55 protein-coding genes and 1 pseudogene (2 of these 56 only partly in view) are annotated in these 56604 nt (G+C 63.5%); 34 read left to right on the top strand and 22 right to left on the bottom strand.

Going from position 1 to position 56604, the window contains the following annotated elements; genetic code table 11:
• The 3 genes in view from AACH87_RS09755 to AACH87_RS09745 are tightly spaced (at most 38 nt apart) and all read left to right on the top strand, a layout consistent with a single transcriptional unit that may run on beyond the window.
• Nucleotides 1-511: the 3' portion of a peptidylprolyl isomerase gene (locus AACH87_RS09755; protein ID WP_338798624.1), read on the top strand. It extends 17 nt beyond the left edge of the window; only the last 511 of its 528 coding nucleotides appear in the window; the start codon falls outside the window, past its left edge; it ends in the stop codon at nt 509-511.
• Nucleotides 512-546: 35 nt separating this feature from the next.
• Nucleotides 547-1335, top strand: coding sequence for a UDP-2,3-diacylglucosamine diphosphatase (locus tag AACH87_RS09750; RefSeq protein WP_338798623.1), 789 nt, complete (start codon nt 547-549; stop codon nt 1333-1335).
• A 38-nt stretch (nt 1336-1373) separates the two neighbouring features.
• Nucleotides 1374-2210: a M90 family metallopeptidase gene (locus tag AACH87_RS09745; RefSeq protein WP_338798622.1), complete on the top strand. Its 837-nt coding sequence runs from the start codon at nt 1374-1376 to the stop codon at nt 2208-2210.
• A gap of 36 nt (nt 2211-2246) precedes the next feature.
• Here AACH87_RS09745 and AACH87_RS09740 read toward each other — a convergent pair whose 3' ends face one another.
• Nucleotides 2247-2669, bottom strand: coding sequence for a DUF2267 domain-containing protein (locus AACH87_RS09740; protein WP_338798621.1), 423 nt, complete (start codon nt 2667-2669; stop codon nt 2247-2249).
• 4 nt (nt 2670-2673) lie between these two features.
• Entirely contained in the window at nt 2674-3213 is a 540-nt protein-coding gene (locus tag AACH87_RS09735) for a hypothetical protein (RefSeq protein ID WP_338798620.1), read from the bottom strand.
• A gap of 96 nt (nt 3214-3309) precedes the next feature.
• Between AACH87_RS09735 and AACH87_RS09730 the strand changes: the two genes are divergently transcribed.
• Entirely contained in the window at nt 3310-3948 is a 639-nt protein-coding gene (locus AACH87_RS09730) for a TetR/AcrR family transcriptional regulator (protein ID WP_338798619.1), read from the top strand.
• Nucleotides 3949-3986: 38 nt separating this feature from the next.
• On the opposite strand, the gene mdeB is transcribed toward AACH87_RS09730, so the two are convergent.
• Nucleotides 3987-6677 carry an alpha-ketoglutarate dehydrogenase gene (gene mdeB / locus AACH87_RS09725; RefSeq protein ID WP_338798618.1) on the bottom strand — a complete coding sequence of 897 codons (2691 nt, stop codon included), beginning with the start codon at nt 6675-6677 and terminating at the stop codon, nt 3987-3989.
• Between the two features lie 102 nt (nt 6678-6779).
• Between mdeB and AACH87_RS09720 the strand changes: the two genes are divergently transcribed.
• Nucleotides 6780-7247, top strand: a complete 468-nt coding sequence (locus AACH87_RS09720; RefSeq protein WP_338798617.1) for an Lrp/AsnC family transcriptional regulator — start codon at nt 6780-6782, stop codon at nt 7245-7247.
• A gap of 21 nt (nt 7248-7268) precedes the next feature.
• On the opposite strand, the gene AACH87_RS09715 is transcribed toward AACH87_RS09720, so the two are convergent.
• The 5 genes from AACH87_RS09715 to AACH87_RS09695 all read right to left on the bottom strand — a co-directional run bounded on the left by AACH87_RS09715 (nt 7269) and on the right by AACH87_RS09695 (nt 10963).
• Entirely contained in the window at nt 7269-8177 is a 909-nt protein-coding gene (locus tag AACH87_RS09715) for a DUF3014 domain-containing protein (RefSeq protein ID WP_338798616.1), read from the bottom strand.
• A 122-nt stretch (nt 8178-8299) separates the two neighbouring features.
• Nucleotides 8300-8956 carry an alpha/beta fold hydrolase gene (locus tag AACH87_RS09710; protein WP_338798615.1) on the bottom strand — a complete coding sequence of 219 codons (657 nt, stop codon included), beginning with the start codon at nt 8954-8956 and terminating at the stop codon, nt 8300-8302.
• 34 nt (nt 8957-8990) lie between these two features.
• Nucleotides 8991-9848: a class III extradiol ring-cleavage dioxygenase gene (locus tag AACH87_RS09705; RefSeq protein WP_338798614.1), complete on the bottom strand. Its 858-nt coding sequence runs from the start codon at nt 9846-9848 to the stop codon at nt 8991-8993.
• Nucleotides 9849-9976: 128 nt separating this feature from the next.
• A complete protein-coding gene (gene arfB, locus AACH87_RS09700) occupies nt 9977-10390 on the bottom strand; it encodes an alternative ribosome rescue aminoacyl-tRNA hydrolase ArfB (protein WP_338798612.1) in 414 nt (137 codons plus the stop codon).
• A 231-nt stretch (nt 10391-10621) separates the two neighbouring features.
• Entirely contained in the window at nt 10622-10963 is a 342-nt protein-coding gene (locus AACH87_RS09695) for a hypothetical protein (protein WP_338798611.1), read from the bottom strand.
• Between the two features lie 305 nt (nt 10964-11268).
• On the opposite strand from AACH87_RS09695, the gene AACH87_RS09690 reads away from it, so the two are divergent.
• The 9 genes and pseudogenes from AACH87_RS09690 to AACH87_RS09650 all read left to right on the top strand — a co-directional run bounded on the left by AACH87_RS09690 (nt 11269) and on the right by AACH87_RS09650 (nt 20410).
• A complete protein-coding gene (locus tag AACH87_RS09690) occupies nt 11269-13104 on the top strand; it encodes a glutamine--tRNA ligase/YqeY domain fusion protein (RefSeq protein ID WP_338798610.1) in 1836 nt (611 codons plus the stop codon).
• 2 nt (nt 13105-13106) lie between these two features.
• Nucleotides 13107-13715, top strand: coding sequence for a zeta toxin family protein (locus AACH87_RS09685; protein WP_338798609.1), 609 nt, complete (start codon nt 13107-13109; stop codon nt 13713-13715).
• Nucleotides 13716-14097: 382 nt separating this feature from the next.
• Nucleotides 14098-14949 (top strand): hypothetical protein, encoded by an 852-nt coding sequence (locus AACH87_RS09680; protein ID WP_338798608.1) that lies wholly within the window; start codon nt 14098-14100, stop codon nt 14947-14949.
• A complete protein-coding gene (locus AACH87_RS09675) occupies nt 14949-15575 on the top strand; it encodes an alpha-ketoglutarate-dependent dioxygenase AlkB (protein WP_338798607.1) in 627 nt (208 codons plus the stop codon). Before AACH87_RS09680 ends, AACH87_RS09675 begins: the two co-directional genes overlap by 1 nt.
• A 130-nt stretch (nt 15576-15705) precedes the next feature.
• Nucleotides 15706-16176, top strand: a pseudogene (locus AACH87_RS09670) (DUF924 family protein); the annotation flags it as partial.
• Nucleotides 16177-16291: 115 nt separating this feature from the next.
• Complete coding sequence (locus tag AACH87_RS09665; RefSeq protein ID WP_338798606.1) at nt 16292-16585, top strand: hypothetical protein; 294 nt, start codon at nt 16292-16294, stop codon at nt 16583-16585.
• Between the two features lie 163 nt (nt 16586-16748).
• Nucleotides 16749-17075 (top strand): hypothetical protein, encoded by a 327-nt coding sequence (locus AACH87_RS09660; protein ID WP_338798605.1) that lies wholly within the window; start codon nt 16749-16751, stop codon nt 17073-17075.
• A gap of 280 nt (nt 17076-17355) precedes the next feature.
• Nucleotides 17356-18426: a restriction endonuclease gene (locus AACH87_RS09655; protein ID WP_338798604.1), complete on the top strand. Its 1071-nt coding sequence runs from the start codon at nt 17356-17358 to the stop codon at nt 18424-18426.
• 262 nt (nt 18427-18688) lie between these two features.
• Nucleotides 18689-20410 (top strand): diguanylate cyclase, encoded by a 1722-nt coding sequence (locus AACH87_RS09650; protein ID WP_338798603.1) that lies wholly within the window; start codon nt 18689-18691, stop codon nt 20408-20410.
• 51 nt (nt 20411-20461) lie between these two features.
• On the opposite strand, the gene AACH87_RS09645 is transcribed toward AACH87_RS09650, so the two are convergent.
• A complete protein-coding gene (locus tag AACH87_RS09645) occupies nt 20462-21403 on the bottom strand; it encodes a 2OG-Fe(II) oxygenase family protein (RefSeq protein ID WP_338798907.1) in 942 nt (313 codons plus the stop codon).
• Nucleotides 21404-22244: 841 nt separating this feature from the next.
• Between AACH87_RS09645 and AACH87_RS09640 the strand changes: the two genes are divergently transcribed.
• Nucleotides 22245-23264 carry an ABC transporter substrate-binding protein gene (locus AACH87_RS09640; protein WP_338798602.1) on the top strand — a complete coding sequence of 340 codons (1020 nt, stop codon included), beginning with the start codon at nt 22245-22247 and terminating at the stop codon, nt 23262-23264.
• Complete coding sequence (locus AACH87_RS09635; protein WP_338798600.1) at nt 23261-23782, top strand: nucleoside deaminase; 522 nt, start codon at nt 23261-23263, stop codon at nt 23780-23782. The genes AACH87_RS09640 and AACH87_RS09635 overlap by 4 nt, the downstream gene beginning before the upstream one ends.
• A gap of 82 nt (nt 23783-23864) precedes the next feature.
• On the opposite strand, the gene AACH87_RS09630 is transcribed toward AACH87_RS09635, so the two are convergent.
• From AACH87_RS09630 to AACH87_RS09620, 3 genes are all read right to left on the bottom strand, one after another.
• Nucleotides 23865-24263, bottom strand: coding sequence for a DUF6678 family protein (locus AACH87_RS09630; protein WP_338798598.1), 399 nt, complete (start codon nt 24261-24263; stop codon nt 23865-23867).
• 7 nt (nt 24264-24270) lie between these two features.
• Nucleotides 24271-25245, bottom strand: a complete 975-nt coding sequence (locus AACH87_RS09625; RefSeq protein ID WP_338798597.1) for a M14 family metallocarboxypeptidase — start codon at nt 25243-25245, stop codon at nt 24271-24273.
• Nucleotides 25246-25367: 122 nt separating this feature from the next.
• Nucleotides 25368-26150, bottom strand: coding sequence for a transporter substrate-binding domain-containing protein (locus tag AACH87_RS09620; protein WP_338798596.1), 783 nt, complete (start codon nt 26148-26150; stop codon nt 25368-25370).
• A 244-nt stretch (nt 26151-26394) separates the two neighbouring features.
• Here AACH87_RS09620 and katG point away from each other — a divergent pair, with 244 nt between their 5' ends.
• The 7 genes from katG to AACH87_RS09585 all read left to right on the top strand — a co-directional run bounded on the left by katG (nt 26395) and on the right by AACH87_RS09585 (nt 32505).
• Nucleotides 26395-28620 (top strand): catalase/peroxidase HPI, encoded by a 2226-nt coding sequence (gene katG / locus AACH87_RS09615; RefSeq protein ID WP_338798595.1) that lies wholly within the window; start codon nt 26395-26397, stop codon nt 28618-28620.
• 150 nt (nt 28621-28770) lie between these two features.
• The gene (locus tag AACH87_RS09610) at nt 28771-29091 is read left to right on the top strand and encodes a DUF2322 family protein (RefSeq protein ID WP_338798593.1); all 321 of its coding nucleotides are present in this window, start codon (nt 28771-28773) and stop codon (nt 29089-29091) included.
• A gap of 117 nt (nt 29092-29208) precedes the next feature.
• The gene (locus AACH87_RS09605; RefSeq protein ID WP_338798592.1) at nt 29209-29670 is read left to right on the top strand and encodes an SRPBCC family protein; all 462 of its coding nucleotides are present in this window, start codon (nt 29209-29211) and stop codon (nt 29668-29670) included.
• Nucleotides 29671-29922: 252 nt separating this feature from the next.
• The gene (locus AACH87_RS09600) at nt 29923-30171 is read left to right on the top strand and encodes a hypothetical protein (RefSeq protein WP_338798590.1); all 249 of its coding nucleotides are present in this window, start codon (nt 29923-29925) and stop codon (nt 30169-30171) included.
• Between the two features lie 189 nt (nt 30172-30360).
• Nucleotides 30361-31296, top strand: coding sequence for a peptidoglycan DD-metalloendopeptidase family protein (locus AACH87_RS09595; protein ID WP_338798589.1), 936 nt, complete (start codon nt 30361-30363; stop codon nt 31294-31296).
• Nucleotides 31297-31478: 182 nt separating this feature from the next.
• A complete protein-coding gene (locus AACH87_RS09590) occupies nt 31479-31733 on the top strand; it encodes a hypothetical protein (RefSeq protein ID WP_338798588.1) in 255 nt (84 codons plus the stop codon).
• A gap of 148 nt (nt 31734-31881) precedes the next feature.
• On the top strand, nt 31882-32505 hold the full coding sequence (locus tag AACH87_RS09585; protein WP_338798906.1) for a pseudouridine synthase: 624 nt from the start codon (nt 31882-31884) through the stop codon (nt 32503-32505).
• Here AACH87_RS09585 and AACH87_RS09580 read toward each other — a convergent pair.
• The 4 genes from AACH87_RS09580 to AACH87_RS09565 all read right to left on the bottom strand — a co-directional run bounded on the left by AACH87_RS09580 (nt 32489) and on the right by AACH87_RS09565 (nt 36466).
• On the bottom strand, nt 32489-32845 hold the full coding sequence (locus tag AACH87_RS09580; protein WP_338798587.1) for a hypothetical protein: 357 nt from the start codon (nt 32843-32845) through the stop codon (nt 32489-32491). The two genes, AACH87_RS09585 and AACH87_RS09580, sit on opposite strands and share 17 nt — an antisense overlap.
• A 44-nt stretch (nt 32846-32889) precedes the next feature.
• Complete coding sequence (locus tag AACH87_RS09575) at nt 32890-33309, bottom strand: hypothetical protein (protein ID WP_338798586.1); 420 nt, start codon at nt 33307-33309, stop codon at nt 32890-32892.
• Nucleotides 33310-33531: 222 nt separating this feature from the next.
• Nucleotides 33532-34092, bottom strand: a complete 561-nt coding sequence (locus tag AACH87_RS09570) for a DUF2242 domain-containing protein (protein ID WP_338798905.1) — start codon at nt 34090-34092, stop codon at nt 33532-33534.
• Nucleotides 34093-34450: 358 nt separating this feature from the next.
• Nucleotides 34451-36466 (bottom strand): DUF3857 and transglutaminase domain-containing protein, encoded by a 2016-nt coding sequence (locus AACH87_RS09565; RefSeq protein ID WP_338798585.1) that lies wholly within the window; start codon nt 36464-36466, stop codon nt 34451-34453.
• A 287-nt stretch (nt 36467-36753) separates the two neighbouring features.
• Between AACH87_RS09565 and AACH87_RS09560 the strand changes: the two genes are divergently transcribed.
• Nucleotides 36754-37191 (top strand): thermonuclease family protein, encoded by a 438-nt coding sequence (locus tag AACH87_RS09560; protein WP_338798584.1) that lies wholly within the window; start codon nt 36754-36756, stop codon nt 37189-37191.
• A 75-nt stretch (nt 37192-37266) separates the two neighbouring features.
• On the opposite strand, the gene AACH87_RS09555 is transcribed toward AACH87_RS09560, so the two are convergent.
• Nucleotides 37267-38967, bottom strand: coding sequence for a flagellinolysin (locus tag AACH87_RS09555; RefSeq protein ID WP_338798583.1), 1701 nt, complete (start codon nt 38965-38967; stop codon nt 37267-37269).
• Nucleotides 38968-39277: 310 nt separating this feature from the next.
• Here AACH87_RS09555 and AACH87_RS09550 point away from each other — a divergent pair, with 310 nt between their 5' ends.
• On the top strand, nt 39278-40540 hold the full coding sequence (locus tag AACH87_RS09550; protein WP_338798582.1) for an MFS transporter: 1263 nt from the start codon (nt 39278-39280) through the stop codon (nt 40538-40540).
• Nucleotides 40541-40588: 48 nt separating this feature from the next.
• On the opposite strand, the gene AACH87_RS09545 is transcribed toward AACH87_RS09550, so the two are convergent.
• On the bottom strand, nt 40589-41503 hold the full coding sequence (locus AACH87_RS09545) for a DHHA1 domain-containing protein (protein ID WP_338798581.1): 915 nt from the start codon (nt 41501-41503) through the stop codon (nt 40589-40591).
• Nucleotides 41504-41677: 174 nt separating this feature from the next.
• On the opposite strand from AACH87_RS09545, the gene AACH87_RS09540 reads away from it, so the two are divergent.
• Together AACH87_RS09540 and AACH87_RS09535 are read left to right on the top strand one after the other, a co-directional pair.
• Nucleotides 41678-42472, top strand: a complete 795-nt coding sequence (locus AACH87_RS09540) for a pseudouridine synthase (RefSeq protein WP_338798580.1) — start codon at nt 41678-41680, stop codon at nt 42470-42472.
• A gap of 75 nt (nt 42473-42547) precedes the next feature.
• On the top strand, nt 42548-45811 hold the full coding sequence (locus AACH87_RS09535) for a WD40 repeat domain-containing protein (RefSeq protein ID WP_338798579.1): 3264 nt from the start codon (nt 42548-42550) through the stop codon (nt 45809-45811).
• Nucleotides 45812-45885: 74 nt separating this feature from the next.
• Here the strand turns inward: AACH87_RS09535 and AACH87_RS09530 are convergent, their stop codons facing one another.
• Together AACH87_RS09530 and ylqF are read right to left on the bottom strand one after the other, a co-directional pair.
• Nucleotides 45886-48156, bottom strand: coding sequence for an EAL domain-containing protein (locus tag AACH87_RS09530; protein WP_338798578.1), 2271 nt, complete (start codon nt 48154-48156; stop codon nt 45886-45888).
• 224 nt (nt 48157-48380) lie between these two features.
• Nucleotides 48381-49355: a ribosome biogenesis GTPase YlqF gene (gene ylqF, locus AACH87_RS09525; RefSeq protein WP_338798577.1), complete on the bottom strand. Its 975-nt coding sequence runs from the start codon at nt 49353-49355 to the stop codon at nt 48381-48383.
• Nucleotides 49356-49493: 138 nt separating this feature from the next.
• Here ylqF and AACH87_RS09520 point away from each other — a divergent pair, with 138 nt between their 5' ends.
• Together AACH87_RS09520 and AACH87_RS09515 are read left to right on the top strand one after the other, a co-directional pair.
• On the top strand, nt 49494-49748 hold the full coding sequence (locus AACH87_RS09520; protein ID WP_338798576.1) for a hypothetical protein: 255 nt from the start codon (nt 49494-49496) through the stop codon (nt 49746-49748).
• Entirely contained in the window at nt 49745-50035 is a 291-nt protein-coding gene (locus tag AACH87_RS09515; RefSeq protein ID WP_338798575.1) for an oxidoreductase-like domain-containing protein, read from the top strand. The genes AACH87_RS09520 and AACH87_RS09515 overlap by 4 nt, the downstream gene beginning before the upstream one ends.
• Before the next feature lie 118 nt (nt 50036-50153).
• Here the strand turns inward: AACH87_RS09515 and gshA are convergent, their stop codons facing one another.
• Both gshA and AACH87_RS09505 read right to left on the bottom strand, forming a co-directional pair.
• Nucleotides 50154-51677, bottom strand: coding sequence for a glutamate--cysteine ligase (gene gshA, locus AACH87_RS09510; RefSeq protein WP_338798574.1), 1524 nt, complete (start codon nt 51675-51677; stop codon nt 50154-50156).
• Nucleotides 51678-51851: 174 nt separating this feature from the next.
• Nucleotides 51852-52757, bottom strand: coding sequence for an SDR family NAD(P)-dependent oxidoreductase (locus AACH87_RS09505; RefSeq protein ID WP_338798904.1), 906 nt, complete (start codon nt 52755-52757; stop codon nt 51852-51854).
• A gap of 637 nt (nt 52758-53394) precedes the next feature.
• Here AACH87_RS09505 and AACH87_RS09500 point away from each other — a divergent pair.
• The 5 genes from AACH87_RS09500 to nusB form a co-directional block, all read left to right on the top strand.
• Nucleotides 53395-54021: a DUF938 domain-containing protein gene (locus tag AACH87_RS09500; protein WP_338798573.1), complete on the top strand. Its 627-nt coding sequence runs from the start codon at nt 53395-53397 to the stop codon at nt 54019-54021.
• A 47-nt stretch (nt 54022-54068) separates the two neighbouring features.
• Nucleotides 54069-54359 carry a 2Fe-2S iron-sulfur cluster-binding protein gene (locus AACH87_RS09495; protein ID WP_338798572.1) on the top strand — a complete coding sequence of 97 codons (291 nt, stop codon included), beginning with the start codon at nt 54069-54071 and terminating at the stop codon, nt 54357-54359.
• 323 nt (nt 54360-54682) lie between these two features.
• Nucleotides 54683-55804 (top strand): bifunctional 3,4-dihydroxy-2-butanone-4-phosphate synthase/GTP cyclohydrolase II, encoded by a 1122-nt coding sequence (gene ribBA, locus AACH87_RS09490; protein ID WP_338798571.1) that lies wholly within the window; start codon nt 54683-54685, stop codon nt 55802-55804.
• A 2-nt stretch (nt 55805-55806) separates the two neighbouring features.
• Nucleotides 55807-56271, top strand: a complete 465-nt coding sequence (ribH, locus tag AACH87_RS09485; protein WP_338798570.1) for a 6,7-dimethyl-8-ribityllumazine synthase — start codon at nt 55807-55809, stop codon at nt 56269-56271.
• On the top strand, nt 56268-56604 hold the 5' portion of the coding sequence (gene nusB / locus AACH87_RS09480; protein WP_338798569.1) for a transcription antitermination factor NusB. Its footprint extends 230 nt past the window's final position; 337 of the gene's 567 nt are visible here — the first part of the coding sequence; it begins with the start codon at nt 56268-56270; its stop codon lies off the right edge, out of view. Before ribH ends, nusB begins: the two co-directional genes overlap by 4 nt.

The following is a 56604-nucleotide window of genomic DNA, read 5'->3' as shown; positions in this document are numbered from 1 at the left end:
TGAACTGCACGTCACCATCAACGTCGCAGAAACCTCCACCCAGGGCGTCATCACCCTGGAGCTGGACGCTGTGAACGCACCCAAGTCCACAGAAAACTTCCTGTCTTATGTGAACAGCGGCTTCTACAACGGCACCGTGTTCCACCGCGTGATCAAGAACTTCATGATCCAGGGCGGCGGCATGACGGCCGACATGAAGCAAAAGCAGACCGAAGCCCCTATCGAAAACGAAGCCAAGAACGGCCTGAAAAACGACAAGTACACCGTGGCCATGGCCCGCACAGGCGACCCCCACAGCGCCACCGCCCAGTTCTTCATCAACACCGTGGACAACGGCTTCCTGAACCACAGTTCGCCCACCCCTCAAGGCTGGGGCTACGCCGTGTTCGGCAAGGTGGTCAAGGGCCAGGAAGTGGTCGATGCCATCAAGGCCGTGCGCACCACACGCAAGGGCTTCCATGACGACGTGCCGTTTGATCCCGTGGTCATCGACAAGGCAGTAGCCCTGTAAACCACCGTTTGGTTCAGGCCTTGATTGCCGAGCCTTTGACGACCGTGCCCCCGTTCGGGGAGCTGACTGCTCCCCCGCACTGGCGCACGGTCGATTTCATTTCAGACCTGCATCTGCAGGCCAGCGAGCCTGCGACCGTGGCCGCTTGGCAGCAGTACCTGCAGACCACGCCCGCAGACGCCGTGTTTCTGCTGGGCGACATTTTTGAAGTCTGGGTGGGGGATGACGCCATCCACGAGCCCGGCAGTTTTGAAGCACAGGCCTGCGGTGTGCTGAAAGCAGCGGCACAGCAGCGCCCGCTGTACTTCATGCACGGCAACCGCGATTTCCTGGCGGGGGACGGCTTCCTGCACCACGGCGGCATCACCGGCCTGCAAGATCCCACCGTGCTGACCTTTGCAGGCCAGCGCTACCTTCTCACGCACGGAGATTTGCTGTGCGTGGATGACGTGGATTACCAGCGTTTTCGCGTTCAGGCCCGCAACGCGGCCTGGCAGCAGCAGTTTTTGGCCCAGCCGCTGCACACCCGCAGGTTGCAGGCCCGCGGCATCCGGCAGGAAAGCGAAGCCCGCAAACAGTCTGGTGCCACCTATGCCGATGCGGACACCGCCACCGCCTTGGCCTGGCTGCAGGCCGCAGGTGCGCAAACCCTAATCCACGGGCACACCCACAAGCCTGCCAACCACACCCTGGCTGCGGGCCTGCAGCGCGTGGTGCTCAGCGACTGGGACGCTGCCGCATTACCCCCCCGGCTGGAAACACTGCGTTTGTCCACCGCAGGCTTGGAACGGGTGGCCCTGGCCCCCATGTACCAGGCATCCTGACTCAGGGGCCGTGATCGCGTCCCCGCCCGATCATTGCCATGCCCCCTATCCTCAACCGGCTTTGGAGCCGTGTCCGCGCCACGGTCGCCCCCGTACCCGACATCTCGGCCGAGCTGTGGCTGCAGACGCTGCAGCGCTACCCGTTTCTGGCCGCGCTGTCGCTGCACGAGCAAAGCAAGCTGCGCGCCCTGAGTGCGCTCTTTCTGGACCAGAAGCAGTTCCACGGCGCGCACGGCCTGGACGTGACGGATGCCATGGCCATCGACATTGCCGCGCAGGCCTGCCTGCCTCTGCTGCACATGGGCGAAGCCGCCAAGGCACTGGACTGGTATGACGATTTCGTCACCATCGTTGTGCACCCCGGTGAAGCCATTGCGCGCAGGCAGGTGGTGGATGAGGCCGGGGTGGTGCATGAACAAGCCCAAGTGCTGCTGGGCGAAGCGATGGAGCGCGGCCCCATCATGCTCAGCTGGCAGCACATTGCGAACACACGCGAGAACACCGCCCGCGGGCACAACGTGGTGGTGCACGAGTTTGTGCACAAGCTCGACATGCGCAGCGGCGACGCCAACGGCTGCCCGCCCCTGCCCGCAGGCTTTATGGGCGCACGCACAGGCCGGGCGGCCTACGAAGCGTGGTGGAACGCCTGGGAGCCCGCCTACCAGAACTTTCGCGACCGCGTCATCATGGCCGAACGCTTTGGGGCCGAACGCCCTTGGCTCGATGCCTATGGAGCGACTTCGCAGTCAGAGTTTTTTGCGGTGGCGTGCGAGGCATATTTCGTCAACCGCCAGCGCTTTGCACAGGAATTCCCCACGCTGATGCCTGCACTGGATGCCTTCTTTATCCGCACCACCGGACAGGCCGCCCAATAGGGCCTGATCCAGGTGCCCCCATACGCTGGGACACCCTCAGTCCACAGCCCAATAGCTGCGTGGCCCTTCGGGCATCGAATGCAGGATGCGCTCCCATACCGGCGGATGTACCTGTTCGCGCAGGGCTCGTGCCACAGCAACCACTGCGTTGTCGGGAGAAAAGTTGTGCTCATGCCGCACCGCCCGGACATCGCTCAGCCACTCTGGGGCAGCACCAAAGTCCTTGGGCGGCTGCTCAGGATCCCAGTCCTCCACAAACAGGGCTCGCACCATGGGTGGAAGCACCTGCGCAAACCGGATGCCGTCTTGCAGACTCAACCGGGCCCGAAACGCATGCAGCACCCCCACCACCATGTTCCAGGCCATGTTGGTGGTGGGCAAGCCTGCGTGATCACGGGCCGACACCAGGAAGCGTTCGAATTGCAGGGTGGGGTTCTGGTATTCAAAAGGTGGAGGCATAAGTTCACCTTGGCGTTTGGCGCCCCACGGGATGCATCCCTGCGGGTGCAGTCACAGCTGGGCCACGCCAAAGACCGCTGCAGTACAACGCCCACACAATGAAGATCGGTTGAAACAGCGGGCGCAGCCAGTAGTACCACGTCCCAAAAGGCAGCCCTTGCACTTGCTCCCCCTGCTGCGCAACATGGATATTGGCAATCACCACACATGCCAGCAGCAGGGCCAGCCCGGCACCGGCCAGTTTGTGCAGCGCTGCAACCCCGAGCCGGTTGATCAGGCTCACGGGCATCAAAAAGGCGATGCCTCCGGCCAGCTCTGCAGCTCCGGTGAAGTACACCCAGAACAAGGCCAGCTCAGACATGAAGTAGGGAATCATGGGCACATAACGCACCTGTGCACTCACAAAGTGATCAACGCCAGTCAACACGAAACCCAGCCCCATGCCCCAGCGCATCACGGTACGCAGGTCAGGACGCATACCCGCCATGCGGGCCATCAGCCAGGCCACAACACCAGCGCCAGAAATCAGAAACAGGAAACTCATGGCAACCTCATGTTAACAACGTAAACATTCTAGAATGTTAAAGTTACCACCGTCAACATTAAGCGTCCCCTGCCCCTCTGGCTTTGTGCCCAGACCATGACAACCACCTACCACCACGGCGATCTCAAGAGCACCCTGCTGAACTACGCACTGCAGCAAATGGAAGGCGAAGGTGCGGGCCTGGACGGGCTTTCGATGCGGGAAATGGCCAAGGCCGTGGGGGTATCGCATACAGCGGCATACCGCCACTTTGCGGACAAACAATCCTTGCTCGATGCGGTGGCTGAAGAGGGATTTACCGCCCTTTTGCAGGCAAGCCGTGATGCTGTGGACGCAGTACCCGCTTCCACAGGCAACCCTGCGCGCCTGCTGGCCTGCGGCATGGCCTACATCGACTTTGGCCGCCAGCACCCCCGGCAACTGGCGCACATGTTCACCGCAGCCAGTCGGGCCGCAGCGCCCGCCAGTCTGCGCACGGTGGCGGCGCAGTTGTTTGACCTGCTCACCACCCTGGTGGCCCAGGGGCAACAGCAGGGGCAATTCAAGGAAGGCGATGCTCGGGCCTTGGCCCACAGTTGCTGGGCCATGGTGCACGGGCTGGCTCTGCTGCAAGGCGGCCAACTGCTAGCCCCGCCATTGCCGCCTGATGCGCCCCAGGCAGATCGCACAACCGCGGCCACCCAGCAAGCTCGCAACGCACTGGAAGTTCTGATGCAGGGCCTGCTTAAAGCCTGAAAACCTGCGCGCCCGGCACAATTGACGGCGCGCCTGCCTCAGCCTGCCCGCTGCAACGAATAGCGAGCCGCTTGCGCTATGGCCTGCGCATCCACCCCAAAGAACTGGCGCAGCGCCGCACGCGTGTCGCTGCGGCCAAAGCCGTCCGTGCCCAGGGTGATGTAGCGGCGGCCTTCGGGCACGAAGGCGCGCACCGTCTCGGGCACGGCGCGCACGTAGTCGGTGGCGGCAATCACAGGCCCGGCGGTGCCTGCCAGTTGCTGCGTGAGCCAAGGCGTACCGTGCGCGGCCTCGCCGCTCAAAGCGCGCTGTTCGCAGGCCACGCCATCGCGGGCCAGCTCGCTCCAGCTGGTCACGCTGATCACCGTCACCTCCACGCCTTCAGCCGCCAGCAGCTCGGCTGCCTTGACCACTTCAGTCAGGATGGCACCCGAGCCCATCAGGGTGACGGATTTGGATGAAATCGGGCTCTCGCGCCCGTCATTCGAGCGCAGGTAGCTCCTGAAAACATAGCAACCGCGCAACACACCCTCGGCCGCATCCGCAGGCAAGTCGGGCTGTGCGTAGTTCTCATTCATCAGCGTCACGTAATAGAAAACGTCGCGCTGCTCGGTCACCATCTCGCGCATGCCCGCGTCGATGATGACGGCCATCTCGCCCGCATAGGCGGGGTCATAAGCCTTGCAGTTGGGGATGGTGGCTGCCACCAAATGGCTGCTGCCGTCCTGGTGCTGCAACCCTTCGCCGCCCAGTGTGGTGCGGCCCGAGGTGGCGCCCAGCAAGAAGCCCCGTGCGCGCTGGTCGGCAGCAGCCCAGATGGCATCGCCCACGCGCTGAAAGCCGAACATGGAGTAGTAGATGTAGAACGGCAGCATGGCCAGGCCATGTACGCTGTAGCTGGTGGCGGCGGCCGTCCAGCTCGCAATCGCACCGGCCTCGCTGATGCCTTCTTCCAGAATCTGGCCGTCCAGCGCCTCGCGGTAGCTCAGCACCGAGCCGATGTCCTCGGGCGCATAGCGCTGGCCCACGCTGCTGTAGATGCCCACCTGCTTGAACAGATTGGCCATGCCAAAGGTGCGCGCCTCATCGGCCACGATGGGAACGATACGAGGGCCGAGTTGCCCGTCTTTCAGCAGCGTGCCCAGCATGCGCACAAAGGCCATGGTGGTGCTCATCTCCTTGCCATCGGCCTGCAGCGCAAACTGGGCGTAGCTGGCCAGGGGCGGCACGGGCAGTGCATCGCACACCGTCTCGCGCCGGGGCAGGTAGCCGCCCAGTTGTTGACGGTGGCGGCGCAGGTACTGCATCTCCGGGCTGTCTTCGGCGGGTTTGTAGAAGGCCAGGCCCGTGGCCTGCTCGTCGGTGAGCGGCAGGTTAAAGCGGTTGCGGAATTCGATGAGATCCGTGTCGTCCAGCTTCTTCTGGCTGTGCGTGGTCATCTTGCCTTGGCCTGCCGCGCCCATGCCGTAGCCCTTCTTGGTGTGCGCCAGGATCACCGTGGGCTGGCCCTTGTGGGCGGCAGCGGCGGCGTAGGCAGCGTGGATCTTCACCAGGTCGTGCCCGCCGCGCTTCAAGCGGTCAATCTGCTCGTCCGTCATGCCCTGGGCCAGCGCGGCCAGTTCGGGGCTTTGGCCGAAGAAGTTGTCGCGGTTAAAGCGCCCGTCCTTGGCGGCAAAGGTCTGCATTTGCCCATCCACCGTGCCTTGCAGCGTGCGCACCAGCGCGCCGGTCAGGTCGCGGGCAAACAGGCCGTCCCAGTCGCTGCCCCACACCAGCTTGACCACGTTCCAGCCCGCCCCGGCAAACAGGCGCTCCAGCTCGTCGATGATGCGGCCGTTGCCGCGCACCGGGCCGTCCAGCCGCTGCAGGTTGCAGTTGACCACCCAGACCAGATTGTCGAGCCCCTCGCGCGCGGCCAGGGTCAGCGCGCTCATGCTCTCGGGCTCGTCCATCTCGCCGTCGCCAAACACGCCCCACACCTTGCGCCCTTCGCAGTTGAGCAAATTGCGGTGCGTGAGGTAGCGCATGAAACGCGCGTGGTAGATGCTGCTGATGGGGCCAATGCCCATCGAGCCGGTGGGAAACTGCCAGAAATCAGGCATCAGCCACGGATGCGGGTAGCTGCACAGGCCCTGCGCACCAGCGGCGGGCGCGGTGATTTCCTGGCGGTAGTGCATCAAATCCTGCTCGGACAAGCGCCCTTCCAGAAACGCCCGTGCATACACGCCGGGCGCGCTGTGCGGCTGGAAGAACACCAGGTCGCCCCGGTGCTGCCCTTCGCCCAGCCCCTCGCGGGCGCGGAAGAAGTGGTTGAAGCCGCTCTCAAACAAATCTGCCGCACTGGCATAGCTGGCAATGTGCCCGCCCAGCTCGCCATACGCCTGGTTGGCCCGCACCACCATGGCCAGCGCGTTCCAGCGCATGATGGAAGCGAGCCGCTCCTCCACCGCCAGATCGCCCGGAAACACAGGCTGGTTCTGCACCGCCACCGTGTTCACATAAGGCGTGTTGAGCTGCGGCTGCCAGCCAATTTGCTGGGTGCGCGCCAGGTGCACCAGCTCGGCCAGGATGTGGCGTGCCCGCTCTGGCCCCTCGGTGGCCACCAGGGCCAAAAAGGCGTCGCGCCATTCAGCGGTTTCTTGGGGGTCTGCATCCGGCGCACCCAGGGTGCCATCAGGGGCGGCGGAATCAGCGGCTTGCAGCAGGGTGTGGGGTGTGGGGGCGTTCATGCCGTTCACTGTAGTGAGCATGTCGCCAAATAAGTTGCCGAAATGGCTTGCTTTTGATTTTTCAGCAGCACAGAATTCTGAAAAACATCGAAACAGCAGCACATGAAACTGGACGCCATCGATTTGCGCATTCTGGCCGAGCTGCAGGCCGACGGCTCGCTCTCCAACGTGGAGTTGGCGCGGCGCGTGCACCTGTCGCCTTCACCCTGCCTGGCGCGCGTCAAGGCGTTGGAGGCTGCGGGCGTCATCAGCCGCTATGTGGCGCTGGCCAGCAGCGCAGCCCTGGGGCTGGGCCTCAATGTGTTCATCAGCATCAGCCTCAAAACCCAGAGCAAGGAGGCCCTGGCCGACTTTGAGCGCCGCATTGCCGAACACGACGAGGTGATGGAGTGCTACCTGATGAGTGGCGACAGCGACTACCTGATTCGTGTGGCGGTGCGCGACATCTCGGCGCTGGAGCGCTTCATTCTGGAACAGCTCTCGCCCATTCCGGGGGTGGAAAAAATCCGCTCCAGCTTTGCCCTCAAGCAGGTGCGCTACAAAACCGCGCTGCCCCTGCCCCAGGCTTGAGCGCCGGGGAACGTGGGGCCATCAGCGCCGAGCCACTTCGCTGGTGGCTACGCGGCGGCGCAACTCGCGCAGCACGGCCTTGGCACGGACCTCGTTGGCGGGGCCCATGCGCACCATGATCTTCTGGCCGCTGGACAAGGCCTGCAGCGCCGGGTCTGCAAACTCGTAGCGCAGCCAGGGGCGTGGGTCTGGCATGGGGGCCTGCCCGCCTGCACCCTCGCCGTTCTGCACCTTGGTCAGCTTGAGCAGCAAGGGCCCCTTGGGCTCGGGGGCCTGCAGCAGGTGGTCCAGCACCGCCACCAGCCGGTCGTTGAAGTACCGGTTGGGATAGCCCAGCTCTTCATACGCCTGCTGAAACAGCGGGTACAGCCGCGCATACAGCACCACCGCAGCGTCCATGGGCACGGCCTCGGCAAAGGTCAGCGCTGCGGCGTAGCGCTTTTCATTGGCGGGGCTGGCCGCCAGCGTGGCTGCCTCGCCATCCACCAGAAACCGCTGGGGCGTGGGGTGCACGGGCCACACGCGCACGGGGGCGTGGGCCTGGGTCAGGCTGTCTACCGTGGCCACCACGCGGCGGGCAAATGATTCCGTCTGCAACTGCGACGACACGGCCCCTGCACCCAGCACTTCGCCCAGCAGCTCGGCCACCAGGGTGTCTGATTCAGCCAGCGGCGGCAAAGCGGTGTCTGGCGGGCCCAGCACGCCCACGGGGTTTTGCACACCAGCAGGCGGCGCTGGGTTGGCGGGTGCTGGCGCTGCCGAAGCAGGTGCGGGCTGGGCCACCGGCACGGGCGCTACAGGGGCAGGCTTGAGCCACAGCCAAGCCCCCATCACGGCACCCAACACCAGCACCCCGGTCCCTGCCGCCCACAGCAGCGGCGATGTCTGTTGGCGTGGCGGACGAAATCGGGCGGCTTCTTTGTCTGGCATGCGGGCTCCTGAATTCTGCGGTTACAAGCAATGTAGCGGCTGCAAAGCAACCATCACAAAGGCGCATGCAACAGGTTGTTTCCCCTGTTGTCAGGCCCCACCCCAGATGAGTCGCTGCAGCGTCAGCGGCCCAGCGTATCCAGCCACTCCACCGTGGCGGCCAGCTCAGGCTGGCGTATTTCGTGGGCTCCCGCAAACTCCTGGTAGGTCATCTCCACGGGCAGCGTTTCAATATGCCGGGCAATCGCGTGGGCCTGGGCCAGCGGAATCACGTTGTCTTGCAGGCCGTGGCTCAGCCACAGCTTGCGGCCCTGCAGCGCACTGGCGGGGGCTGTGAGTGGCACCACCTGGGCCAGCAAGCGGCTGTGCCACACCATCGCAGCGTGCAGCAACTCGGGCTGCGTGAGCAACAGCGACAGCGCCATGATGCCGCCCTGGCTGAAGCCGCCCACCACCACCCGCTCGGGCGCAATGCCCAGTTGTTGCGCAGCCTGCGTCACGGTCTGCGCCACCAGGGCCCGGCTTTGGGCCTCTTGTGGCTCGTTGATGATGCGTTCGCCGTTGGGCTGAATGGAGAAATCAAACCACGCATACGCGCCCCGCCCCATGGCAAAGGGGGCCTGCAGGCTCACCACATGAAAGTGCGCAGGGAGGTACGGGGCCAGACCGAACAGGTCCTGCTCGTTGCTGCCCACGCCATGCATCAGCACCAGCAGCCAGGGCTGGCGTTGGGCATCTGTCGCGGGGCGGTGCAAAAAAGAGAGCGGCAAATCAAGCATATACGGGCGCTACAAGGCAAATGGTCAAAACAAATCAGTGCACAGCCTGCAAGGCAAATGCATCCATGGCGAGCATGCTGTACATCACCTCGCGGCTCAGGTAGTTTGCCTGCACGCCGTCACCCGCGGCACCCAGTGCAAAAAACAGCGGCAAAAAGTGGTCTTCCGTGGGGTGCGCACGCGCCGCGTGGGGGGCCTGGCTGCGGTAGTTGAGCAGTGCCTTGATATCGCCACGCGTCACCGCTTCTTCAATCCAGCGGCTGAACTCCACCACATACGGCGCAGGCTCACGCGCACCGCCAAAAAACTCCGAAAGGTTGTGCGTCATGCTGCCAGAGCCCATCACCAGCACGCCCTGGCTGCGCAAGCTGCGCAGGGCCATGCCCATGGCATAGACCTCGGCAGGGCCTGCTGTGGCGGGCAGCGCTACCTGCACCACCGGCACATCCGCTTGCGGAAACAGGTGCATCAGCGGCACCCATGCGCCGTGGTCAAACGGGCGGGCCGCATCGCCCTGCGCGGGGATGCCTGCCGCTCCCAGCAAGCTGGCCACCTCGGCCGCCAGCGCTGGCGAGCCGGGCGCGGGGTACTGCAACTGGTATAGCGCGGGCGGAAAGCCACCAAAGTCATGCCAGGTGGCGGGCTGCGCGCCAGCCATCACCATGGGCGAACGCGCCATCCAGTGCGGCGACATGACCACCACCCCACGCAAGCCTGGAAACTGCGCCTTCAGCCCCTGCCCCCAGCGGGTCAGCGCAGGGCCCGTCTCACCCGCGTCCACCGCAAACAGCGGTGCGCCGTGCGATACAAACAAGGCAGGCAGCGCGCCCTGGGCCACAGCGGCAGAGGGGGCGTTTGCAGAGACTGAGGGAGAAGTGGACAGCGTGGACATGGCAAACCTTTTGGAATGCACCCACTGTAAAAGAGAACACTGGCGCGAAAAAGCGGGCCACCAGAGACGGATTGTTCTACCCGTAGCACCAATCTCTGCGCAGAGGACTGCAGCAGCGCAAGCCAGGCTCAAAAGCCCTCACGCACCCGCCCCCTCAGTGCCTTGGTGGCACCGCGCAGGTTTTTGCCCGCCAGCCTGCGCTGCTTTGATCCGAAGGTAGGTTGCGTGGCCTTGCGCACACGGGGCAGCACAGCTGCCGATTGCACCAGTGCTTGAAGCCGCTGCAGGGCATCGGCCCGGTTCTGCTCCTGGCTGCGGTACTGCTGCGCCTTGATGACCACCACGCCCTCTTGCGTGATTCGGCTGTCGCGCAAGGCCAGCAAGCGCTCTTTGATGACATCGGGCAAGCTGGACGCACGCACATCAAACCGCAAGTGCACGGCGCTGGAGACCTTGTTCACGTTCTGCCCGCCGGGCCCTTGGGCGCGGATGGCCGCAAACTCCACCTCGTGCTCGCTCACCACCCAGCGCAGCGCATCCATCTACCAGTCGCTTTCAAAAAGTTGCCAAAGAGGCTGCAAAACAACGCCCCCCGGCACCGCATGGAACATGCGTGCGCCTAAGTCACCGCAACGGCGTAGCCCCAAATCATAGGCGCACAAAAAAAACGCCCGGTGCCAGGGCACTCGGGCGTTTGAAGGGTGCTGCAACCTGCAGCACCATGGGGAACCGGGCCGGGCGCTGCCAATGCGGCAGCCACCCGGCGGGCAGCATCAGCGCCAGTCGCGGTGATGATGGTGCCGGTGGCCGTAGCCCTCACGGTAGTAATAACCGGGAGGCGGCGCGTAGTACACCGGGGCTGGCGGTGTGTAGTACACCGCTGGGGGTGGTGGGGGGGGCGCATAGTAAATGGGGCGTGGGGCCACATACACCGGTGGGGGCGCCACATACACAGGGTAGCCGTAGCTGTTGCTTACGCCCACCGACACACCGGGCGAATTCACGCCAATGGACCAGTTCACGTCACGCGCCTGTGCGGCGCCAGTACCAGCCAGCAGCACCACGGCCACACCAGCCGCTGCGGCCAGGGCTTTGAAAGAACGGGTTTTCGTCATGGAAATCTCCTTTTTCAACGAAGCGGCCCACAGGCGCGGGATGGCTTCTGCAGTGCATAACGCACCAGGTGCCCAAAAGGATGTCATGAAAACACCGGAATATTGTTTCTGGAAGTACACACTGACAAAGAACGGCCACCGGGCCGAGAAATCCGTCACACAACGCCCGTTTCTGCGTAGTGGCCCGTGGCGCTCGCTTACGGGTCGCTCCCTCCTCGCCAGCCCGTCACCTGCAGCCCGCTTGCAGTGCGCATACAGATAGCACACAGCCCCGCTGACCTGTAACGGCCGCCTAAAATGGGCGAATGAGTACCCCCACCCCCGCCAACACACAACCTGCAGGCACCGCCGCAGCCCTCGAAGCCGTCAAGCCCAGCAACTTTCTGCGCCAGATCATCGAATCTGATCTGGAAAAAGGCACCTACGCCACCCGCCGCTGGGCAGGCAGCCCCGGCGATGCCGCCCACCACGCCAAGGGCGAGCCCGACCCAGCCAAAATCCGCACCCGCTTCCCCCCCGAGCCCAACGGCTACCTGCACGTGGGCCACGCCAAAAGCATCTGCATCAACTTTGGCCTGGCGCGTGACTACGGCGGCGTGTGCCACCTGCGCTTTGACGACACCAACCCCGAAAAAGAAGACACCGAATACGTCAACAGCATCATCGACGCCGTGAAATGGCTCGGCTTTGACTGGGCCCAGTTGGGCCAGGCCCCCGGCAGCGCCGCGCCCTACCAGGCCAGCGACTACTTCGACTTCATGTACCGCGCGGCAGAACACCTGATTGAAGCAGGCCACGCCTACGTGGACGAGCAAACGCCCGAAGAAATGCGCGTGAACCGCGGCGACTTTGGCAAGCCCGGCGTCAACAGCCCCTTCCGCAGCCGCACCCCGGCAGAAAACCTGGCCCGCTTTCGCGAAATGCGCGACGGCAAGCTGGCCGACGGCGCGGCCGTGCTGCGCGCCAAGATCGACATGGCCTCGCCCAACATCAACATGCGCGACCCGGCCATCTACCGCATCCGCCGCGCCACGCACCACAACACGGGCGATGCCTGGTGCATCTACCCCATGTACACCTTCGCGCACCCCATTGAAGATGCGCTGGAGCAAATCACCCACTCCATCTGCACGCTGGAGTTTGAAGACCAGCGCCCCTTCTACGACTGGCTGATGGACCGCCTGTGCGAAGGTGGCCTGCTGGCCGCCCCCGCGCCCAAGCAGTACGAATTTGCGCGCCTGAACCTCACCTACGTCATCACCAGCAAGCGCAAACTGGCCCAGCTGGTGAACGAAGGCAAGGTGAATGGCTGGGACGACCCCCGCATGCCCACCATCGTGGGCCTGCGCCGCCGTGGCTACACACCCGCCGCCATCCAGATGTTTGCCGAGCGCATTGGCGTCACCAAGTCTGACAGCTGGATCGACTACAGCACCCTGGAAGGCTGCCTACGCGAAGACCTGGAAGCCAAGGCCCACCGCGGCATGGCCGTGCTCGACCCCGTCAAGCTCGTGCTGACCAACTGGGACGAAGTGATGGGCCCCGGCCACCTGGAGCCCTGCCAACTGCCCGCCCTGCCCCACCCACCCGAAGGTGTGGAAAGCCCCGTGCGCCACTTCACCATCGGCAAAGAAGTGTGGATTGAGCGCGAAGACTTTGCCGAAGTGCCGCCCAAGGGCTACAAGCGCCTCTTCCCCGGCAACAAGGTGCGCCTGAAGGGCGGCTATGTGATTGAGTGCACCGGCTGCAACAAAGACGCTAACGGCGTCATCACCGAAGTGCTGGCCACCGTGGTGCCCGACACCAAGAGCGGCACCCCCGGCGCAGACAGCGTCAAGGTCAAGGCCGCCATCACCTGGGTGGGCGTGGCCGACGGCGTGAATGCCGAAGTGCGCATGTACGACCGCCTGTTCAGCGACGCACACCCCGACGCGGGCGGCAAAAACTTCCTGGAAAGCTTGAACCCGAACAGCCTGAAGGTGGTGACGGCCATCGTGGAGCCGTCATTGGCCAACGCCAAGCCCGATGACAAGTTTCAGTTTGAACGGCACGGGTACTTTGTGGCGGACCGGGTGGACCACACGGCGGAGAAGCCGGTGTTTAACTTGGCTGTCGGGTTGAAGGACAGCTGGGGCAAGTAAACATGCCCGCCCGCGCCACCAAGCCACAACCCCGGCACCAACAACCCACCGTGGTGGTGATCGCCGGGCCGAACGGCGCGGGCAAATCCACCGCAGCACCCTATCTGCTCAAGGATGCCCTAGGCATCCTTGAATTTGTCAACGCAGACCAGATTGCGGCGGGCCTTTCGGCCTACGCCCCCGAAACCGTGGCGTTTGAGGCCGGGCGCATCATGCTGCAGCGCCTGCGCACGCTGGCAGCGTCCAAAGTCAACTTTGCGTTTGAAACCACGCTTTCCAGCCGCACCTTCGCCCTGTTTCTGGCCAACTGCAAGGCCCAGGGCTACCAGGTGCACATCTATTACGTGGCCCTGCCCAGCGCAGCACTGGCCACCCAGCGTGTGGCCCTGCGCGTCAAACTGGGCGGGCACAACATCCCGCCCGACGATATTGCCCGCCGCTTTCAGCGCAGCGTGCACAACCTGTTTGCGCTGTATCTGCCCTTGGCAGACCGTTGGCACGTTCTGAATAACGCCACTGGCACATTAACATCTATTGCACGCGGCACTGCAAGCCGCACTTATGTGGAGGACCCAGAAAAATGGCTGAATCTTCAACAACTCGCGCGGTAGACCGCACTGCCCCCAGCAAGCCAGTCGCAACCGTGCAAGAACGGGTGGATAACGCGCTCAAACAGGCGTCTAAGCAGGCGAAGAAGCAATTGATTGCCAACGGGCTCAAGTTGCCTACGCAAAGTTGGGCTGGCACAGCAGTTAAAAACCCAGCGGCTTAAACGCCGAAATGCGCTTGTATAAGCGCCTGTTCAGCGACGCCCACCCCGACGCAGACGGCAAAACCTTTTGGAGAGCCTGAACCCGAACAGCCTGAAGGTGGTGACCGCCATCGTTGGCCAACGCCAAGCCAAACTACAAGTTTGAATGGAATAGAGAATTTATTGAAGCAAACACTCTTAAGCAAAAATAAATTTCACATATTAATATCAATCAAACCATTATGAACACCAGTTTCAAACTTGTTAAGTCAGTACTTGATGATTTGGATGGAATCATCAGCAAAAAGTACGGCTCAGATGCAACAAAGATAATTCAAAACCGATTACAAACCTTGTCAGGCGAGTACAACGCATTGACATCCACATTAAGAAATCCTATTGATTATGCGGATCCGGTAACTCGATTCGCGTACGTATTCTCTTATGTCGGCGCACACAGTTCGTACATCAAGCAGCATCTTGTTTCCTGCGAAGATTTGCGTATGCGCATCACGCAGGATTTACCACTACGTATAACCTGCGTTGGAGGCGGACCGGGGAGCGAGATGCTGGGCTTACTTCAAGCGTGCGTAGATTTAAAAAGACAAAGCGCGTTGACAGTATGGCTTCTTGATCGCGAAGAAAGTTGGTCTGAAACATGGGCAGAAATTGATACACGACTTGAATCAGACTTCAAACTAAGCTCCAATTTCCGGCAATCTGATGTAACCTCTTACAGGACATTTGAAAATCTTCAGAAGGCATTTTCTTCTGATATTTTTATCATGAGCTTCTTCATGTCCGAAATATATTCATTTCGAGAACAAGCCGAACCATTTTTCGTTCAAATGATTAACGACATGCCATCTGGCAGTCTAGTACTATACATTGATAACAGCTCAGACGAGTTCACATCGTATGCTGAGAGTGTTTTCACAAATGATTTATTTGAATTATGCCATAATAAAACAAAGGAAAGGCTCCTCCCCGGAGGCAGTGAGCAGACATCCGATATTGAACCTTATAAAACAAGATTTGCCCGCACTCCCAAAGTCCAATCGCAAGCATCCGTAAGGGTTTGGAAGAAAAAATAATGGATGCGGACCTTTTTGGAGCCCCTCCCGAAGGATGCATTAACGTCTTAGATGATGGCCTTGATATTTCCTATTGGCCTGATTTTCTAAAAGAGCATCAGGCCAACCATTTTTTAGATAAGCTGCTGACCGAAACCGATTGGCGACAGCCTGAAATTTGGATGTTTGGTCGCCTTGTTAAAACGCCAAGATTGACTGCATGGCATGGTGACGAAAAGGCAACCTACAAATATTCAGGCATCGTCAATCAACCTATGGCTTGGACCCCATCCCTACTGGAGCTGAGAGATATGGTGGAGGCAACGACGAGCAAAAAATATAATTCTGTGCTACTTAATCTTTATCGAAATGGAAGTGATCACTTGTCGTGGCATAGTGACGACGAGTTAGAATTAGGACCCGATCCCACGATATCGTCATTGAGCCTAGGTGCATCTAGAACCTTTTGTCTACGCTCGAAAATCTCTCCCACACACCAAAAGCGTAAAGAAATTACCCTTCCAAATGGATCTTTGCTTTGCATGCGAGGACTCACCCAAGCTCAATGGGAACACTCCATAAAGAAAGAACCAAAAATCATCAATGCCAGAATTAATTTAACATTTAGATTAATCAATATCATCTAAATTTTAGGCATCAAACACATGCAACAAATCCATATCCCAATAATTTTCTCCTCATGATTACAAAGCCATATAAACCAATGATCTAAAGAATTTTCAACCAATAAAATAAAATCCAAATGAAGATTATCAAGCAGCACTGGACGAATCCATCCGCACCCGCTTCGATCCCACGCTAGAGGCCGCTGCCCGCTGCGAACTATTCCCCTGGCGCGTCACCCCAGAAGGCCGGTTGGCAGAAATCCTGGTGCTGGACCAGTTCTCGCGCAATGTGTACCGCGACACGCCCCGCGCCTTTGCGCAAGACGCGCTGGCCCTTGCCCTGGCGCAAGAGCTGGTGGCCAGCGGGCAGGACCGCAGCCTGCCCACGGCGCAGCGCGTGTTTGCCTACATGCCGTACATGCACAGCGAATCGGCGTTGATCCACGAGCAAGCCCTGGAGCTGTTTGCGCAGCCGGGCATGGAAAACAACCTGGACTTTGAGCGCCGCCACAAGGCCATCATTGACCGCTTTGGGCGCTACCCGCACCGCAACGCGGTGTTGGGCCGCACCTCCACGCCAGAAGAACTGGCGTTTTTGAGCGAGCCGGGGTCATCGTTCTGACTCGGGCGCTATCGCCACCCACAACGCTCCTCTATTGATAGCTGCCTGCGCTTATCCGGTGAGCGCTACAGGCCAATTTCATCCAACACAGCTCCAGCAGCAATAAAGCCCATCCATGACGTCTCCATTCACTCCCACCTACGGCCCCGTGCCGCCCGGCCCGCTGGCGGGGCCGCTGCAGTTGCTGCCCGTCAACGCCGAAGTGGTGGCTATGCACAGCGCCACGGGGGCGCATGTGGGTTCGCTCAAAAAGGTGGGCGGGGTGTGGAAGTTCAAGGCCATGGGCTACGACGCTGCAGGGCGCATGGAGCCGGGCCACGGCCCGCTGACGGACCAGCACAACATGGCATTTGCCGCGCCTGATGCGGCGGAGGTGAGTGCGGGGTTGCTGGGGGCGCTGGGTAGCTGAGAGCAGCCTGCTGGGCCGCTGGCCCTGGCCGACTGGCGGTACTGCAGCACCCAGGGGCCTTGCAGGGGTGGCAGCGACTCACCAAAAATATACGCTACCAAATCAATAGCTGCCAGCGCTTGTTCTGCTTGGGTTAGCGGCACTTTTTCTGTTCAATCATCCCATGCCCCGCCGCCCCCACCACAACGTCTACGTCATTGAACTGGCGAAGGATGTGCTGCGGGAACCGCGCTTTGTGCGCTGCAACCCCGGCTATGTGCAGGGCAAGCCCTGCGTGTACGTGGGCATGACGGGGCTGGACCCGGATGTGCGGTTTGACAAGCACAAGGCGGGCATTCAGGCCAACCGGTTTGTGATGCTGTATGGCCTGTGGCTGCTGCCGGACTTGTACGAGGGCTTCAACCCCATGCCCTACCAGGAGGCGGTGGACCGCGAGATTGAGATAGGCATTGACCTGCGCTCGGCAGGGTTTGGGGTGTGGCAGGCCTGAGGGCCTGTGAGCCCCCCCCACCACCGTGCCGGAACCACCTGCCAAAACATCAAACCTGCACCTTCGCCAATTGTAAAATCTTGCATCTGAATGTTAACCAAATGTAAGATTCAGGACGGCGTCGTGGCGGTGTCACAAGGGCGAAAGGCCCAGGGCTCCACACTCCTATTTTGATAGCTGCTTGCGCTTGATGGACGGGCGCTGCAGGCAGCTTATGCATTGGCACACACACCCTGCTGCTTCCGCCTGCCTGCGGGGCCGCTCTGTAAGGAGAAAGCACTTGGCACGCACTCGTTCTGGCCCCATGGGTCGCAGCAAACGGCAAGAGCGCGCCCAGCGCGAGCTGCAGGAGAAGGGGTGGCTGGCTTGCGCGGCGGGTGTTGCGCTGCTGGTGGTGCTGCCCCTGCTGGCAGGGCGCTTGCCCCAGGCAATGGCCAACGCCGTGGTGCAGGGCCTGCAACCCGTGGGCTGGCTGGCGCTGGGCATAGGCGTGGTGCTGCTGGGCCTGCACTATGCCGTGCGGGGCCGATCCACCCGTATGCAGCTGGTGGCGGGGGGCCAGGGCAACGGCCACCCCAGCATGGCACGCAGGCAGCAAGGGCGGCTGACCGTGCCAGGGCTGGCAGACGAGGCCCCCGAGCCGCAGCGCCCACCCGTGGAATGGGCCAGCACCTTGGGATCGAGCTGGGGCACCGAGCCCCCGGCCGCGAACGAGCGCGTGGAGCCCACGCTGCAACCCTCATCCCAGCAGGCGGCGGATACCAGCGCCAGCACCTCCAACAAGACCAGCGCGCTCATCAGCGAGTGGAGCATGTCCGTGTTTTCCGTCATTGAATGGCGGCGGTTTGAGGCGGTGTGCGAGGCCCTGTTTGCCCAGGCAGGTTTTGAGACGCATGCCCAGTCGCACGGGGCCGATGGCGGGGTGGACATATGGCTGCACAGCCGCAACAGCCCGGGCCCTGCTGCCGTGGTGCAGTGCAAGCACTGGCAAAGCAAGCCCGTGGGCGTGCGCGAGATGCGCGAGTTTTTTGGCGTGATGGCATCGCACAAGCTGCGGCGCGGCACCTATGCCACCACGTCCACCTACACCGCAGATGCGCTGGAGTTTGCGCGTGCCAACGGCATCCATACGCTGGACGGCGCGGGCCTGCTGCAATTGATTGCCCGGCGCACGCCTGCGCAGCAACAGGCATTGCTACAGGTGGCGTACGAAGGCGAATACTGGCGGCCCACCTGCGCCAGTTGCGGCATCAAGATGCTGGAGCGCAAACGCGGGCGCGATGGCAACCTGTTCTGGGGCTGCGCCAACTACCCCACCTGCAGACGCACCCTGCCCAAGGCGCAAGGGTAAAAAGTCTTTGACGCTATTCATTTGATAGCTGCCTGCGCTTGATGGATAAGTGCTACAGCCACAAAAGTACCCAAGTGCACCCCAAGTGCACCCCAAGCGCACCACGCCACAGAGCTGGGGTGCCCACCTGCAAATGTCAACCAATGTGCAGCACCTGCATCGGGTGCAAGTACATCCACGGATGCGCGGGTCAGGGTGGCGTTCCTAGAATCGACGCAGGCCTGCACACCGCGGGCTTACCGCCCTGGAGTACCCTCTTCTCATGCCCCGTCACCCTGGTATGCCGCGCGTGCAGCGCTTCATTTTGGCCGCTGTCTTCGGGGGCATTTTTCTGTGCAGCTGGGTCACAGTCAAAAGCCTGCTGGACCTGGTACGCGCCCAAAAGACGCTGGACGCGGCCTTTCGCACGGTGCATACCAGTGACACGCTGATACGCCAAGTGCTGGACGCAGAAACCGGCCAGCGCGGGTATCTGATTGCGGGCAGCTCTGACTACCTTGCGCCCTACCACGTGGCGGTGTCTGAGATACGCAGCACGCGCCGCCTGCTGGAGCAGATGACCGCTGACCCCGAGTCCGCAGCGCAGCTCAAGGAGCTGATGGGCCTGCTGGACGAAAAGCTGCAGGAGCTGGCCCACACCGTGGCATTGCGCACCGCGGGCGAAGGCGAAAAGGCCGCAGAGATTGTGCGCAGCGGCCAGGGGCGCGCATTGATGGAGGCACTGCGCACCAAAGGGCAGCAGTTTTCTGCACGGCAGGATGAACGCATACGCCAACTGCAGACTGCCCACGAGCAGGCCGTGCAGAACACCTACCTGACCATGGCCGCCGCCATGGTGACCAGCCTGGGCCTGCTGATTTTTGTGGTGGCACGCAGCGTGGCCTTTGCCCGCCGCATGGCCGCCAACGAGGCCGACCTGACCGCCCGCAACACCGAGTTGCAGACGCTGGCCGAACGCACCAGCGAGCACAACGCACACATGCAGCGCCTGTCGGAGCTGGGGCGTTTTTTGCAGACCTGCGAAGACATGACCGAAGCCCAGGCGCTGCTGCAGGAGCGGCTGCCCGTGCTGCTGCATGCCGCATCGGGCGCGCTGTACCTGATGGCGGCATCACGCAACCAGCTGCGCCGCTGCGTGGCCTGGGGCGAGCGGCCCTTTACCGAATACTTTGAGCCGCAGGAGTGCTGGGCGCTGCGCAAGGGCCAGGCGTTTGCGCAGCCTGACCACGGCCACGCCAGCACCTGCCGCCACCTGCAGCAGGTGGATGTGCCATCGCTGCAGGGCACGCTGTGCTTTCCGGTGGCATCGCACGGCGACCTGACGGGCCTGCTGGTGCTGGACCCACGCGGCGCGAGCCCCTGCCTGCCCGAGGCGCTGCTGGCCCAGATGCGGCAGACGGCGCTGGAGCAGGTGTCCCTGTCGCTGGGCAACCTGCGCCTGCGCGAGTCGCTGCGCCAGCAGTCCATTCGCGATGCACTCACGGGGCTGTACAACCGCCGCTTTCTGGACGAATCCCTGTCAAGAGAAGTGCTGCGGGCCGAGCGCCGCAGCCCCGAGCAGCCCGACGCACCGCTGGCCGTGCTGATGATTGATGTGGACCACTTCAAGCAGTTCAACGACAAGTTCGGACACGAGCTGGGCGACCGGGTGCTGCGCAGCGTGGCGCAAACGCTGTCAGACACGGTGCGCACCAGCGACCTGGTGGCACGCTATGGCGGCGAAGAGTTCACCGTGGTGCTGCCCAACACCACGCCGCAGGTGGCGCTGGAACGCGCGCAGGCCCTGTGCGACGCCGTGATGAAAATGCCCCCGGTGGCGGACGGCGGCAATGTGCATCCGCCCATCACCATATCGGTGGGCATGGCCTGCCTGCCCGAAGATGGACAGAATGCCGATGCGCTGGTGCAGAACGCCGACGCCGCGCTGTACCGCGCCAAGCGCGACGGCCGCAACCGCGTGGTGCGCTACACCGCCGGGGGTTGATGCAGCGCGGGGCCTGCGCGGCGCGCGCTTTCAGCCGACGCTGCCGCCACCTCAATACCGGTTGGAAAAATTGGCGCTGATGCGCTGACGCAGGTATTCGGCCCCGGTGATGGGCGGGTACTTTCTGCCGGGGCCTTCAATCACTGCATCTTCATTGGCCTGCGCAAAAAAGGCCAGGCTGTAGCGGGCCCCTTGGTATTCATGCGGCAGCGGGTTGCGCACGCGGTGGAAGTTGCTGGGCAGCACGTCGTCACTCCAGCGGGTCAGCATGTCGCCGATGTTGCAGGTGATAACGCCCTCGGCAGGTTCCACCGGCGTCCACTGGCGGCCTTCCATCTCTTTGCCGGGCAACACCTGCAGCCCACCCTGCCCTGGGCGCTGGAACAGCAGCGTCAGGCAGTCAAAGTCGGTATGCGCCCCCGCGCGCCACAGGCCCAGCTCGTCTTTGAGGGCCGGGTCTACCGCAAAGTAGTGCAGCATGCGCAGCGTGCTTTGGTAGCTGGGCACCTCGGGGTTGTGGGCGCGGGTGAAGAAGCCTTCGTCAAACCCCAGCTTGTACGCAAAGCACGACAGCAGGCGCATGGCGACCTCCCAGCACTGGCGCTCAAAGGCCAGGCTGGCTTGCTGAAAGCCGGGCAGCTCGGCATCGGTGGGCCACAGGCCCTGCATGCGGGGGCGGGTGATCTGGTAGGACTCTTTTTGGTCAGGCGTGCGGGTGGAGGGGCGGATCTGGCTCTTGTGCTCCCACCCCGCGTTGCGGGACAGGGGCCACTGCGCCTTGGTGTCGGCTGGCAGGGCAAAGAAGGCCTCGGCCCGCGCAAAGGCATCGCGAATGTCCTGCAGCGCAATGCCGTGGTGGCTGACCTGGAAGAAGCCGATGTCTACCGCCGCGCTCCACAGCTCGTCGGCAATCTCGCGTTTGCGGTGTTCAAAGTCGCTCAGGTCAATACAGCGCACCTCGCGGGCGTGGGTCTCCTGGCCCATGTCGCCCATGCGGGCTTCCTTGGCCAGCTCGCCCGCCACATCGGGTGCGACGGAGGGGGAATACGGCGTGTTGGAAAAGCTGTGAGGCTGGGTCGTTTCAGCGTTAGCAGTGGTCATGGCAGTGTTCCTTGTCAAAGTACCGAGGTACAAAAATCAACAAGGGCGGGGCCTGCACCGGCCAGTGGTGCCATCGGTGTGCAGCGCACAGCAGACACGTTCACTGACCCATGCATGCGCCTGGGCACCCTTGAAGTGGACATAGGCAACGGCCCCGCAGTGCAAGGCCGCTTCCCTCTTCAAGAGCAATGACCCGCCTGCTGCCTCCGCCCTCTGGTGGGTGAAAGCTGCAGCGCTGAACGCTTCTACTCTTGCCCTCACTCAAGCAATTCAGGGGCCAGCGATGCGGTGGTCTCACAGCAACGATCCGCTCTCAAAAACACAGCACCCGCCCTACTTCGGTGATGCCCTGCACCACAACGGCGTGCGCAAGCTGGTGCAGCGCCGTGTACGCAGGCCAACGCAAGCAGCCAGCAGGCCGCGCAGCCACCACCACAAAAACGCCGCGCACCCTTTGCGTTGCAGCAAGAACAGCCTCAATCACAGGCCAGGCACAGCCATCGTGTCGCGCGCCGGGCACGCTTCATGCATTGGCATGCCCTTGAGTAGAAGCGTTCAGCACACAGGCCCCGCGCCTGTGCCGCCCGGAAATTGCTCAGTTACGTGCCGACCTGCCTGGCGTGTGCCGGTGGCTGGTGCGGGTGCCCGTTTGCCTTGTGCAGGGGCGCGCGCCCTGCCCCGCCACGGCGAGTGCGGTCGGTGGTCTGCAGCACTTGTTCAATGGGGCACCACCATGCAAAGACGCCTGTTTCTCTCCACCTCTGTCGCCTCTTCCATCAGCCTTGCTGCACCGTGGGTGCACGCCCAGGGGCCGCTCACACCGCTCAAGTTCACGCTGGACTTTCGGGTCACCAGTCAGACGTCGCCCTTCTTTCTGGCGCTGGCCAAGGGCTACTACAAGGACGAAGGGCTGGACGTGAGCATTGATGTGGGCGCGGGATCAGTCGCCTCCATCACCCGCGTGGCCAGCGGGGCGTATGACCTGGGGCTGGGCGATATCAGCTCGTTGACCGAGTTCCACGCCCAAAACCCCGACACGCCGGTGCAGGCCATCTACCAGTACTACAACCGCGCGCCCTTCGTCATCATTGGCCGCAAGGACAAGGGCGTGACCAGCGACTTTGCCTCGCTCAAAGGCAAGCGCGTGGCGGCGGCGGCGGTGGAATCCACCCGCCGCAGTTGGCCCATGGTGGCGCGCAGCCTCAAGACCACAACCGACCTGTTTGAATGGGTGACCACCGATTTCAGCGCCCGCGACAACGTGATGGTGCGCGGCGATGTGGACGCCGCCACGTACTTTCACGACTCGGCCGTGTCGCTGTTTGCACGCATGCCCACCAAAGACCTGGCCGTGCTCGAATACGGCAAGGCGGGCTTGCAGCTGTATGGCAACGCCATCCTGGCGGGCAAGCTGCTGCAAGACAAGCCCGAGGCGGCCAAAGCCTTCCTGCGCGCCAGCAACCGCGCCCTGCGCGAGACGCTGCAAAACCCCGATGCCGCGCTGGCCGCCATCAAGACACGCGAGCCGATTTTGAACATGGATGTGGAGCGCGAGCGCTGGACCATCACCCGCCAATACCTGGCTGCACCCGAGGTGCAAAGCGTGGGCCTGGGCGGCGTGCAGGCCAGCGTGCTGGCGCAGCAGGTGGACGAAGTGGCCACCGTGTACGGCCTGGCGCGCAAACCTGCGGCAGACCGGGTGTTCAACCCCAGCTTTTTGCCCGCAGCGGTTGACCGCAAGGTGGCAGCATGACGGCCCTGCCCACCCAGCCGATGCTGCCAGCAGAGGTGCCACTGGACGAGCGCGATGGCCGCTACCTGCGCCACGCCATTGCGCTGGCCGACACGGCCCGTGCGCGTGGCAACCGCCCTTTTGGCGCGGTGATTGTGGCGCCAGACGACACCGTGCTGGCCGAGGCCTGGAACGCCAATGGCGAGACGGGCGACTGCACGGCGCACGCCGAGACATCGGCCATCCGCCTGGCGAGCCCGCGCCACAGCCGCGAGGCGCTGGCCCAGGCCACGCTCTACTCGTCGGGCGAGCCGTGCGTGATGTGCGCAGGTGCCATCTTCTGGTCGGCCATTGGCCGCGTGGTGTACGGCATCGACGCCGAGCGGCTGCGCGTGTTCCGTGGCGAGCGGCTGGACCAGCGCGATGCCGAGCTGTCGTGCCGCGATGTGTTCAACACCTCAGGCCACGCCATCGAATGCATTGGGCCTGCGCTGATTGAGGAGGCATCGGCATCGCACCGGGGGGCGTGGAAGGCGTGACTGCGGCGCAGATTGCTACGCTTTCAATAGCTGCCAGCGCTTTATCCATAAGCACTAGCAGCCATTTTTATTCAGATACTCACTACCGATAGCCATAGATCCAGATCGAGCCATCGGCCTTGTCATAGGGCACCCCCAGGGACTGCAGTGCCTGTTCCAGCGCAGCCTCGCAGTCGACCACTGTGGGTGGCAGCAACTGGCCGGCAGGCTCCAGGTATCGGGGCCGGATGCGCAGCCATTCGATCGAATACAAAGGGTGAATCCCCTCCACCCAGTCGCCCAGATACCAAACGTCTGCATCGAAGGTGCTGGGTTCGGGCTCAGCGTGCAGCAGGTCTTTGCGCTGGTACGGGGGCGGAAACGGCAGCGCGTTGATAGCGCCCAGCAGCTCACGCCACTTGGTGTCATTCATCCACGCGCCCAGGCCACGCTGCGCCAGCGCTTGCCTCACCTGGCGCTTGTGCTTTGCAACGTCGTCCATGCGCGGGTCAGTGGCTGCTGGCCAGCACAAAATCCAGCGCCGCGCACACAGCCACCACCTGCGCTGCAATGCAGGCAGCGGGCGTGGTGCGGGGGCTGTCAGGGTAGACCTCGGTGGTGGTGGTGTAGCGGGCGCCCGTCACGCTGCCGCACAGGCCCCAGGCCGCCAGTTGGTAGCGGATGACGCCAGGCTCTGTCATGGGCGAGCCGATGATTTCGTTGCGCTCGTCCGGCGGGGCAATGTGGGTGACGCGGGCCACGGCCTGCAGTACAGCCTGCTGAAACGCGGGCTGGGGGTTCTCGGTGTCGTCCACCAGGTAAAACCCGTCGGGAATGGTGCCGGGCTCAAACGCCTTGCCATCGCGCGCGGCCACGGCGGGGCGGTATTCGGATTCGTCGGTGTCGGTGGTTTCGTGCAGGTCAATGTGCGCTGCAAACTGTGCCGCAAATGGGCCATGCAGAGATTCCACCTGGGCCACCAGCGCCATGAGCGCGGCTGACTCCTGCACCGTGGTGCCGGGGCGAAAGCTGCGGTTGGGGTCGATAGCGTCGTGGTTCCAGCGCTGGATGCGCTCCCACCCCCAAGGGCTGACGCAGGGGGCCACCAACCAGTTCACCCGGCCTGCATAGCGCTCGCCATGCTGCTCCACAAACTGCAGCGCACCCATCACGCCACTGGTCTCGTAGCCATGCACGCCGCCGGTGACCAGCACGGTGGGCAGGCCCGCCACCCAGGCGTGGGGGCGAATGGCCTGCAGCGCATAGTGTTCATCGCCATAGGCTACTTCGCCATAGCTCGTCACGTCAAAGCGGGGGCGCAGCGCATCCACAGCGGCCAGCACATCGTCGGCATAGCTGCGCTGGCGCACCTGGCGTGCGCGCCACTGGGCCAGCTCGGCAGGCCCCCAGGGCTGGCCGGGGGTGCCAATGGGATACGAAGCGGGAGGGAATGCCGTGGAGGGTGCAGTGCTGGGTGCGGTCATGAAAAAAGCCCCGGCTGCAACGCCGGAAGGAGTGTGCGGCGTGTGGCCGGGGCCTTTATTTTGCCGGGGGATGCAGAGGACGGGGTAACTCCGTCCGGTCGGCAGTGCGCCCACAGGGCGGCTTACTTCAACCACTTGGTGGCGGCCTGCTGGATGGCGCCACGGCTGTCGATCAGGTTCCACACAAAGCCCATCACACGGGTGTAGTCAGCGTCGTCGGTGGGCATCATGAAGCCCAGGTAGTTCTTGGGCGTGAGCGGTGCGTCCACAAACGCTGCGTGCAGGCGCGGGTCGGCCTTGGCGTAGTGCAGGGCTTCGTAGGTTTCGGTGATCATCACGTCGCCCTTGCCTTCGGCAATCAGCGCAGGGATCTCGGCGTTTTTGTCGTGCGTGCTGACCTGGGCGGCCTTGAGGTTGGCCAGCACAAAGGTTTCGTTGGTGCCACCAGGGTTCTTGATGACGCGCACGGCGGGCTGGTTCAGCGATTCAAGGCTGGTGTACTTGGCCTTGTCGGCACTACGCACCAGGGCCACTTTGCCAAAGGGTGCGTAGCCGGGCAGCATGTCAAACAGGCGCATGCGGGTGACGTTGCGGGTGATGCCCCCCACCGCCACGTCGAACTTGTCGGCCTGCAGGTCCTTGGTCAGGTTGGGCCAGGAGGTCTGCACGTATTCGATCTTCACGCCCAGTTCTTTGGCCATGGTTTCGATGACGTCAATGTCGTGCCCGGAGAAGCCCGCATCGGTCTTGATGGCGAAGGGGCGGTAGTCACCCGGCGAGCCCACGCGGATGGTTTTGGTTTCCATGATCTTGTCGAGCCGCGGGCCGGCCTGCGCCGCCTGGGTGAAAGACAAGCAGGTGATGACGGCCGCAGCGGCGATGGCGATGAATTTCTTAGGGGTCATTTCAAAAAGGCTCCGGGAAATACGGGGGGACGGTGGAGGGAAAACGCGATAGCGCAAGCACCGTAAGCCAAAGCACGATGGATGCCAATGCGGAGTTACCACGCAAGCCCCTTCGTCAGCGGCCAGATGGCATAGCGCCAATGCATGCCAGCGATTAGTTTTAATCAATGGATTACGACTGTTGATTGAAATATTCTTCAGCCACTTAACAACAGCACTGGTTACCAACCAAAAGGAGAGTCCCATGAGCAGCAGCGAATCCAAATGCCCCTTCCACAGCGCCACCAGCGCGCAAGGCGCCAAGACGGCAGTGGCACGGCAGTCCAACCGCGACTGGTGGCCCAACCAGCTGAACCTGGGCATCCTGCACCAGCACGCCCCCGCATCCAACCCGCTGGGTGAAGACTTTGACTACGCCGCTGCTTTTGAAAAACTGGACTACGCAGCGCTGAAGGCAGACCTGAAGGCCTTGATGACCGATTCACAAGACTGGTGGCCTGCCGACTGGGGCCACTACGGTGGCCTGTTCATACGCATGGCCTGGCACAGCGCAGGCACCTACCGCACGGGCGATGGCCGTGGCGGCGCGGGCACGGGCAACCAGCGTTTTGCCCCGCTCAACAGCTGGCCCGACAACGGCAACCTGGACAAGGCCCGCCGCCTGCTGTGGCCCATCAAGCAAAAGTACGGCAACGCCATCTCGTGGGCCGACCTGATGATTCTGGCGGGCAACGTGGCGCTCGAATCCATGGGTTTCAAGACCTTTGGCTTTGCCGGGGGCCGTGCCGACATCTGGCAGCCTGAAGAAGACATCTACTGGGGCGCTGAAGCCCAATGGCTGGCCACCAGCGACAAGCCGAACAGCCGCTACAGCGGCGAGCGCGACCTGGAGAACCCCCTGGCCGCCGTTCAGATGGGCCTGATCTACGTGAACCCCGAAGGCCCGGACGGCAAGCCCGACCCAGTGGCCAGCGGCCGCGATGTGCGCGAAACCTTTGCCCGCATGGCCATGAACGACGAAGAGACCGTGGCCCTGGTGGCCGGTGGCCACACCTTTGGCAAGGCCCACGGCGCAGGCGACCCCACCCTGGTCGGCCCCGAGCCCGAAGCCGCCCCCATTGAAGTGCAAGGCCTGGGCTGGATCAACAAACTGGGCACGGGCAAGGGTGTGCACACCACCACCAGCGGCATTGAAGGCGCCTGGAAGCCCAACCCCACCACCTGGGACAACGGCTACTTCGACATGCTGTTTGGCTACGAGTGGGAGCTGACCAAGAGCCCATCCGGCGCGCACCAGTGGGTGGCCAAGGATGTGAAGCCCGAGCACATGATCCCCGACGCGCACGACCCCAGCAAGAAGCACCCGCCCATGATGACCACGGCCGACCTCTCGCTGCGCATGGACCCTGCGTACGAAAAGATTGCCCGCCGCTTCCATCAGAACCCGGCCGAGTTTGCCGACGCCTTTGCCCGCGCCTGGTTCAAGCTGACCCACCGCGACATGGGCCCCAAGGCCCTGTACAAGGGCCCTGAAGTGCCCGCCGAGGACCTCATCTGGCAAGACCCGCTGCCTGCGGTAGACCATGCATTGATCGACGCGCAGGACGTGGCCGTGCTCAAGGCCAAGGTGCTGGCATCGGGCCTCACGGTGGCCGAGCTGGTGTCTACCGCCTGGGCTTCGGCATCGACCTTCCGCGCATCGGACAAGCGCGGCGGTGCCAACGGCGCACGCATTCGCCTGGCCCCGCAAAAGGACTGGGAAGCCAACCAGCCTGCGCAACTGGCCAAGGTGCTGGGCGTGCTGGAAGGTGTGCAGGCCGCGTTCAACAGCACCCAAAGCGGCGGCAAGAAGGTGTCGATGGCCGACCTGATCGTGCTGGCCGGTAACGCCGGTGTGGAAGCGGCCGCCAAGGCTGCAGGCCAGGCGGTGGAAGTGCCCTTTACCCCCGGCCGCACCGACGCCAGCCAGGCGCAGACCGATGTGGAGTCGTTCGCGGTGCTGGAGCCCGTGGCCGATGGCTTCCGTAACTACCAGAAGAAGGCCTACAGCGTGCCCGCCGAAGCCTTGCTCATCGACAAGGCGCAACTGCTGACCCTGAGCGCGCCCGAGTTGACCGTGCTGGTGGGTGGCCTGCGCGTGCTGGGCACCAATGTGGGCGGCACCCAGCATGGCGTGTTCACCCAGCGCGCAGGGCAGCTGACCAACGACTTCTTTGTGAACCTGCTGGACATGGGCACAGTGTGGAGCCCCGCAGCCATCGCCGACGGCATGTACGAAGGCCGTGACCGCAGGACCGGTGCCGTGAAGTGGACAGGCAGCCGGGTGGACCTGGTGTTTGGCTCCAACTCGCAATTGCGGGCCATTGCCGAGGTGTATGCCCAGGCCGATGCACAAGCTAAATTTGTGCGCGACTTCGTGGCCGCCTGGACCAAGGTGATGAACCTGGACCGCTTCGACTTGAAGAAGTAAGCGGGCATTGTGGAGGAACCCGACACAGGGCGAAAAAGTGGGTTAACTTCACGCCCCTGCGCTGTGGCCTGCCGTTGAGATGGCAGGCCGCTGGATCCCACGGGCTGGTGCAGCAATGCACCGGCCTTTTTTTCGTTTGGAACTTGACCCATGAACTTCGCTGACCGCCTCAAGCAACTGCCCTCTGCCGCTCACCTCACATCCCTGCAAGTGCTGGATGCTGACGGGCAAGTGGTTGCCACCCTGGAGAACAAGCCCGGCCAGGCCGGATCGCTGGCGCTGTATGCGGCACTGGCCGCGCTGTATGGCGGCCACATCACCCCCGCCGCCGCCAGCCTCGGCCTGGAGTGGTATGCCGAGCACACCGCCGACGCCCATGCAAACCCCGGCAAGCACCCCAACATCGACCGCCTGGTGCAGTGGGCCCAGGGCAGCACCAGCTACGCGGTGCGCGTGCAGGCAGCCGCCTGAGCGCACCTGGCCGATCAAGACCGCTGGAAACACCGTGTAAAGCCAGCGGCGCAGGCGTTTACAGCGGCGCAGGGCCGGGGGATGATGGGCGCCCCAAGCATCCCCCCGAGGCCCGACATGACCCCAAGCCAATCCCCGCCCGGCACCATCACCCTGCACCGCGTGTTGCGCGCCCCGCCAGAGCGGGTGTATCGCGCCTTTCTGGACCCCGATGCCATGGCCAAGTGGCTGCCACCCCACGGCTTTACCGGGCGTGTGCTGGAGATGGATGCCCGCGTGGGCGGTGTGTACCGCATGCAGTTCACCAACCTGTCGACCGGCCACGTCCATGCGTTTGGCGGGCGTTATCTGGAGCTGGTGCCGGGTCAACGCATCGTCAACACCGACCGTTTTGACGACACCAACCTGCCCGGCGAAATGCGCACCACCGTGACCTTCACGGCCGTGTCGGTCGGCACCGAGCTGCGGGCGGTGCAGGAAGGCATCCCGGCGATGATTCCCACCGAGGCCTGCTATATGGGCTGGCAGGAGTCGCTGCAACTGCTGGCGCTGCTGGTGGAGGCGCAGATTCCGGACTAGCGCTTAGAGCGGCTAACAAAACTCTTCTGGCGTCGTTGCTGCGTCTTGTCGTACTACGCGTACTGCCTGCGACGCAGCGTCTAGCCAGAACCGCTACGCTGAGTTTTGTGAGCCGCTCTTAACCAAGAGCCGGAAACCAAGCGCCCCAAGCTCCTTTTTTGATAGCTGCCTGCGCTGGTATTTTGTGCCCTGGCAGCACTTTTCTCGCCAAACTCAGTTACCCTTCACAAGCCCTTACCAAGGAAAACTGTCATGAAAAAACTCAACGTCACCATCCAGCTGGAAATGTCCGTACCCGATGACTGGGAGCTGGTCGATACGTCCGAAGGCACCCCCGTGCTCAAGCTGCCCAACGGCACCTTCATGGACCTGGCCATTGAACCCCTGTTTGCCACCGACCCTGAAGACACCTGGACCAGCACCGATGATGATGACGTGCTCAACGATGTGCTGGACATGGTGGACAGCGAAACGGTCACCTACGAGTTCGAGCCCATCTGAGGCCTATCCGGGCCGGACATTGGCAGACGTGTGCTCGGCAGCCCGAGCCCTCAAGCGCTCTTGCACAGTCTGAATTCACTTCAAAAATAATAGCTGCCTGCGCTTATAGAATGGGCGCTAGCAGCATTTTCCCATTGAATCCTCCGGTGGAGCGCCCTGCGCTCTCCCTCCGGGGGTTCTGCATTGACCATGTTCCCACTCCACCGCCGTACCCTGCTTGCCACGTTGGGCAGCGTGACTCTTCCAAGCGTGTTCACTGGCCTGCTGCCTGGCAGCGCCGCTGAGGCACAGGCAGCGACGGGCAAGGCCAGCCAAGCGGGCGCCTTGCCCCCTTCCCAGAGCGCCTCGAACAAGGTGTGGCCTCGCGCATCCCTGGTTCCCGGTGGCGTGGCGCGCTTGCCGCTGGGCCCTGCGGCGCAACGGCCTGTGGCCCATGTCCGCCAGGGCGATGCTGATGTACCGGTGATGGTGGTTGGCAGCGCCGCAGGCTGGACGGCCGTGGTGGGCATTCCGCTGGCCGCGCAGGTGGGTGCGGCTTTCATCACCGTGACGGGTCAGGGCGAGCCCCGGCAAGTGGCTTACTCGGTAGGCGACAAGCGCTATGCGCAGCAGGAACTCAAGGTCGCGCCGCGCACGGTAGACCTCTCCCCCGAAGACCAGGCCCGCTACGCGCGCGAACGCGACCACCAGGCGGGCGTGATGGCAAGCTGGAGCGAGCCCACAGGAGGTGCGCTACCCTCGCTGTACATGAAGCAACCCGTGCCAGGGCGGCGCTCCAGCTCTTTTGGGTTGCGCCGCGTCTTCAATGGCCAGGCGCGCAATCCACACAGCGGCATGGACATTGCAGCACCGACGGGCACAGCCGTGGTGGCACCGCTGCCGGGCAAAGTGATCGACACGGGCGATTACTTCTTCAACGGCGGCACCGTGTGGCTGGACCACGGGCACGGCCTGCTCACCATGTACTGCCACCTGAGCAGCGTGGATGTGCGCGTGGGCGACACGCTGCGCGCGGGCGAGGCTTTTTGCAAGGTGGGTGCCACAGGGCGCGTGACCGGGCCGCATCTGCACTGGGGGGTGATGCTGAACCGTACCATGGTGGACCCGGCACTGTTCATAGAGTAAGAGCGGCTAAAAAACTCCCTTGGCGTCGTTGTTCGGTCTTGTCGTACCCGGCGTACTGCCTGCGACGAAACGCCTAGCCAAGGCCGCTGCGCTGAGTTTTGTTAGCCGCTCTAATATCTGCTCCAAATCGCGCCTGCATTTGCAAATCCGCTGAACACAGCCCTCCACCAGAGCCCATCACCATGCCACCCTGCGCGACACCACACACCGCTCCTCTTCCCCAACGTCCGTCGCGTTGCACTCTGCGCAGCGCCCCGCTGCTGGGCGCTTTGCTGGCTGCCGCGCTGCTTAGCACGGGCTGCGCAGTCGTCACCGTGGCAGATGCTGCGGTGACCGTGGTCAGCACCACCGTCAAGGTAGGAGCCACGGTGGTAGGAACCACGGTGGATGTTGGCGCTGCCGGTGTACGCGCCGTGGTGGGCAAGAGCGAAGACTGAGCCGGCCTGCATGACCGCCCCTGCCAGCCGCCGCCCCACGCTGACACGCCCTTCCATACCCGTGCGTGACAAGGCCACGGGCTCCAAGCCCGCTGGGCGTTCATCCACAGGGCAACGCGGTGGAGACGGAGCTGCTGCCCGCAGGCCAGTGTCTCCCCGCCTGCCCGCGCAGGCCGTACAGCTCATCTGCTTTCACAAGCCCTACGGAGTACTCAGCCAGTTCACCCCCGAAGGGCAGTGGCAGGGCTTGAAGGACTACATCGACCTGCCCGGCGTGTATGTGGCCGGGCGGCTGGACGCGGACAGCGAAGGGCTGCTGCTGCTGACCAACGACGGCAAGCTGCAGGCGCACATTGCAGACCCGCGGTTCAAGATGGAGAAAACCTACTGGGTGCAGGTGGAGGGCGTGCCGGACGAGGCCGCGCTCATGGCGCTGCGCCAGGGGGTGCAGCTCAACGACGGCCCCACCCTGCCCGCCCGGGCCCGCCTGCTGGAGCCCGCACCCGCCCTTGCTGCCCGGGTGCCACCCATCCGCGAGCGCAAGTCCATTCCCACCGCATGGCTGGAACTGGTGATACGAGAAGGCCGCAACCGGCAGGTGCGTCGCATGACGGCCGCTGTGGGCTACCCCACCCTGCGCTTGGTGCGCGCTGCGGTTGGCCCCTATTCACTGCAAGGGCTGGAGCCGGGCCAATGGAAGCAGGTGGAGCCTCCCGCTTACGAGCCAAGCACTGAAACCAAGCCGTCAAACGCCCTCAGGCGTACACGTTGACGTAGAGCCCCGACGCGCGACCAGCGCCCATGCGTCCCGATGCACTGAGCAAGGCGGGGTCCTGCGGGGGCTGCGATGGGACGGGCAGCGTGCGGCTGCTCTGGTCGCTCAGAGACGCAAGGTTGCTGCGCGCAGTGGCTGAGCGCTGGTTGGCATCCGAAGACCGGGTGTTGAGATCATCCGCACGCGCCTGCTCCTGGTCGGCACTGCGCTGGGCGGCCTGGGCCTGGTTTTCCAGATTGCGGGCCGTCTGCTCTGCCTGCTGGGCCTCGCGCCGTGCGTTTTGCACGGCGTAAGAGGTGCTGGGTGCCGCGGCAATGGGGCTGACGGCGGTGACCATGATCGTGTCCTCAGGTGGGTGGAGCTATGGAGATAGGGGTGGGATCAGCCCATGGCCGAGACACCATCCGACTGGTAGGCCCGGCGCATCTGCGCCTCGCGCTGGTTGTTGCCCGCTTGCTGGGCATTGGCCTGCTGCACGCTGGCCTGCTGGGCCACCGCACGGGTGGCTGCGGCATCTTCAGAGGCCTGGCGTGCTTCCTGCGCCTCGTTGTCCTGCTGGGTACTCACCCGCTCGTTCTCGTCAGACTGCCGCGCCGCCAGCTCTTGCGCACGGCGGCTCAGCGTGACGGTGGTGGGGGTGGAGGAGCTTGCGGTGGTGCTGGCCGGGGACTCGCTCGCCTGTGTTCCGTTGGCACCGCCATTGCCACTGGCGCGGCTGCTGGCCACGTTGCTGGTGGAATTGGCTGCGAACACATTGCCGTAGCGGCTACTCGATTCGGAACGGGGCTGGATGGGGTCCATGGCGGTCTCCTGGCAAAGATCAGAAGCGTTCAGCAAGAGCCCGGCAACCTTTATGGCGCATCGGCATCAGAAAAATGCCTCTGGCAAGCGCAAAGTGAGCACAGGCTTAGATGTTGATCGTCCTGCAAAACCAGCCAAAAGTAAAGAAAAGCCGGGCATATACCCGGCTTTTCTGGCTTTCATGTGCTTTTGCACAGGGCATCCCCGAGGGATGCATCCCGCTCAACCGCCGGATGTGATTTCAGCAGGCATGTCGTCAGCCACGAGATAGCGCTTGATCAGGTCAAAAAAGCTGTCGTAAAAACTGTCGGCGGCGATGGTTTCGCTGCCCACCTTCACCAACGAATCGCTGCTGGCAGCAATGGGCAGCGAAACAGACCCCAAAGCCCCCACTCCCAGGCTGGCGGAGTTGTTGGTCTTGCGCAGGGTGTAGCTGTCCTGCAGCGCGGTGACAAAGCCCAGGCTCACTTTGCCGCTGGGGTTGTCGGGCACGCACACCACGCGAATCACCATTTGCAGGTGGGTTTCTGCGCTGGGCTGAAAGTTCTTTTTCCCCTCCACCATCTCGGCCGTGGTGGTGTTGATGATGTAGCCTTGGCTGAGCAAGGCGCGGCGCGAGGCCTCGCACGTCTGCGCAGGGGTCGCGTCAAACAGGCGCGAATACGTGGCCACGGAGCCAAACTTTTCCTGTGGCCCGTAAAAAACCGGGGGGGTGCTGTTGGTGGCACAGGCCGACAACAGGCCTGCTGTGCACACCGCGGCAGCGCAGGCAATGCGCCGCATGCGGGCAGAAAATGCCTCGCCAGGCAAGGCGCGTGGATGGTGATTCAAAGCCGTACTCTCCAGACAAGACGCTTACGAGGATGCTGTAGCGCTATGAGTGAAAGGGTAGCCTGTTTTGCAGACACCCGGATGAACAGGGTTGGTAAAGAACTGTAGCCGGGGGCCCGACAAAAACAGCCGCGCATCACGCACAACCGTCAGCCCACCGGATCATGCTGAACTGAAAGAGCAGCAATCACCACGGTGAGTTCCCAGCAGCATAAGTGCAGAGCCCCTCTTGCTACTTTTTTAATAGCTGCCTGCGCTCATTTTCAAAGGCCTTCACCGATCTCAAGCGGTTAAATAGCACCAGAGCCGATTACCGCTTGCTACGCTGGTTTTTGCGAGGCACGGCGCGCTGGTCTTTGCGGGCATCCTTGCGTGGATCGGCACGCTGATTTGCGCGCTGGTAATACACCTGAGCCTGCAGACTCTGCGCAATAGGCTTGGCCTCTGCACTCCATTGCGCTGCGTACTCGGGGCTGCACAGCCCCTGGGGGGTGGCGTCGTGCACCTCGCGGTTGACCAGGTATCCCGTCTTTGTACGCTCATAGGTGGCGCTGTAGTTCAACGTGCGGTTGCTCGTCTTGGTGTCGGGGGGAACCCGGTTAAAGGTCACGCCGGGGCCCAGCTCCATTTCGTAAGTCTCGTAGCTGTGGTAGCCGTAGCAACCTGTGCGTCTGCGTGGCACGGGCTTGTCTTCGGCCTCCGACAAATGGGCCATGGACAAAGGCAGGTTCACCACCGGGCGCAGTACAAAGCCACCACGCGTGCCAGCCTGCAGATACTTGTCGATATCGAAGGTGATGGAAAAGGTGTAGCTGTCTGACAGGGCCTTGGCTACAGACAGATCGCCGCGGTCCAGCACCCCTTTGCCGCGAAAGCCCGCGCTTGCCAGAGCGTTGCGCACAAACTCGCGCTCGCTATCGCCTTGCAGACCGGCCATGTACGCCCGCGTCTGCGCAGCCGCCAACCCTTTGAAGGAAACGTTCAGCGAACCCTTGGCGCTGCCATCTGCAGCCACCTGCACGGCCATGCGCATGCGCTGCTCGGTCTGGTCCGAACTGGCAGGGGGGATAGCGGCCATCACCTTCTCACCCCCCACATGGATGACGGGCTTGCCGTAGGCACTGGCGGGCAGGTAGCCAAAAGGCACCTGTTTGGCGGTGGCATCGACATACATCTGCCAATCAGGCAAGTAGTTGATGACATGGTTGAAGTTGGCGGCCACCGGGGTATCGGGCAGGTCGTACAGCTCGCCTGCGTTCATCAGCACCTGTTCGCTGCGCACCCCCACGGCCGCCCACAAGGCTTGCAGCAGGGTGGCCTGCTCGGCGCAATCTCCGGTCTTGCTCTCCAGCACGCTGTCCAGGTCACGCAGCGCGCCAGTGCCGGGGCCCAGGCAGCTGCCGCTGTCTGCTATCTGGGTGGAAACCCATTCATACAAGAGGCGGGCCCGCTCCCGGGGGTCTGCCTGGGCACCAATGACGGACTGGGCCAATGCCTCCGCACGCGGCGTAGGCTTGGCTTGGGGTAACGCCTTGGCAGCGTAGGCCTTGGCAATGCCTTGGTAGTCGGCAAAGGTGCTGACCAGCAGCACGGGCGATTCGTCCAGCCGCCACACCCCGGCATCGGCGTCATCCCAGGTGCGGGGCTGGGTGTTCTGATAGCGCCACTGGCGCACCGTAGTGCTGCCCTCTTCCACCGCGGGCAGCTCCTGCAGCCCATGGGCCTCAAACCGCAGGTTCAGCCCCTTGGCTGCACGCACGGTGATACGGCTGTCCTCGTGCACACCGTAGGGAGAGAACCCCTGCACAGCGGAGAAGGCCCCTGCGAACACGGGGGCCTTGTCATCGATGCGATAGCGCACACCCACCGAGTCGCCCACCTCCAGTTCAGGAAACACCAGCGAAATGCGCATGCGATCTGCCAGCGAGGCCTTGGCCCCAGCGCGTGCATCGCGTCCATCCACGGGCTCGCTCTGGTAGCTGTCTGCGGCGACAGGAATGCGCCGCCCGTCTGCCTTGAGCGTGTAGGCCTCCAGCATCTGCGCACTTTGCGCGCTGGCGTTGAAGGTGAAGGAGAAAGACTTCATCCGCTCCAGCGCGCTGGCCTGCGCCACTTTGTGCTGCGTGGCGTAAGTGACAGACGCTCGGCCATCAGCCGCCACGTCGTAATCCACATGCCACAGCTGCGACACCAGCGGCAGATGCGCTGCTGCCCCGCCATGTCGGGGCAGTGCCTGCGCGCAAGCATTGGCACTCCACACGGCCATGGCGGCAACGCACACCATGCTGAGCAGGCGGGCACGCCCAAGGGTTTTGAACCTGTCCAAAATCGTTGTCCTTTTCGCTTGAGGGTTCTGCACGATGCCACCGGGGCGGCAAAGCCAGCGCCACAGGGGTGCTGCAGACCAAGCGTGGCATCTTAGTGGCGAAGAGGCAGCCAAACTGTCTTGTGCGCCCTGCCGAAACAACCCGAAACACAACCGCACGCGGCTGCCGGAACACGAACACGGCGGCACGCACAAAGACGCTTATAGTTGCGCCCCTTTTGCTGGCAGCGCCACTGGCTTGTCATTGGCTTGCATTCTTCATCTCACCCTCAGCCTGATCGTTCACCGTGTCCGTTACCGCCCTCATCTGCCTCGTCGTTGCCATCAGTGATGGGGACACCTTGACCGCACGCTGCGGCAACACGGGCACCGTCCAGCAAGTCAAAGTCCGTATTGCCGCCATTGATGCGCCAGAGAGCAAGCAGGCCTTTGGTGTGCGGTCCAAAGAAAACCTGAGCAGGCTGTGCTTTCGCCAGCAGGCAACGCTGCAACCCTTGGACCGAGACGACTATGGCCGCACAGTGGCCAAAGTGCGCTGCGCTGGCAGGGATGTGGCAGCCGCACAGGTCAGCGCAGGGCTGGCGTGGGTTTACACGCCCTATGCCAAAAAGCACCCGCAACTGGTGCCGTTGCAGGAGCGTGCGCAGGCAGACCGAATGGGCCTGTGGTCACAAAAGCGCCCGCAAGCGCCATGGACCTACAGGCATAGGCACAGCCAGCGTTGAATGGCTGACGGCCTGGGTACGGTTCGGCGCGTCACCAGCGACGGGACTGAAGAAAAGAGGGGGAGAAAACCTCCATCAACGCAACAGTGCCAACACCCCTTGCGGCAACTGGTTGGCCTGCGCCACCATGGCCGAGCCCGCCGCCTGCAGAATCTGCTGCCGCGCCAGGGAAGCCGTCTCTACAGCAAAGTCGGCATCCACAATGCGCGCCCGACTGGCAGAGAGGTTTTCGCTGCTGTTTTGCAAGGTAGACATGGTGCTTTCGAGCCGCGAAGCCTGGGCGCCAATCACCGCGCGCTGGCCGTTGATGTAGTCCAGCGCACGGTCTACCGCCACAATGGCCTGGGCGGGAGAGACGGTCAAGTCCAGCGTGCTGCGCAGACCCAGGGCGCTGAGGTTGACGGCACCCACTCGCGTCTCCAGCGTCTGGTTGGCGTTGGCCCCGATCTGGAACACCTTGCTGGTGGTGGAGCCGCCCGACTTGGCGATGGATTCGAACGACTCGGCAAATCCGTCCAGCACGTCGGTGCCTGAGCGGCTGCCGCTATTGGGCACTGCGCCGGTGGCGGTTTTCACGTCGCCCCCGTCCACGTCCAGACCGCCGATGGCACCGGTGTCCTCGTTGTTGAGGTTAAAGGAGCCGATGAACGCAGCACCTGCCGCTGCAAACTGGGTCTTGAAATCAGCGGCACTGGCAAACTGACCGCTGGACGCATTGGCAAGGGCCTGGTCCAGCGTGGCAGCCGGGTTGTTCTGCATGTAGGTCAGAACATCCTTCACGCCCTCGCCGCCCGCCCCCTTGATGCGGCTGTGCATATAGCGCACGGCCGAATAGCTGGCCGAATAAAACGCGCTGGTGTTCGATGGACCATTGATCGCCGCAGTCACCGCCGCCGCGCTGGAGCTGGCCACATCAGCTTTCACCCGCTCATCAGCCCCCTGTATGAACTCGGCCGTGCCCTCGGCAAACCACAGGTGGTTGCTGGTGATGTCCTGCCAGTTGGTGGCACGGGCCATCACGGCGTGCACCATCTCGTGGGCAATGATGCGGTCGTTGTAGTAAGGGGCCGAGCCTCCGTCAGGGAGGTTGGGGGGCACAAAGTCGGCCATGTCCACCTGCAACACCAGATTGGTGCCGCGCCCCTGGGCATCAAACCCCGTAGCCTGCACATAGGCGGCCACGCCACCAGCGTTGTCGGTAAACCCGGTGTACCGGATATCCAGCTTTGCGCCATCGGCCTTGATGCCGTAGTAGCGCGAGATCAATTGCTCGCTGCTCTCCAGCCAGCTGCCCACGCTGGTCATGCCGTCGAACACAGCCAACTGGTCGGTGTCGCCCACGGCGCTGGCACGGCTGGGGTCAAACACGGCCATGCCGTTGAATTCTGTCGCCAGGGAAGATCGGTCGATTTCAGCCGCCAGTTGCGCTACCTCAGCCTGCATGGCCTTGCGGTCTGAAGCGTTGTACGTGCCGTTGGCGGCTTGCACTGCCAGTTCACGAATGCGCTGCAGATTGTTGTTCACGCCCGCCATCGCACCCTCGGCGGTTTGCAGCAGCGAGAGGGCATCGTTGGCGTTGCGCGTGGCTTGGTTCAGCCCACGTATCTGGCTGGTGAACCGCTCTGAAATCGCCAGCCCGGCCGCATCATCCCTGGCGCTGTTGATGCGCAACCCGGACGACAGACGCTGGATGGACGAGGCCAGATCCCCCTGGGTGCGACCAAGGCTGCGCTGCGCAGTCAGCGACATCAGGTTGGTGTTGACACTCAGCCCCATGGCAATGCTCTCGGCAAGTCTCCAGACAATCACGCGCCACCCGAAGGTCGCGCGCTCCCCTGGGCCTGTTCAACGCGGCATTGAACAGGCCCAGCCCCTTGGTGCACCGTGCTTCCCCTGCCCCTGTTCCCGGAGCTTCTGCAAAAAGGAAGTGCTCGCTGCTTTTCTGGGTTATCGGCGGCACTGCTGAAAACTTATGCAAAAAATGCAGACAGCCCCGATGGCTTGCTTCACAAGCCGCTCAGCAGACTGCGTCACAAAGCGTTAGCATGCGAATCAATCTCATGTGCGGCTTGCGCCGCCCCGCAAAGTGACGTCCTCCACCACCACGCCCCAGGCGGCCACAACGGCCAGCATCTACCGCCACCCCGGCTTTCTCTCTTTCATCAGCGCACGCCTCATGGCCGTCTTCGCCACCCAGGTGCAGGCCGTGGTAGTGGCCTGGCAGGTGTACGACCTGACGCGCAATCCCCTGGCTTTGGCGTACGTGGGCTTGGCCCAGTTTCTGCCCATGCTCTGCCTGCTGCTGCCTGCGGGCGACCTGATTGACCGCTTCCCCCGCAAAACCATTCTGTCGCTGAGCTGGGCCGTGGGCGCCCTGTGCAGCGCGGGGCTGTGGTGGCTTTCCGGGCATGGGGCCAGCGGCGTGGCCGGGGTGTATGTGGTGCTGGTGGCCTTTGGCAGCTCGCGCGCGTTTTCGGGGCCTGCGCTGCAAAGTCTGCTCCCCCAGGTGGTGCCGCGTGAGCAGCTCGCACAAGCCATTGCGGCCAACAGCATGCTCATGCGCTCGGCCAGCATTGGCGGTCCGCTGCTGGGCGGCGTGCTGTATGCGCTGGGCGGCGGCGAGCTGACTTACGCCCTGTGTTTTGTGTGCTTTTCTGCAGGCACCCTGCTGCTGATGCGGGTTAACACCGTGCATGCCGGGCCCTCAGGCCCGGCCCTGGGCACCATGTGGGAGCGGTTTGGCGCAGGCATCCGCTTCATCCGCTCGCGCCCCATCATTCTGGGCACCATCTCGCTGGATCTGTTTGCCGTGTTGCTGGGTGGGGTGGTGGCGCTGCTGCCCATCTACGCCAGCGAGGTGTTGCATGTGGGCCCGGCAGGGCTGGGCGCATTGCGCAGTGCCGTGGCGGTGGGCGAAGTAGGCGCAGGGCTGTACCTGAGCATGCGCCCCTTCAACAGCAAAGTGGGCCGCCGGATGTTCATTGCCGTGGCGGTGTTTGGTGTGGCCAACCTGGTGTTTGCAGTGTCCACCTGGTTCTGGCTGTCCATGGTGGCCTTGCTGGTGGCAGGTGCGGCAGACATGGTCAGCGTCTACATCCGCGGTGCACTGGTGCAGTTCTCTACACCGGACCACATGCGCGGCCGGGTCAATGCCGTGAACATGCTGTTCATCGGCTCGTCCAACGAACTGGGCGAGTTCCGCGCGGGCACCAGCGCAGCCTGGCTGGGCGTGGTGCCCGCCGCGGTGCTGGGCGGCCTGTGCACCCTGGGCGTGGTGGGCGGCTGGACGCTGGGCTTCAAGCAACTGCGCACCGTAGACCGTTTTGAAGAGGCAGCTGACGCCCATTGACGGGCGACGCACTGCCCCAGCCCCCCAAAGCCCTGTGAAGAGCTGACCTCAGGCGTTGAGCACGCCGCCCAGCAACTCGGGCAGGCGGGACACGGGCATGCGAAAGCCGCAGGCCTGGGCATGGCCGCCGCCGCCCATGCTTTCTGCCAGCGCAATGCAGTCAAAGTTGCGCTGTGACCGCAGGCCAGCCTTCACACCCTTGTCGCTGGCGCTCCACATCAGCGCAAAGGTGCCCGTCTTGGCCGAGAGGATGTCGCCCACCAGGCTGTGGAACATGCCCGGCGCATTCACCATCAGCCCCGCAATGCCGTTGAACACCAGGGGCTGTGCGCCCTCGGCAATGTCGTTGGCCATCTTGCGGAACTTCTCGTCCATGGCACGCCCGCGCTCGGTGAAGGCGTCGAGCTGGTCGGCACCAAAACGGGCAATCTCGGCCCAGCGGGCAAAGTCCTGCCCTTCCATGTCCAGCGCAGACAGGAATGCCGCGCTCTGCGGAAACTCCCACTTCCAGATATCGCGGTCTTCCACATACTGCAGCAGCGCGGGCACGGGCTCGTTCGGGTGGAAAAACTCCCACGCCAGGCGGGCCCCGGACTTGTTCATGTCAAAGTGCACCACCCCGCAGCGGCAGGCAAACCCCGTGAGCTTTTCGGCCGCGCTCTTGTGGTGGTCGAGCATCACCAGCTTGGCGGCGCGCTCGTCCATGGCCGTCAGGATGTCTGCTGAAAAGGAAAAATCCAGGATGTAGACCGCACGCCCGTCCAGGGCCGGCAGATCGTCCACGGACTGAACATCGCCATGGTCCAGGCCCACGTACTCGGCACGGTCGCCGTAATACAGCCACGCAGCCAGTGCTGCACCAAACCCATCAGGGCAGCGGCGGCCGTGGTACAGCACCAGGGGAGAAGGATCGTCTTGGCTGGGCGCTACCAGCAATTGCAGGGGAAGAATCGTCTTGGTCATTGGCCCAATTGTCGCGCGCCGCTGCGCGTGCTGCCCTCACCCCACCCCGCGCACCGGGTGACGCGTACCGGCGCAGCTCACCCGATGGAAAGCATTGCTACAATTTAAATAGCACCTTGCGCTTATTTAATAAGCGCTACAGGCATTTTTTCTCAATACTTCATTCCACGCCCCATGTCCCAGCCGCTGCACATCCTCTGGCAAGACGAGCACATGGTGGCCGTCTACAAGCCCGCGGGCTGGCTGGTGCACAGAACGGGGCTGGACGCAGGCGAGACCCGGTTTGTGATGCAAACCCTGCGCGACCAGCTGGGTCGGCATGTGTTTCCGGTGCACCGGCTCGACAAAGGCACCTGCGGCGTGCTGGTGATGGCGCTGCACAGCGATGCAGCGCGGGCGCTGTCGCAGTCGTTTGAACACCACGCCACCACCAAGCGCTACCTGGCCATGGTGCGCGGCTGGGCACCCGCGCAGGTGGATGTAGACCACCCCCTTCGGCCCGACGACGCACCGCCCGACGCGCCCGTGCAGGAGGCCCACACCCGCTTTCGCACCCTGGCCCAGCTCACCGTGCCTGAAGCGAGTGACCCGCGCTTTGCCACCACCCGGGCCTCTTTGGTGGAAGCGCAGCCCACCACAGGCCGACGCCACCAGATCCGCAGGCACCTCAAGCACCTGGCCCACCCCATCATTGGCGATGCCACCCACGGAAAAGGCCCCCTCAACCGCTGGTGGGCCGAACGCCTGGGGCACCAGCGACTGTGGCTGCATGCATGGCAGTTGAACGTGCCACACCCGGTGACGGGGGAGGTCCTGCAGTTGCGCAGTGGGTTGCAGCTGCCGCCAGTGGACAGTGCTCCTCTTGCGCCCGAACACTCCGCAGACGATCAGCGAGAACACGATGCCCCCTCCTCGGACTGGCATCGACTGTGGACCGCATGGCCATGGCATTGGTTGCAAGGCCACTAAACCAAGGCTGAACCTGATCAGTCTCTTGTTGCCCTACCATCAACCGGATTGAGCGCGCTGTTCTCCACACATCCCATGCCCTTCCCGCCCATCCACCTCACCACACTGGCAGCGCTCGCCCACCGGCTGCCTGCGTCATGCTGGCTGGCAGAGGCATTGCAGCGCGACACGCAGGCCTGGGGCCATTTACCCGTCTGGTGCGTGGAGGGTGACCTGAACCTGGCAGCGCTGGACTTGAGCCTGCGCCGCAGCGACGACGGCCACTGGTTGCCGCCCTTGCCGACCGAGGCGGTGGATGCTGCCCATGCCCACCCCCAAGGCGCACTTTTATGGGTCAACGGGCATCTGCATCTGCAAGGTGCGCTCACCAGCGACGGTGCGGGCGTGTCGGCACACCTGCTGGTCATGGGCCAGGCCGCCATGGAATGTGCGGTGGTGGGCGGCCAGCAAATGCATGTGCAAGGCGATCTGCGGGTGCGGACCTTGTACTGGGGTGACTGCGGTGATTGCAGGGGTGAAGCGACAGGAAGCCTGGAAGTGCTGGGCCACACCAGCGCGCAAGCCCTGCTGTTCACCGGGGGCTACCGCACCACACTGCACCAGCCCCACCAGTGCGACTTTGCATGGCACGAACCTGCCGTGGGCGATGCGCCCCCCGATGATTCCGCCTTGGCACCAGCCCCCGCAGCCGAGACGCTGGCGCTGCTGCTCCACCCCTCGGTTCTGAACCCTGAGGCCCCCGCACAACCCCGGCTGGCCGATGTGCCCCACCGTTCGGCCTTGCTGCAGGCCGCACGTGCAGGTGAGGCACTGACACACACCACAGAGCAGGTACAAGCCCTGATGCCCCCGCCCGCAGCGCTGTTTGCCGACGAGCACATCAGCGCCGCCAACCTGCGGGCAGCGGTGCGCTCCCCCGTCATCGCACATAAGGAGTACACGGCAGCAGGCTGGTGGGGGCAGACGGATTTTTCGCTTTGCCGCAAGCATGTGGATGCCGACGGAGATGCCCGTGACGACAGTGTTTTCATCACCGTGTGGAAGACCTGGGACTTCTACCTGGCGGTAGAGGACCCGGCCCGCCGACGCGGCTGGCGGGCCCGCCTGGCAGCCCTGCCACTGCCATGGCGCAAGCGCCATGAAGCACAGCCCCCTACCCGCACCGGCGCGGGCGTACCCACGACTCAGCCTGAGGGGCTGACCATGATCTACCGCCGCTACCAGGCAGGTGAACCCGCCGCCTGGCAGACCCTGGACCCGGAAACCGATGCTGACGCGTGGCGCGCCTGCCAGCACGCATGGCAGGGCTTGCTGGACTATGTGCGCAAAGGCACGGCACAGGCACGCGCACACTTTCCGCTGTGGGCCCAGGTGCAGGCAGAGATCACCCCCGCGCGGTTGCGGGCACTGGTGGGCAGGCGCATTTTTGCGGAGCGGTACGACGACTGGTGGGACAGCGACAAAAACGGCTTCTGGGCAGGCCCGCTGTGGATAGGGGCGCGTGAGCCCTGCATGCACGAAGGTGAGCCTTGGGGCCTGGCCTTCAAACTGAGCTGGGCTAATGGAGAAGACGCGCCCGGCGATGCCCCGGACAACGCCCACGCAGCCTACCAGTTGGAGCTGGATGAGGCGCGTGAAGGACCGCCGCTGCTGCGCATCAGCAGCAGCCAGCGCCAGGGCGATGAACGCACTGCACTGCCCGCCCATGCCGCAGACCACCTGGCGCGCCTGCTGCGCCTGTGGCACCAGGCATTGCGCGCGGTGGACGAACATGAAGCCGCTTGGCTTGCCACACAGCCCACCACCGCACCCCAGCCCGTGCGCTGGCTGGCAGAACCGCCCTTGCCGCCCACCCTGCCCGATGAGGCCATTTTTGATGAACCGTGGATGGCGCTTTCCGAGCGTTGGCAACGCCAGGGGCAAGAGTGGGTGCAGCAGACCCGCACGCAGTGGATGCCATGGCTTGAACCGGACCACGCGCGGAGCGGATGGGCTGAGTCGCCTACAGAGCAGCATGCTGAGCAAGCCGCCGAAGCTGCCTCTGCAACTTCTGAGGAACTACCCCCCGAAGACCCGCGCACGCCAGATGCCAACGCTGCACTGCACCTGGCCCGGGCCGTGCACCAGCAGGCCGATGCGGCGCTGAGTGCGCGCTTTCGCCAGCGCTTTGCATTTGCAGCCGATGCGTATGCAGACCACGCCTACCGTTCAGGCCAGACCGTCAGCCAGCTTTGCCTGCTGGATGACGGCATGGATGAAGGCACGGGCGATGGCATCACGCCGCCTCAACCGCGTCTGCTGGCACGCGTCGCCACGGCCAACGGAGCCCCCCAATGGGTGCTGCTGCAGGGCCTGCGCGCCACGCCCTTGCCGGGCTTGCAGGGCGCGGGCCGCTCACCGCAAGGGCGCTGCTTTGCCCGCTGCGAGGCGGGTCGCATCACCACCCACCTGGGGTGGGATGGGCCGATGATGGCCACGTTCGAGCCACCGCGCGGCAATGAAGGCACGCCCCCGGCCTGGGGTTTGCAGCCCAGCGCCATGCCTTTTGACTGCGAAGAGCTGATTCCATGGGACGACGGCCAGCGCGTGCTGGTGCGCCATGCCAGCGGGGTGTATCTGCTGGGGCCCAGCACACCCGACAAGCCGCAGGCACAACCATTGCCTGCGCGGCGGCTGCACCCCCAGACCTGGGAAGAAGACGGCCCCTACACATGGCCCAAAAACCAGCAGCAGGGTGCACTGCACCTGCACATGCTGCACATGGCGCTGTCGCCCGATGCACGCCACATCGCAGTGGGTGACCAGGACAGCCCGCACCTTCTGCTGGACTGGCACGGGCAGGTCATCCGGGCGCTGCCACCGGTCTCGGCCTATGCCTGCCACGCCCACTTCACCCAGGAAGGCCAGCGGTGGTGGACGCACTCATGCCATCTCTACGATGGCCGCACCCAGTACATGGCATGGAGCGAGGCTGGAGCCACGGCTCAATGGACGGAATCCAACTGGCGCATTGAAGCCTCTGCCCCGCTCATGATGCCAAGCGCCAATAGCCCCGGCGAGCACACAGAACACACGCTGGTGGGTGATGCCGAAGGCTGGCTGCATGCGCTGGATGCCTCAGGCCACGCCGTGTGGCACCACTACATGGGCGGGGCGGTCACGGCCATCCGAGCATCGGCCACCGGCGACCGGGTGTGGGTGTCCACGCAAAACGGCTACGTGGTGAGACTGCAGCGCCTGCCGCAAGGGGTGGATGCATTCAGCATCAGCACATCGCCTTATGCGGAAGTGCAGCGCTGGATTTTATGGAGCGATGAACCTGCACCGCTGTGCTGGTAGCGTGCACAGGGCAATTCCTGTTCCGCTACCAAATCAATAGCTGCCTGCGCTTTATTCATAAGCACCAGAGGCAATTATTGGTTCAGGCTACGCACCCGATCCAGCCACTCTTCCACAGGTTCAGGTCGGCCAAACAGATAGCCTTGGTACACGATATCTGGCTGGCGTTGCGCCAGAAAGGCGGCCTGCTCCGGGGTCTCCACCCCCTCGGCCACCACACGCAAGCCAAAGTGGCTGGCTACGGAAAGAATTGCTTCCACCAAAGCGCCGTCGTCCTCATTGGTCGGTGCCTCGTTCACAAAAGACCGATCAATCTTCAGCTCCTGAATCGGTAGCCGCTTGAGGTAGGCCAGCGACGAATATCCGGTGCCAAAGTCATCCAGCGCAAACTCCACGCCCAGCGCAGCCAGCTCACGCATTTTGGCCACCACCTCGTCAAAGTCCTCAATGACCAGGCTCTCCGTCACCTCCAGCGTCAGCAGGGTGGGGTCTGCACCGCAGGCCTGCAGCCGGGCACGCAAGCCCGGCACAAAGCCCGGATGACGGAACTGACGGGCACTCAGGTTGACGGACAGCCGCAAACGCCTGCGGGCAAATTCAGGCGAGCCAATCACTTCGCAGGCACGGGCCAGCACCCAGTCGCCCAGACTCACGATGAGGTCTGACTCTTCGGCCAGTGCAATGAAGCGGGCAGGCGGAATGAGCCCATCCTGCGGGTGCTGCCAGCGCACCAGCGCCTCGGCAGCGATGCAGCGCCCTTGCACATCGAACTGGGGCTGCACAAAAAGCCGCAGCTCATGGACTCCGATGGCGCGACGCAGGTCACGCTCCACCTGAAAGCGGTGCGCCGCCATTTCGCCCATGCCCTGCTCGAAAAATGCGTAGCGGTTGCCCCCGGCATCCCGCGCCCGGTGCAGGGCCGTGCCTGCTCGGCCCAGTGCATCCAGGGGCGTGTCTTGCAGGTGTTGGGGGTAGAGCGTGATTCCCATGCTGGCCCCCAGCTGGGCCTGTTCAGCCGAATCCCCCAGCGCCATGGGCTGGGTCAGGGCCCGCTGTACCTGCTCTGCAAACAGCAGCGCCTTGGGGCCCGCCGCGGTGGCGTCAGCGCCCAGGTCAGACAGCAGAATGCCAAACTCGTCCCCCGCCACGCGCACCAGCAGGTCCGCGGGGCCCAGGCACTCCGAAAGACGCAGGCCCACGGCACAGAGCAGCCGGTCTCCCATCTCGCTGCCGCGCGCGTCGTTGAAGGTGGTGAAACGGTCCAGGTCCAGCAGCAGCAAGGCATGCGTTGCATCGGGGGTGCGCTGGTGGCGCGACTGCAGGGCCGCCAGGCGTTCAATCAGGGTCGAACGATTGGGCAGGCTGGTGAGTGGATCGAAATGCGACAGCCGGTGAATTTCTTCCGCCGCGCGGCGGCGCTCGCTGAGGTCCTGCTTCAACTCCACAAAGTGGGTGATGCGCCCATCAGGCTGGCGGATGGGCGCCACCACCACCGACTCGACCAGCGCAGAGCCATCCTTGCGCAAGTTGGTCTGCTCCCCCGCCCAGGTTTCACCACGCGCCAAAGTCTCACGCAGGCCTTGCGATTGAGCGGGCGCGAGGCCGTTGCCCGAAAAGCGCGACGAGGGCTGCCCCAGCACCTCTTCCCGCGCGTAGCCGGTGCGGGCCACGAAGGCATCGTTCACAAATTCGATGCGCCCCTGCAGGTCGGTGATGACTGTGCTTTCAGGGCTTTGCTCCACCACCCGCAGCAGCTTGCGCAACTCGGTATCACGAGCCGCCAGACGAGAGGCCATCTCCTGGGCCTCGGCCACCCGGCGCTGATAGCTGCGGCGTGACAGCAGGGTGACTGCGCCGGTCAGTCCGACAATGCCCGTGAGGTAGACCGCCTGCGCGATGCGGTTGGGCGTGCGCGGCATGGGCAGCAACGCATGCAGATCCGCCCACAGAAAGAACCCCAGTAACCCCCCCGTAAGGCCCAACAACACCAGCGTGGGCCGTGCCCCCAGCAGCCAGCCCGCAGCAACGATCAGCACCGGGTAGTTGAGCAGATTGGGCCCCTGCACACCGCCGTTTCCTGCGGCGACCAGAGACACCATGCCCCACACACCCCACACCAGTACATGCGCGCCCAGCCGCCAGTGGCCACGGCGTGTCAGTCCCAAAGCTACGAGCCCCACCATGGAGGCCCCCAGATTGAGCCCCAGACGCCACCACTGCACAGGCGGTTCATTCAGCAGCAACAAGGCCACCGCGCTGCCCACCAGAATGACCGCCCAGCTGCACACCTGCACCAGCATGTGCACGGTGGGGTCAGCCTTGTCAGACAGGGGTGATAGAGGCATCGGTGGCGAACGGCAATCTGAGGGCTCGAGACAGAGCCAGGAGCCTGTTTCCGATCTTTTCCCGGACAGTCTCCCAGACAGCTGCAGCGATAGCGCGCATCCTAACCCCGGACTTGCCCTTTCGCAGGGGAGGTAAAACGCGGAGAGCGCCGCCCATCGCAGCGCTTGCGCAAGGCATTGCCCGCCCAGGCGTGCTCAGCCCTTAGAGGCTGATCGCTATGAGATCAGCCTTCTGCCGGATCACCCGATTGCGGATCACGGCGGCCTGTGCCCTTGCCCCGGGCTTTGGCGCGTGCCTCTTTCTTGGCGGCGCGTGCGGCATCTTGTGCCAGCCCTGCGGCCAGCCACACCTCAAACTGCGCGGGCGTCTCCAGCGTGATGCGGCCCAGCGTTGCAGTGCGGAAGTCGGTCATCACAATCTCGGCCGCCTTTTGCAGGTTGACGCGGCCTCCGCTCATCATGGCTCCGCGCTTGCGGCCAATGGCTTCGAGCAGTTCGTCGTCCTGCATGGCGGCAATGTCGGCTGCGGGTATGCCCAGCTTGTAGCGGGCCTCCAGCAAAGGGGCGTAGTGGCCCTGCAGGCGGCGCAGCAGCTCCAGCGCCACCAGCTCTTCGTCGTAGGCATTGCGGCCCACGGCGCCGCTGGCGGCCAGGTTGTAGCCACTCTCAGGCACGATGATGCGGGGCCAGAGCATGCCGGGGGTGTCCCACAGGTAAAAGTCGTCGGCCAGCGTGATGCGCTGCTCCAGCTTGGTGATACCGGCTTCGTCGCCCGTTTTGGCCTGGCGCTTGTTGGAGAGGGTGTTGATGAGGGTGGACTTGCCCACATTGGGCACGCCGCAGATCAGCACCCGCATCGGCTTGGCCATGCCGCCCCGGTTGGGGGCCAGCAGGTGGCACGCGTCGATGAGCTTGCGGGCTGGTGCGGGGTCTGACGCATCCAGCGGCACGGCGCGGGTTTCGCTCTGGCCGTTGTACCAGTCCAGCCACAGCGCGGTGCGCTCGGGGTCGGCCACATCCTGCTTGTTCAGCACCTTGAGCTTGGGCTTGTGGTCCGTCATTTCGGCCAGCAAGGGGTTGGCGCTGGAGCCAGGCAGGCGGGCATCCAGCACCTCTATCACCACATCAATGTCTTTGACACGCTCGGTGATGGCTTTTCGGGTCAGGTGCATGTGACCGGGGAACCACTGGATGGACATGCGATGGCTTCTTTCTTCTGTTCGTTCAATTCATCAATACCGGGGCCGGGCATTCCTTGCACGGGCAAGAGGACTCAGCCCGCCCTTGCGCCCAAGGATAATCGCGCCCGGCGTTCTCTTTTTCTGTCCAGACTCTCCATGCCCCCTCGCACCCCCACCCCGCCCACACCCCAAGCCCCCAGCAAGGCCGACAAGGAACTCCTGTTCAAGGGCGTGACCTGTGCACTGATCGGGCTGGTGATTGTGCTGGCCCCTTACATCGCCCGCTCAGGCAGCGTGCGCGAGCTGATGGCCCAGGCCACTGCAGTGGGCTGGTTTGCCCTGGTGCTGGGCGCAGCCTTTGTGGCGCAGTACGTGGTGCGGCGCATTCGCGCAGGAGCCCACAGGCAATGACCCCCTGCAGCCCTGCCACGGGTGTGCAGACGGCAACGACACCGCTAGCCATACCGCCAGATGCATCGCACGCCTGGGACACCACCCCGGCCAGCGACGGCGCCACAGCGCAGGCCATGTTTGCATCGCTGCAAGACCGTGCGCAGGCACGGGATGTGAGCTTGCGAACGCCACCACCGCTGCCCACCACCTGCTGCGGCAGGGGCTGCAATGGTTGCGTGTGGGAATGCTTTCTGGAAGCGGCGGAGTACTGGCGGCAGGAGGCGCTGTTGATGCTGGAGGTTTGAAAACCTCACGCATCAAGAAAATGCCTCTAGCGCACCCCCCACCAGCGCAAGCAGCTACGCTTTCAATAGCAAAGAGCGGAGCGTTGGAGGCTGCAGACGGGCGCTGCTGGCCTGCGCTTTACCCGAGCCCTTCCACCGCCATGTACTGCTCACGCCAGGTTTCAAACGGCAGGGTGTCTGCAGCCTCAATCGCTTTCTGGGCGGCGATGGACTCCTCACTCATCGCCGCATAGCGGGCCTGCTGGTCCGCCGTCCATGGCAGGGCCAGCAAGGCATCACGCGCTGCGGCGGACTGGTGGAAGGCAAAGGCTTCGAAGTTGCTGCCATGCTGCTGCACCATGGCCTGCAGCACGCGGGCCGAGGGGGTGGTATCCGGGGTTTGCAGCAAGCTACGGGCCTCGCGCAGGGCTGCGCTGTAGTCGCCACAGCCATGGGTGGCGTCCAGCGACGCAGCCAGCGGCTCGCAAGCGGCCAGCACTTCATCACCCCACTGCACCAAGGGCACCGCCTGGCCCTGGCGCTGCAGCAGCAGGCCGGGTTCGCGGCCACGCTCGGCTGTCAGGTGCTGGTTGTGTTTGAGTTCTGCAATCTCGTCCGGAGTGTCTGGCGGGCTGTCGGACAGCAGACAGTGCAGCAGAAACACGTCCAGCAGGCGCATGGTGGGGGCCGTGATGCCTACGGGCACGAACGGGTCCAGGTCCATCAGGCGCACTTCAACATACTCCACCCCGCGCTCGCGCAGCGCATGCAAAGGGCGTTCGCCCGTGCGCACGGTGCGCTTGGGACGGATGGTGCCGTAGAACTCGTTTTCGATCTGCAGCAGGCTGGTGCCCAGCTGGTTGTAGTCGCCACCCGGGTTGCGCACACCCACCTGTTCGTAGGCCGGATAGGGCTTGGTCAGCGCCTCGTGCAACGAATTGGCATAGCCCTGCAGACCGTTGTAGCTGACCGCCAGGGTCGCCTGCGCATCGCTTTGGTAACCCAGCCGCCCCATGCGCAGCGACGTGGCATGCGGCAAATACAGCGCGTTTTCACCCAGCTGCTGCAGGCGGTGGTCGCGCCCCTGCACAAAGCACGGGCACAGCGCGGGCGATGCACCAAACAGGTACAGCAGGACAAAGGCGTGGCGGCGGAAGTTGCGGATCAGCGAGAAATACTGCTCGCTGCTCACACCGGGCAGCGACCAGTTGTAGTGAATGCCCGAGATGGTCTGCATGCGGCGGCCATAACGGTGGCCCAGGCCCATGCGGTACACGCTCTTGGCCCGCCCCACGTTGGAGCCGCCATAGCGCGCCAGCGGAATCGTCTCATCGGTGGGCAGCCCGCAAGGCATGCTGGATGCCCACAGCAGCTCGCCGCCGCTGTCCCGCAGCGTGCGCTGCACAAACTGGTGTACTTCGGTCAGTTCATCCAGGCACTGCTGCACGCCCAGATGCGCCCCGGTGATCAACTCCAGTTGCGATTCGCTGTAGTCAGTGGTGATGAGGGGGTGCGTGAGCGCGGAGCCCAGGGCCTTGGGATGGGGGGTGAGCGCCAGCCCCCCGGTGGGCTGCACGCGCAGGCCCTCTTTTTCCACCCCGCGGCGAATGCCGCGCAGGGAATCGGTAGGGAGGGCGTTCAGTCTGTCCTGCAGTTTGCTCATATCGTTATACCGGTCGGTCTTCTCGTTGGCCCGGAACTTAGCACGGCAAGCGCTCCTGCGCCCAAACCCGGCGCAAGTCCTTGCTGTCAAACGGCTGAAAAAACTGCGGTGCACACACAGCGGCAAGCTGTGGTTACGCGCCCTCTCCTGCTCTCTTATCGTCTATCCATCCTCTCAGCGGCGTGCCATTGCCTTGGCAACCTCACTGGTGCCTTGTGCAGCACCGCTTTGCGGCACCTGCTCGCCCGTGCGATCGGTCACCTCGGCCAGGCGGGCCGCCAGTTGCTCGGGTACGGTGTCGCCCATGCCGAGGTGAATGCCTTGCGTGAGCGTGATGTGGGCCGCTTCAAACGAGCCCGCACCGGCACACAGAATGGTGCGTGTGGGGGCGGATTCGTGCGCCAGCACCAGCATGGCGGGTACCACGGCTTCGGGCTTGAGGGCGTCCAGCACCTCCTGGGGCATCAGCCCTTCGGTCATGCGTGTGGCTGCGGTGGGGGCCAAGGCATTGACGTGGATGTTGTGCTTGGCCCCTTCCAGCGCCAGCGTCTGCATCAGGCCCACCTGGGCCAGCTTGGCTGCGCCGTAGTTGCTTTGTCCAAAATTGCCATAGAGGCCTGTGGATGATGTGGTCATCACGATGCGCCCGTACTGCTGGGCCACCATGTGCGGCCACACCGCCTTGCAGCAGTAGGCCGCGCCCAGCAGGTGCACATCCACCACCAGGCGGAAGTCATCCATGCTCATCTTGGCAAAGGTCTTGTCGCGCAGGATGCCCGCGTTGTTGACCAGGATGTCCACCCGGCCCCATGCATCCATAGCCTGTTGCACCATGGCCTCAACCGCAGCCGGGTCGGTCACCGACGCAGCGTTGGCCAATGCCTCACCGCCTGCGGCGCGGATTTCATCCACCACCTTCTGCGCTGCGCCTGCCGTGCCCCCGCTGCCATCCACGGCCCCGCCCAGATCATTGACGAGCACCTTGGCACCCCGCGCGGCCAGGGCCAGCGCATGCTGACGCCCCAGGCCGCCACCCGCCCCCGTCACGATAGCTACACGGCCCTTGAATTCGATATCCACCATGGATGAGTCTCCTGCGTCGCAAAAATAGGTTGAGGGAATTGCCATGCCATGAACAGGTCAGGACGGCTGCGCGGTGCACTGTACGGCAATCGCTGATCGGCACCCGTTGCACAGGGGACAGGCGTGCGGGTTATCCCTGATGAGGCTGAACAACCATGTGGATAAGTGTGGAGAAGTCTTGTATGGGAACGCTAAGTGCTTGATTTCATTACATACCGTTTCTGATGCCTATTTTTTAAGCAACCCATGAATGAGAAATATCCACTTGTCCCAGTCTGCGCTGGACAAAGCTGTGAATAAGTTTGGACAAGTCCTGTACAGAGCACCTAACCCATTGATTTCATTCAATCTTCTACGAAACGCTCAAAATTTAGGCAAAACATCTCCCGGCAAAAACTCAGCCGCAGACGCTTGGTTATCCCAAACTTGGCGGGACAATTTTGTGGATAACCTCGGATAAGTGCTGTATGGCTGTCGTAAGTGATTGATTTACAAGGCAGTCGCCTGCATTGCATATTTTTTAAGCAAACCAAGTTTTCCACATGCCCAGCCAGGCATAACCCTGGCGATATCGTTATCACTTCACTTTTGATAGCATCCTGCGCTCTACTGACAAGCGCCAGCCCCATTTTTTATGTCCACCTCTCCCCTGGCCCACAGCCCAGCCGCCGAGCGCAACCAAGGGCCTATCCTGAGCGTGCTGCAAACCGTGCTGGGCACCACCGGTAATGCCCTGGAAATTGCCAGTGGAACGGGCCAGCACGCCGCGCATTTCAGCGCCGCACTGCCCGGCTGGCGCTGGCAACCCACCGACCTGACCGATGCCCTGTTCGCCTCCATCCAAGGCTGGTGCAAGCAGACTGGCGCAGTGCAGGTGCAGCCGCCCTTGCGGCTGGACGTGACACAGCCGCAGTGGCCCAGTGAGGGGCCACCGTTCACCGCGCCGTTTGACCTGATCTACTGCGCCAACATGATCCACATTGCGCCCTGGGAATGCTGCACCGCGCTGATGCAAGGCGCGGCGCGCCACCTCACGCCCGATGGACTGCTGGTGACCTATGGCCCTTATCTGGAAAAAGACGTGCACACGGCCCCCGGAAACCTGGCCTTTGACGCCAGCCTGCGCGCCCAAGACAGCCAGTGGGGCATACGCGCACTGGAAGACGTGGCCCAGGAAGCCCACGCCGCAGGGCTGCAGCTTGCGCAGCGGCACGCCATGCCTGCCAACAATCTGTTGCTGGTGTGGAAGCGACGGCGCTGAACTCGGCACGTCCCCTCAGCACTTCAATACCTTTCCTGCACCTCGCCATGACACAACAGATTCCCTTTTTCACAGCCCGCATCGAGCCGGACGGCACCCAGTGCGACGCATGGCCCGAGCAACCCCTGCTGGTCTCCATGGAGCAAGGGGGCATCGACTGGCCCAGCTCGTGCCGCAATGGCACCTGCCGCACCTGCATCGGCCAACTGGTGGAAGGCCGGGTGCGCTATGAGGTCGAATGGCCCGGCCTGAGCGCCGAGGAAAAGGCCGAAGGCTGTGTTCTGCCCTGCGTGGCTTACCCCGAGTCGGACGTGGTTCTGCAGGGCAGTGCTATCTGAACGGGCCATTCAAGCCCCGCTGCCATGGGTGTTGCAGACCGTGGAAGCACGAACCCGATGCAGAGCGCACAGGCGAAGTCTTGCATCACCGGTCACATGGACTGCGGGCATTGAGGCATTGATCCAGCACATGCCGACTTGCCTCTGGGCTGAACTAAAATACGCAGCTTTGCGAGAGCCCGAACGCCAGGACTCTTGCGCTGCGGCAGCGCCGCACAGCATGTTCTTTGGGTGGCCAGCGGTTCCAGGTGGCCGCGGGCCCATGAGGGCGTGTGGTTCAGCGCTGCACAACCCTGCTGTGGCCCTAACGAAAGCCCTCTCCCATGAACACCCCCCTGACCCCTGTGCCCATCTCGCCGGTGGAAGACATCGTGGCCGACATGCGCGCCGGGCGCATCGTCATCCTGGTGGACGAAGAAGACCGTGAAAACGAAGGCGATCTTGTCCTCGCCGCCGACCACGTCACCCCCGAAGCCATCAACTTCATGGCCCGCTTTGGCCGTGGCCTCATCTGCCTGACCCTGACCCGCGAGCGCTGCGAGTTCCTGAAGCTCCCACCCATGGCGGCACGCAACGGCACGGTGTACAGCACCGCGTTTACGGTCTCCATTGAAGCGGCTGAAGGCGTGACCACAGGCATCTCTGCCGCAGACCGCGCACGCACGGTGCAAGTAGCGGTGGACCGCCACAGCAAACCCACAGACCTGGTCCAGCCCGGCCACATCTTCCCGCTCCAAGCGGTGGATGGCGGGGTGTTGATGCGCGCAGGGCACACCGAAGCCGGTTGCGATCTGGCCGCCATGGCGGGCTGCAGCCCAGCCTCGGTCATCTGCGAGATCATGAAGGACGACGGCACCATGGCCCGCCTGCCCGATCTGCAACTGTTTGCTGCAGAGCATGGTCTGAAGATCGGCACCATTGCCGACCTGATCGAGTACCGCAGCCGCAACGAATCGCTGGTAGAGAAAGTGGGCAGCCGCCCGCTGACCACGGCCTACGGCACCTTCACCGCCCACGCTTTCCGCGACAAGCCCAGCCAGGCCGTGCATCTGGCCCTGGTGATGGGCGAGTGGGCCGCTGACGACGTCGTGCCCGTGCGGGTGCACGAGCCCCTGTCGGTGTTTGATGCCCTGGAGGTCAACCGCTCCATGCACTCATGGGGGCTGGACACCAGCCTGCAGTACCTGGCCAAGCAAGGCAAGGGTGTGGCCGTGCTGCTCAACTGCGGCGAAAACGCAGCGCAACTGCTGGCCCAGTTTGAAGGCACAGCACGCGCATCACAGGCCCCCGAGCGCGGCCGCATGGACCTGCGCACTTACGGCGTGGGCGCACAGATCCTGCGCGATTGCGGCGTACAGAAAATGGCCCTCATGGGCCAGCCCCGCCGCATGCCCAGCATGACTGGCTACGGTCTCGAAATCACAGGCTTCATCCCCAAGGAATAAACATGTTTGGCGCAGAAAAAGGAACCGCGGACAGGCTGGACGGCAAGAAGCTGCACATCGGCATCGTGCAGGCCCGCTTCAACGAGAGCATCACCAACACGCTGGCAGCAGCCTGCCTGGCAGAGCTGAAGGCCCTGGGTGTGCAGGAAAAGAACATCACCCATGTGCAGGTCCCCGGTGCGCTGGAAGTGCCCGTGGCGCTGCAAGCCATGGCTGAGAGCGATAACTTCGATGCCTTGATTGCCCTGGGCTGCATCATCCGCGGCGAAACCTACCACTTCGAACTGGTGGCCAACGAATCCGGCGCGGGCGTGACCCGCCTTTCGCTGGACTATCAGATCCCTATCGCCAACGCGATCATCACCACCGAAAACATGGAACAGGCCATCGCCCGCCAGACCGAAAAAGGCACCGATGCAGCCCGCGTAGCGGTGGAGATGGCCAACCTGCTGGACGACCTGTCATGACCGAAACCACACCTCCGTCCAAAACCCGCCCTCCTCGCCAGCCCCGCACGGGCCTCAAAGCCAACGGCACCCGCAAGGCGGCCTCCAAGTCCAACCGCAGCCGCGCGCGCGAGTTTGCGCTGCAGGCGCTGTACCAGCACATCGTTGGCCGCAACGATGCGGCGGCGATTGATGCATTCACCCGTGATCTGGCGGGCTTTCACAAGGCCGACTCTGCGCACTACGACGCGGTGCTGCATGGGTGCATCAACACCGCAGAAGATCTGGACGCGCTGATCACCCCCTTGCTGGACCGCAAGCTGGGCGAGATCTCGCCCATTGAGCGCGCGTGCA

This window comes from Acidovorax sp. DW039 (assembly GCF_037101375.1).
GTDB lineage: Bacteria > Pseudomonadota > Gammaproteobacteria > Burkholderiales > Burkholderiaceae_C > Acidovorax.
The sequence above is the reverse complement of the archived record's forward strand: the minus strand, read 5'-3'. Positions and strand labels throughout refer to the sequence as shown.

Coding starts and splice junctions, on each gene's coding strand:
- AACH87_RS09745 (WP_338798622.1), top strand. CDS start 1,374: ATGCCCCCTATCCTCAACCGGCTTTGGAGCCGTGTCCGCGCCACGGTC.
- AACH87_RS09740 (WP_338798621.1), bottom strand. CDS start 2,669: ATGCCTCCACCTTTTGAATACCAGAACCCCACCCTGCAATTCGAACGC.
- AACH87_RS09735 (WP_338798620.1), bottom strand. CDS start 3,213: ATGAGTTTCCTGTTTCTGATTTCTGGCGCTGGTGTTGTGGCCTGGCTG.
- AACH87_RS09730 (WP_338798619.1), top strand. CDS start 3,310: ATGACAACCACCTACCACCACGGCGATCTCAAGAGCACCCTGCTGAAC.
- mdeB (WP_338798618.1), bottom strand. CDS start 6,677: ATGAACGCCCCCACACCCCACACCCTGCTGCAAGCCGCTGATTCCGCC.
- AACH87_RS09720 (WP_338798617.1), top strand. CDS start 6,780: ATGAAACTGGACGCCATCGATTTGCGCATTCTGGCCGAGCTGCAGGCC.
- AACH87_RS09715 (WP_338798616.1), bottom strand. CDS start 8,177: ATGCCAGACAAAGAAGCCGCCCGATTTCGTCCGCCACGCCAACAGACA.
- AACH87_RS09710 (WP_338798615.1), bottom strand. CDS start 8,956: ATGCTTGATTTGCCGCTCTCTTTTTTGCACCGCCCCGCGACAGATGCC.
- AACH87_RS09705 (WP_338798614.1), bottom strand. CDS start 9,848: ATGTCCACGCTGTCCACTTCTCCCTCAGTCTCTGCAAACGCCCCCTCT.
- arfB (WP_338798612.1), bottom strand. CDS start 10,390: ATGGATGCGCTGCGCTGGGTGGTGAGCGAGCACGAGGTGGAGTTTGCG.
- AACH87_RS09695 (WP_338798611.1), bottom strand. CDS start 10,963: ATGACGAAAACCCGTTCTTTCAAAGCCCTGGCCGCAGCGGCTGGTGTG.
- AACH87_RS09690 (WP_338798610.1), top strand. CDS start 11,269: ATGAGTACCCCCACCCCCGCCAACACACAACCTGCAGGCACCGCCGCA.
- AACH87_RS09685 (WP_338798609.1), top strand. CDS start 13,107: ATGCCCGCCCGCGCCACCAAGCCACAACCCCGGCACCAACAACCCACC.
- AACH87_RS09680 (WP_338798608.1), top strand. CDS start 14,098: ATGAACACCAGTTTCAAACTTGTTAAGTCAGTACTTGATGATTTGGAT.
- AACH87_RS09675 (WP_338798607.1), top strand. CDS start 14,949: ATGGATGCGGACCTTTTTGGAGCCCCTCCCGAAGGATGCATTAACGTC.
- AACH87_RS09665 (WP_338798606.1), top strand. CDS start 16,292: ATGACGTCTCCATTCACTCCCACCTACGGCCCCGTGCCGCCCGGCCCG.
- AACH87_RS09660 (WP_338798605.1), top strand. CDS start 16,749: ATGCCCCGCCGCCCCCACCACAACGTCTACGTCATTGAACTGGCGAAG.
- AACH87_RS09650 (WP_338798603.1), top strand. CDS start 18,689: ATGCCCCGTCACCCTGGTATGCCGCGCGTGCAGCGCTTCATTTTGGCC.
- AACH87_RS09645 (WP_338798907.1), bottom strand. CDS start 21,403: ATGGGCGACATGGGCCAGGAGACCCACGCCCGCGAGGTGCGCTGTATT.
- AACH87_RS09640 (WP_338798602.1), top strand. CDS start 22,245: ATGCAAAGACGCCTGTTTCTCTCCACCTCTGTCGCCTCTTCCATCAGC.
- AACH87_RS09635 (WP_338798600.1), top strand. CDS start 23,261: ATGACGGCCCTGCCCACCCAGCCGATGCTGCCAGCAGAGGTGCCACTG.
- AACH87_RS09630 (WP_338798598.1), bottom strand. CDS start 24,263: ATGGACGACGTTGCAAAGCACAAGCGCCAGGTGAGGCAAGCGCTGGCG.
- AACH87_RS09625 (WP_338798597.1), bottom strand. CDS start 25,245: ATGACCGCACCCAGCACTGCACCCTCCACGGCATTCCCTCCCGCTTCG.
- AACH87_RS09620 (WP_338798596.1), bottom strand. CDS start 26,150: ATGACCCCTAAGAAATTCATCGCCATCGCCGCTGCGGCCGTCATCACC.
- katG (WP_338798595.1), top strand. CDS start 26,395: ATGAGCAGCAGCGAATCCAAATGCCCCTTCCACAGCGCCACCAGCGCG.
- AACH87_RS09610 (WP_338798593.1), top strand. CDS start 28,771: ATGAACTTCGCTGACCGCCTCAAGCAACTGCCCTCTGCCGCTCACCTC.
- AACH87_RS09605 (WP_338798592.1), top strand. CDS start 29,209: ATGACCCCAAGCCAATCCCCGCCCGGCACCATCACCCTGCACCGCGTG.
- AACH87_RS09600 (WP_338798590.1), top strand. CDS start 29,923: ATGAAAAAACTCAACGTCACCATCCAGCTGGAAATGTCCGTACCCGAT.
- AACH87_RS09595 (WP_338798589.1), top strand. CDS start 30,361: ATGTTCCCACTCCACCGCCGTACCCTGCTTGCCACGTTGGGCAGCGTG.
- AACH87_RS09590 (WP_338798588.1), top strand. CDS start 31,479: ATGCCACCCTGCGCGACACCACACACCGCTCCTCTTCCCCAACGTCCG.
- AACH87_RS09580 (WP_338798587.1), bottom strand. CDS start 32,845: ATGGTCACCGCCGTCAGCCCCATTGCCGCGGCACCCAGCACCTCTTAC.
- AACH87_RS09575 (WP_338798586.1), bottom strand. CDS start 33,309: ATGGACCCCATCCAGCCCCGTTCCGAATCGAGTAGCCGCTACGGCAAT.
- AACH87_RS09570 (WP_338798905.1), bottom strand. CDS start 34,092: ATGCGGCGCATTGCCTGCGCTGCCGCGGTGTGCACAGCAGGCCTGTTG.
- AACH87_RS09555 (WP_338798583.1), bottom strand. CDS start 38,967: ATGGGGCTGAGTGTCAACACCAACCTGATGTCGCTGACTGCGCAGCGC.
- AACH87_RS09545 (WP_338798581.1), bottom strand. CDS start 41,503: ATGACCAAGACGATTCTTCCCCTGCAATTGCTGGTAGCGCCCAGCCAA.
- AACH87_RS09540 (WP_338798580.1), top strand. CDS start 41,678: ATGTCCCAGCCGCTGCACATCCTCTGGCAAGACGAGCACATGGTGGCC.
- AACH87_RS09535 (WP_338798579.1), top strand. CDS start 42,548: ATGCCCTTCCCGCCCATCCACCTCACCACACTGGCAGCGCTCGCCCAC.
- AACH87_RS09530 (WP_338798578.1), bottom strand. CDS start 48,156: ATGCCTCTATCACCCCTGTCTGACAAGGCTGACCCCACCGTGCACATG.
- ylqF (WP_338798577.1), bottom strand. CDS start 49,355: ATGTCCATCCAGTGGTTCCCCGGTCACATGCACCTGACCCGAAAAGCC.
- AACH87_RS09520 (WP_338798576.1), top strand. CDS start 49,494: ATGCCCCCTCGCACCCCCACCCCGCCCACACCCCAAGCCCCCAGCAAG.
- AACH87_RS09515 (WP_338798575.1), top strand. CDS start 49,745: ATGACCCCCTGCAGCCCTGCCACGGGTGTGCAGACGGCAACGACACCG.
- gshA (WP_338798574.1), bottom strand. CDS start 51,677: ATGAGCAAACTGCAGGACAGACTGAACGCCCTCCCTACCGATTCCCTG.
- AACH87_RS09500 (WP_338798573.1), top strand. CDS start 53,395: ATGTCCACCTCTCCCCTGGCCCACAGCCCAGCCGCCGAGCGCAACCAA.
- AACH87_RS09495 (WP_338798572.1), top strand. CDS start 54,069: ATGACACAACAGATTCCCTTTTTCACAGCCCGCATCGAGCCGGACGGC.
- ribBA (WP_338798571.1), top strand. CDS start 54,683: ATGAACACCCCCCTGACCCCTGTGCCCATCTCGCCGGTGGAAGACATC.
- ribH (WP_338798570.1), top strand. CDS start 55,807: ATGTTTGGCGCAGAAAAAGGAACCGCGGACAGGCTGGACGGCAAGAAG.